The organism is Paraburkholderia sp. CNPSo 3272 (genome assembly GCF_024206495.1).
Lineage (GTDB): Bacteria > Pseudomonadota > Gammaproteobacteria > Burkholderiales > Burkholderiaceae > Paraburkholderia.
The window spans coordinates 171629-228428 of sequence record NZ_JAMBPQ010000006.1; the positions used below are offsets into that span (position 1 = coordinate 171629).

The window sequence follows — 56800 nt, forward strand, 5'->3', positions numbered from 1 at the left end:
CCCCAAATGAGCGTACCGAACGCCGAAAGCGTCAGTCCACGTCTGGCCGCGAGTACCTCGCTCAATGCGTGATGCGGCTTGAATCCGGCATCCTGGTTTGCGTGGGCGACCACGAGATCCGTCACGGTATGCTCGAGATAGCGGCGCGATGCCAGCAAAAGGCCCGTGATGGTGATGACCGATCCCGACCGCTCGAACAGGTCCCAACGTGCCGAAGTCTGTGCGAGGCAGGCGCATATGATCGCCGGCGAAACCGCCAGCGCGATCATGGCGATGCTGCGAAAAATATAGCCCCACGGCCTCCGCAGGGTTTCATCGCACAGGCGGTCCACAGCGCAGGGAAAGGGCCCCTTACTCACAATACGCCCTCTCCAGCAGACTCGCGGGCTTCGATCGCCAGCTCGCCGTCGACGACTTTCCGTTCCGCCGAGAGCGGCACGATGAGCGCGTCACGATCGTCCTGCGGCACGCAACTGGGCAAGCGATGCACGTCGTGCGTTACGAAACCCTGCTCGCGGCTCGGCACCTCGAACCATTCGCGATGAGAAAACGAATTGCGAATATCTTCGAGTCCGCTATCCCAATGCTCCCGCATCGTGTCGACGCTGAATTCGTAGTCCTTATTGCGAATCGAAGCCAGATTCAGGCGGGTCATGACGTTCTCTCTCTGAGATTGAGGTGCACGGCAGCAGATGCTACCCGCCCACGAATCACGAGAGAATCCGTCGATATCAGGAATCTATCTTCCACTTATCGGGAAGGTATGCGGTGATGGAAACGGAGAAGAGGCCGCCGGCAATCCGCCGACGAGCCTTCTTGCAATGTCGTTGCCATTCGCGAAGGCGAGGCGCGCTGCTCAGCTTTCGCTCTCCGTAATCGCGCTGTAAACGAGCGTGCGCAACTGCCGGCGAATCGGGTACGCAGTCGAAGGCAGCAGTTGGGTGAGAAACAACACGATCATGTCCTCGCGAGGATCGGCCCAGAAGAAGGTGCTGGCCGCGCCGCCCCAGAAGAAGTCGCCCGCGCTGCCCGGAATCAGCGTGGACGCGGGCGCAATCGTCGTGGCGAAGCCGAGCCCGAAGCCCACGCCTTCGTAAGCCGCTTCGGTGAACATCGAGCGCGAGAGGCGCGGCAGGTCGACGCCGCCCGGCAGATGGTTGGCGGTCATCAGCGCGATAGTCTTCGGGCCCAGCAGCCGCGCGCCGTCCAGTTCGCCGCCCCGCAACAGCATGCGCGCGAACCGCATGTAGTCGGCCGCCGTGGAAACGAGGCCGCCGCCGCCCGAAACGAACGAGGGCGGTTCGCGATAAGGGCTCGTGTGAGGATCGTCCTGCAGCTCAGGACCTTTTTCGGAGACGACCTTCGAACCGAGCGCGCCGATGGCATAGCACGCGCAGAAGCGCGACACCTTCTCCTGCGGCACGTAAAAGGCCGTATCGATCATGCCGAGCGGGTCGAAGATCCGCGTTTTCAGAAAGTCCTCGAACGCCATGCCGCTGACCTTGCCGACGAGATAGCCGAGCACGTCCGTGGAAACCGAATAGTTCCAGGCCTCACCCGGCGAAAATTCCAGCGGCAGCGTGGCCAGCTTCTCGATCATTTCGTCGAGCGTGCCCGCGGTCGCAAGCTCGCCGACCTTCAGCTTGCGATACGCCGCATCGACATTGGTGTTCTGCTGAAAGCCGTAGGTCAGTCCCGAGGTATGCCGCAACAGGTCGACCACGCGCATCGGGCGCGCGCTCGCCCGCGTCTGGAAGCTCTCCATGAAACCGCCCGCGTACACGCCGAGCTTTTCCCACGACGGGATGTACTTGCTGACGGGGTCGTCGAGCGCGATCTTGCACTCCTCGACCAGCATCATGATTGCCACCGACGTAATGGGTTTGGTCATCGAGTAGATGCGGAAGATCGAGTCCTCGGCCATCGGCGTGCGCCGTTCGCGGTCGGCGAGACCCAGCACCGAGTTCAGCGCGAGTTCGCCGCGCCGCCACACCTGCGTGACGGCGCCCGCGAGCGCGCCGGTCGCGACGTAGTTCTCTTCGAGAAAACGTTCGATGCGCGCGAGCCGCTCACACGACATGCCCTGCTTTTCCTGGCCTTCACTACCCATGACGCCTCCTTGTATGGATTGACCGAGCGTATTCGGCACCGATGAATTGCACGCGATGCGCGTCACAGTATCGGTCATCCGGCGCGAAGCTGCCTTGCATTGCGTATCGGCGCCTTGCGCGCTGAAATTTCGTTTTTGTAGCGCCTCGACACGCAGTATGTGTGGGGTACACTACCGGGCGACAAAATACAGAATGACAGCGGGGGGTGGCAGCCATGGGCGAAATGGAAACACATTCCTGGCCCGGGAAAGCGTTGTTTCGCGCATTTCCGAAGGACCCAGAAAAGGAGCAGGCCGCACTGCGAATCACGCTCGGTTCCGTCGTGCTTCTCGCCTACCTCGTTGCCTGCTCAATCTATCGCTCGACCCACGTCTACGCCACGCTTGTGGCGGTTACCGCTTATGTGGTGTTCGGCGTCATCACGTATGTGGCGGTCACCGTCGCACCAACGCGCTCGCCCTTGCGCCTCACGTTTTCCACGTTCGCCGATCAGGCCATCGTCACCGCCGCGCTGGCCGTGGGCGGAACGGCCGCGCTGCCGCTCCTGTGGGTGGCCTTCTGGTTTCTGGTGGGCGCGGGCTGCCGCTATGGCCAGCGCATGCTGGCCCTTTCCTGTGTGGTGGCGCTCGTCGGCATCATGGGGCTAATGAATTGGCAACCGTGGTGGCGCGCCAACATCACGGCCGCGCTCGGCATTGCGCTCAGCATCGTGGCGACGTCCGTCTATCTGGCGGTGCTCGTCTACCGGCTGGAACGCCAGGCGTCGACCGATCCGCTCACCGGGCTCTACAACCGCGTGCGGCTCGAGCAGGCCATCGGGCGCACGCTCTTTACGCGCGCGGGCGAGGTCGATCGCACGGCCATGCTGCTCGTCGATCTCGACGGCTTCAAGGAAGTGAACGACTCCTTCGGGCACGCGGTGGGCGACGAACTGCTGCGCAGCTTCGCCGCCGCACTGGTGCGCCGCATGAGGCGCGGCGATACGCTCGCACGCCTGGGCGGCGACGAGTTCGTGGTGCTGGCGCATCACGTCTACGACAAGAACGACGCGCTTACCGTCGCCAACAGCATCCACGCGATTCTCGCCAACATGCGCACCGTGGGGGGCTATCCGGTAACCGTGTCGTGCAGCATCGGCGTATGCCTGCTCACGGAAGGCAGCGGCAGCCGTTCGCTCGATGCGCGAACCTTGATGCGCGCCGTCGACAGCGCCATGTACCGGGCCAAGTCGCGCGGCATGGGCAAGACCGAGTTCGTCGAGACGGTCGGCGTCGCGCCCGGCATGGTCTGACCCCACTCACTTGGGACCTCGTTCGGGAATCCCGCCTTGAGCGACGCCGATGCCAGGATTGTTCTCCTGGCGGAAACAGTGAATTCGGCTATTAGGTATTTACCCTAGTCACTGACCCTCCTACACTGACTTCACCACTGCTTACAACCCTGTAGGCAGTTCAAGAAGAAAGTAAATCTGGAGGTTAGTCATGAAATCGCTCGTCCAAGCCGTCGTTGTCGCTGCCGCCCTCGCCGCTCCCGTTGCTGTGTTCGCCCAGTCGAACCAGCCCGTCACGCGCGCGCAAGTCCGTGCAGACATGGTCCAGGTCGAAAAGGCCGGCTTCAATCCGGCACGTTCGAACCCCAATGAATATCCGGCGAACGTTCAAGCTGCCGAAGCTCGCGTCGCTGCGCAAAACAGCGCCGTGGGCGGCGTGAACAACGGTTCGTCGCAAGCCGGTCAGGCAGCGCAGTAAGTTGCCAGGCTGAATAGCCGCGCTTTGTAGTCGTTGTTGCCTTCTGGCCCGCCATCGCAGTGTCTTGCGATGGCGGGCCAGTTGGATTTCTGGCGTGCTTTCGGCGTTCGCAACGCCTCGCGTTGCGCCTTGTTAAGCGTGGATGCGCAACGCGACCTCTCCGTCGCTCGCCGGCAACTGCAGCTGCACGCCCAACTCTGCCGCTTGCGCCTTCAGGCCGCCGGCGTCGCGCAGTTCGGGCCATTGCCGGCCGAAGTGGTCGAAGCGACAAAAAAACCAGCGGACGATTTTCACGTCCGCTGGCTGCATGACAAGGCCTGAAGCTTTGCGGCTACTGCGTCGAGAACACCGATATCCCGCCATTCGGGAATGCCGCCGACCCGGGCTGGTACGGCACGAAGACCTCCCCGAGGCCGCTGTCGATGCCGACCGAGTGCGCACCCGTACCCACCGCGACGGTATAAATGAGCTTGCGCGTCGCGCCGTCGATCACACCCATGGTCGGCGTAAAGCCCGAAGACGCCGCGGTGCCGCTCGTGACGTAGTGGCGCGCAGGCAGGAAGTAGCGGTTCGACGCGGGATCATAAGCCACCTGGTCCACGCCGCCGAACGGCACGGACGCGAGTTGCGTGCCCGTATTGCGATCGAGGATCAGCGTAATGAGCGGATCGCCCGCAGAAGGATCGCAGCCAATCAACACGTCGCTGTTGGGACCGAGCGCAATGCCCGCGGGGCCGCATTTGCCAAGCGCAAACGCCTTGCTCACCGCAGGCGCGCCCGACGTGACCGAACTGGCGCTGATCACGTCGAGTTCGCCGTCGGGGTTGGCGGCGGTTCCGTCGTTGTTGATGAGAAAGTTCTTCGAGGCCGGATCGTACACGCACGCTTCGAGGCCTGAAGAGCCGTTGAATACCAGTTTGTTCACGACGGCCTGCGTTGTGGTCGAAATGAAGGTCACATAGGGCGGCGTGTCGCCGGGGCTCGCAAACATGACGAGATGATCGTCGGGATCGTAGCAACCTTCATCGACGCGCGAGCCCGACGTGCTGATGGGGATCGTCTTGACCGTTTGCATCGCGGACGTGTCGACGATCTTCACGCTATCGACGTCCCCTGCGTACAGCGTATTCGTTCCGGTCACGCCCACGATGCCGTCAGGTCCGGACGCATCGGTGCTCGCACCCGCACCGGTGAAGTTGCCCGGAATCTGCCCGAGCAGCGCTTTCGTTTTGGTATCGACGACATCGACGGACTTGTTGTTGCGATCAGCCAGATAGTACCGGCCCCCTTCCACATAGCTGATATCGAAACTGAACGCCGGACTAGTCGTATTGGGCACGGTAATGTTCGAGAGCAGTTTTGGCGCGGACGGTGTGACCGCGGCCGACGCAGGGTTGGAACTCGAAGAATCCGAGCCTCCGCAACCGGCAACGGCCACTGTCGTCACGAGTAGAAAGGCCAATAAGGGTTTATTCATCAGACGGCTCCTTTGAGCAGCAGAACAGGTGGATCAACACGCGAATGCCTCACGGAATCTGCGGGAGCGCCTCGATGAATCGTCATCGCACTGTGGCTCACGTCATCCATGTCCTTGAAGCGGCCGAATGGCGGGCTTCGATATGGACGTAAGGATGCGCAAGGAGCGGTAACAATGCACAGCAAAAGAAATTAATCGTTTCCATTTAAAAACACGTATGAATGTATGGCTGTAGAAACTTATCGGCGAATAGAACCAGCGCGCCCAGTAAGTTTCGGTTCACGTCTTTATTTATTGAATGAAAGTCAGAATTGATCCCATGGGGGAAAGAATTTCGGGCATGCTGCGCCGCGCCATTTCCTGTATCGCAATGGTGTGAGGGCATTGAAGCGCGAGCTTGAGCTTGTCGTCGAGACTTTGATGCGAGGGCACATCGATACGCGGAGTTTGACGCGGTGTCGGTTGAGCCGCGTGCGACCGGGACACCTATGTAAGGTTCGGTTGTGAAGTCGAAAGCGACATTCGCGGCCATTCGAGCATCAAGCCGCCAGAAATAAAATAGAGGCCAGGGAAAAGCCTGACCTCCATTTGATTCACCAGGAATATAAGCGCGCGCGAATCAGAAGTTCAAAGCGGCACATCCTCGATCAAACGCGCTTTCAACGCGCGGATGCGCTGATCGACGAAATAGCCGCCGCCCTCCGTATAACGAAGGTAAAGGCGTCCGCACAGCGTGCATTTCCACACCCCGCAACGATTGTACGGAAAGTACCGGGGCGCAATCGGCGCATTTTCCGACCAGTAGCTCGCCTCTCCCGGCAGATGTTCGGCGAAGGTCGGTTCGGCTTCGTCCGCGCTAACGAGCGTGCCGATCTGTTCCAGTTGCCGCTCGTCGAGCGAGAGCGGCTGCGATTGCCAGCCATCCAGTGGCGTCTTCGTGCAGGTGCAAGGCTGCGGGTGAGTTTGCTCCGCGTGTTCGGCGAGTTCGCGCAGTGCGGCGGCGTCAAGGTATCGGGTCATGGAACAAGAGTCGGTCTGCGGTTGAGCGAGGGAGCACTGGCTCCAGCGCGCATCTTAACGTCCGAAGCCGTCTGGCTTCATCAGGCGCCGCTTCTCATGCGCTCGATGTGTGGCATCACCCATGCGCGGTCGAAGCGCCCTGCGGCGATCGCCTGCAATGCGGCGGCCTCCTTTTCGCCCTGCCTGCGCGCGCCCGCAATGACGGTCTCCACATCGACGGGCGCGATGGCGAGCAAGCCGTCCTCGTCGCCCACGATGATGTCGCCCGGATTGACGACCATCCTGCCGATGGTCACCGGCACGTTGATTTCGCCGGGCCCGTTCTTGTAGGGTCCGCGATGCGTCACGCCGCGCGCATACACTGGAAAGTCGCGCTGGCGAATCGCGCCGACGTCGCGGATCGCGCCGTCGATCACGAGCCCCTGCACGCCGAGAGTTTCCGCGTAGCTCGACATGATGTCGCCCATCAAGGCCTGGGTCAGTTCGCCCGCGCCGTCGATCACGAGCACGTCGCCCGGCCGGCAGAAGTCGAACGCGCGATGGATGGCGAGATTGTCGCCGGGACGCGTGCGCACCGTCACCGCCGTGCCCGCCATCGGCCTCGGCTTGTGGAACGGCTGCAGTCCGAGAATGCCGCTCGAGCGCGCCATGTTGTCGCTCAGGAGCGACACCTGCAGTTCGCGCAACGCGGCGAGCGTCGCTGCGCTGGCCTGCGGGGCAGATTCGTGTTCGCGCCAGCCGATCTGGTTCATTTCGTAATCCCTTCCAGTGCGGTTTGTTGTTCGATCTGCGCGGAAAGACGGCTGTATACCGCACGCGCGTTGCCTTCGTAAATGCGTTGCCGGTCGGCGTCGCTGAGCCATTCGATCGCGTCGATATAGCGGCGCGTGTCGTCGTAGTAGTGGCCGGTTTCGGGATCGATACCCTGCACCGCGCCAATCGTCTCCGAAGCGAACAGGATGTTCTCCACCGGAATCACCCTGGCGAGCAGGTCGGAACCCGGCTGGTGATAAACGCAGGTGTCGAAGAACACGTTCTTGAGCAGGTAGTCCCTCAGGAGCGGCCGCTTCATGTCCTGCGCCAGACCGCGATAGCGACCCCAGTGATACGGAACCGCGCCGCCGCCATGCGGAATGATGAAGCGCAAGGTCGGGAAATCGGCGAACAGGTCGCCCTGCAGCAGCTGCATGAACACCGAGGTGTCGCCGTTGAGATAATGCGCGCCCGTCGCATGAAAGTTAGGATTGCACGACGACGAAACGTGGATCATCGCGGGCACGTCGAGCTCCACCATGGCCTCGTAGAGGGGATACCACGAGCGGTCCGTGACCGGCGGCCCGGACCAGTGCCCGCCCGAGGGGTCCGGGTTGAGGTTGCAGCCCACGAAGCCCAGTTCCTCCACGCAGCGGCGCAACTCGGGAATGCAGTTTTCCGGCGTCACGCCCGGCGCCTGAGGCAGCTGGCAAACACCCACGAAATGCTGCGGGAACAGCGTGCACACGCGATGCACGAGATCGTTGCACTCGCTGGACCACAGCGCATTCGCCGCTGCGCCCGCCAGGTGGTGGCCCATGCCCGCGGCGCGCGGGGAGAAAATCGTCAGGTCCGTGCCGCGCTCGCGCTGAATGCGGCGCTGGCCATTTTCGATGCTTTCGCGAATCTCGTCGTCGCTGATCGACGGGCGCAGCGGCACCGGCGTGCCGTCCTTGAGCGCGGCGATCTGTTTCGTGCGCCAGGCTTCGTGCTGCGGTGGCGAGGTCGTATAGTGACCGTGGCAATCAATGATCATGTAGCAATTCCATCAGGTGTACGGACGATTGAGATCAGCTTTCCGTCGCTTCGTCGTGGCCAACCAGCGCCGGGTTCGATGCGCCGCGCTCGGCGGGTTTCACGCGCATCACGATGGCGATGAGCGTGGCGACCACGAGGAAAGCGGCAATCGTGAGCAACGCGAGCTTGAAGTTGCCGGTGGCGTGACGCACGAGACCGATGGTCCACGGCCCCACCACACCGCCGAACTGTGCGATCGTGTTGATGAGGGCGATCGTCGCCGCGCCCGCAGCGCCGGTTCTGAACGAAGCGGCAAGGCTCCAGAACAGCGGGTTGCCCGCATAGATGAAGAGGCCCGTCAGGCAAAGGAGCGCATACGCGAGCAGCGGATTCGGCGCATACGCGCTGCCCGCAATCGCCAGTGCGCTCATGCCGTACACGAATGCCAGGTGGTACTTGCGGTCGCCGGTGCGGTCCGAGCTGCGGCTCACGAGGTACGTGCCGAGCACGCCCAGGAGCGGCGGCGCGGCGGAGAGGAAGCCCACTTCGATGTTGTTGAGGTGCCCCAGGCTTTTCACGATCCGCGGTAGCCATAGGAAGAGCCCATAAATGCCGACCAGCGCGCAGCCGAACAGACACGCAAGGCTCCAGACGCGAATGTCGCTCGCCACCTTCAGCAGCGGAAAATGCCGATGGCCGCCCAGCGCCTCGCGCTCGGTGGCGAGCGTGGCTTCGAGCCATTGCTTTTCTTGCGCGGAAAGCCAGTCGGCGTCGGCCGGGCGCTCCGTCATGATGCGCAGCGTGACGAGACCGAGCAGCATGGCAGGCACGCCTTCGATAATGAACATCCACTGCCAGCCGTGCATGCCGAGCACGCCGTTCGCATAAGTCATGACGGCGGTCGAGAGCGGGCCGCCCAGCACGGCCGAGAACGACCCCGCGATGATGTACCCACCCACGGCGCGGGCGCGGTAGCGCTCAGGAAACCAGTAGGTCAGATACACGGCGATACCCGGCAGAAAGCCCGCTTCCATCACGCCCAGCAAAAAACGCAGCACGTAGAAGCTCGATGCGTTGAATACGAAGGCCGTTGCGGCCGCAACGGCACCCCATGTGAGCAGAATGCGCGCGATCCAGCGGCGCGCGCCCACACGGTGCAACAACAGATTGCTGGGCACTTCCAGCAGCATGTAGCCGACAAAGAAAATACTGCCCGCAAAGCCGAACACGGCCGGGTCGAAGCCCATGTCCGAGTTCATGTCGAGTGCTGCGAAACCGATATTGATACGGTCCAGATAGTTGAAAAACATCATGCAGAAAAGGAGCGGTACGAGCCGCTTGTAAACCTTTCGCATGGTTGCTGCTTCGTCGAACTGACTCATGCTGTCTCCGCCTCATGGCGACGGGCGGTGCCGTCGCTGCATCGTTATCGGCCCGCAGCAATGAGCGCTGCCGGCGGCCCCCCCGCGAGACAGGGCGCCTGAGTTTCGATAATAAGAAGCGGGAGGCGTCGAGTCCAAGACGCGATACTTATGCTTCTATAAGCGTGCGCTTATAGTGTGCTCGTGAGCGGCGGCGGCAGGCATTCGAGAAACGCGCGCAAATGCGGCGAGGCGTCGTCGCTGCGGAACGTCGCGGCCAGCACGGTGCGCTGCGCAGCGCCGGGGCCCGTGAGGTGGCGCGCCACGACGTCGGCGCGGCCATGACGCGCCACCGACTCGCCCACCACCGTCACGCCGAGCCCCGCCGCGACGAGCGCAATGGCGGTCTGGATCTCATAGGCCTGGTGTGCGACGAAGGGCGTCACGCCCGCGTCGCGGTAGAGCGCCTGAACCGTGCGCTTGAACTGCGCGTTCTGATGCTTCGGGTAGAGGATCAACGGCGTATCGGCGAGTTCGTCGATACGCACCTTCTTTCGTCTGGCGAGCGGGTGATCCGACGCCATCAACACCACGAGCCGCTCGCGCAGCAGCGGCAAGGTCGTGTAGCCGGGCACGGCGAGCGGCTGCCTCCCAATGCCGATATGGATGCGCATGTCGCGCAGCGCGTCGGTCTGCTCGTCGGTCAGCATTTCGAACAGCTTGAGTTCGACCTGCGGATACGCCTGATGAAACGCCTTGAGCGCGGGCGGCAGGACGCTGTACATCGACGAGCGCGTGAAGCCGACACTGAGCCAGCCGCGCCGGCCCACGCCGATCTCCAGCGCGCCATGCGTCACCTCGGCGAGCGAACCGAGAATCTGCCGCGCTTCGGTGGCCAGGTACTGGCCCGCTTCCGTCAGGCGCAGCGGGCGGCGCGTGCGATCGATCAGTTGCGTGCCCACCCGGTCCTCGAGGGCGCGTATCTGCTGGCTCAAGGCGGGCTGCGCAATGTGCAGACGCTCCGCTGCGCGGCTGAAGTTGAGTTCCTCGGCGAGTGTCACGAAACACTGCAGGCCCCGAAGCTCATTCATCCCGTCATCTCCGTATCGATTTGCCCTGCATCGTAATACAGCGAGCAAGCCACGAGCCAGGCACGTCGTTTGCTCGCGATCGAACGACGCTGCCGATCGCCATGTTGAGCGATGGCCCTCTCGGCTCTGGAGGCTCGATGAAAGGCAGGCGGGTACGGATGGCGGGCGTGGCCGTTGTCCTTCTTGCTCTCGCTGCCGCCTTTGGCGGCCACGCCGCGCGTGCCGGGGAGCGAGGGCTCGCACCGGTGGCCGCCCCCTCGCCGCCGACGGGCGACGCCGCGGCCATCGCGCGCGGCGCGAAGCTCGCGGCCATCGGCAACTGCATGACGTGCCATACCGCGACGGGCGGTCAGCCGCTCGCGGGCGGTCTGCCGCTGCAAACGCCCTTCGGCGTGATCTACTCGACCAACATCACCCCGGACAAGGACACAGGCATCGGCGACTGGTCACTCGACGCGTTCACGCGCGCGATGCGGCAAGGTGTGTCGCGCGACGGGCATCTGCTCTATCCCGCGTTCCCCTACCCGCACTTCGCGCAGATGAGCGACGCCGATATCGCCGCGCTCTATGCGTGGCTGATGAGCCGCGCGAGCGTCAACGCGCCGGCGCCGCACAATGCGCTGATTTTTCCGTTGGGGTTTCGGCCACTCATGGCGGTGTGGAATAAGCTCTATCTGCCGGCTGCGTCTGCTGTCTCTGCTACGTCCTCGACGGACACACAATCGCCGGAGGTCGCGCGCGGCCGCTATCTCGTCGAGAGCCTCGGTCATTGCGGCGCGTGCCATACGCCGCTCAATCGTCTCGGCGCCGAGCGCCGCGACCATGCGTTGCAGGGCGGCACCCTCGAGGGCTGGGACGCGCCCGCGCTGACCGACCTCACGGCACGCCCAAGACCGTGGACGCAAGCACAACTGACGAACTACCTGCGTACGGGCTACGCCAGCGAGCACGGCGCAGCGGCCGGCCCGATGCGCACGGTGACGCGCTCGCTCGCCGACGCCTCTGCCGAAGACGTCGACGCCATCGCCGCATATCTGCTGACACTGCAGTCCACCCCGAATGCCGCCGCGCCGCCTCCCGCCGCCAGCGTCCATGTCTCGACCGCAGCCCCCAACGGCGCTACCCTGTTTGCCGCGGCCTGCGCGTCGTGCCATGGCGAAGGCGCGGCGATGTCGGTCGACGGCCATCGTCCATCGCTGTCGCTTTCCACCGCCGTCAACGCCGACAGCCCCCGCAACATCGTGCGCATCCTGCTCGACGGCATCGCCTGGCACGAGAGCGAAGCTGGGTCTTTCATGCCGCCGTTCGCCGGCACCTTCACGGACACGCAGATCGCAGAGCTTGCCAACTACACGCGCGCGCGCTTCAGCGCGTTCGGCCCGTGGTCCGCGCTCGACGCTCAGGCCGTGGCGCGTTTTCGCAAGGAAAGCTCATCACGATGATTACACTCAACGTCAACGGCGTCAGCCATTCCGTCGATGCCGATCCGTCCACGCCGCTGCTCTACGTGCTGCGCAACCAGTTGCGGCTCAATGGCGCGAAGTTCGGCTGCGGGCTCGGGCAATGCGGCGCATGCACGGTGAGCGTGGGCGGGGAGCCGGTGTTCTCGTGCCTGCTGCCGGTCATGGCAGTGGGCGAGCGCCCCGTGCGCACGGTCGAAGGACTCGGCAGCGCGGATCGTCCGGGGCCGCTACAACAGGCCTTTATCGACCAGCAGGCCGCGCAATGCGGCTACTGCATCGCGGGCATGATCATGCGCGCGCAAACACTTCTGGAACGCACGCCGCACGCCACCGACGACGAGATCCGCCGATATATGCAGCCGAATCTGTGCCGCTGCGGCACGCACATGCGCATCCTCGCGGCGATCCGGCAAGTGGCGGCAGGCACGCAGTCATGAACCGCGCCCGCCCATCCTCTTCGTTGGACCCTGGCGCTCCCGACGATGCCGCGCGCCGCCGTTTCCTCGTGGGTGGGTCGCTCATGGTGAGCTTCGCCATCGTGCCGGGCATGGCCGCCATCGCGCAAACCACCACCGAAGCCGGCACCTTCCACGCGAGCGCGCCGAAGCTGCCCGGCAGCCTCAAGACCACGCCATCGCTCGACGCGTGGATCAAGGTCGGACCCGACGGCCACGTGAGCGTGTTCACGGGCAAGGCGGAGCTGGGCACCGGCGTTCGCACGGCGCTCCTGCAACTCGCCGCCGAAGAACTCGACCTCGCGCCTCATGCGATCGAACTGATCACGGCCGATACGGCCGCCACGCCAAACGAGGGCTACACGGCAGGCAGCCACACGATGGCGGACAGCGGCACGGCCATCCTCAACGCGGCGGCCCAGGTGCGCACGCTGCTCGTCGCGAGCGCGGCGGCGCAGTTGGGCGTCGATGCCGCCGCGCTCACCACGCGCGGCGGCGCGATCCTCGCCGCCGACGGAAGGCGCGTGACCTACGGCGAGGCGGTGCAGCATGCGAACCTGCATCAGGACGCGCAGCCCAACGCTGCCAGGAAGCCGCCCGCACAGTACGCCGTGATCGGGCACACGCTGCCGCGCGTGGATATTCCGGGCAAGGTCACGGGCGGCGCGAGCTATGTTCAGGACCTGCGGCTCACCGGAATGCTGCATGCGCGTGTCGTGAGGCCGCCTTCCTATGGCGCGCGGCTCGTTGCCGTCGACAGCGCGCGCGTGGCGGCACTCCCCGGCGTCGTCAAGGTCGTGCGCAACGGCGATTACCTGGCCGTGGTCGCCGACGACGAATGGCGCGCCATCGTCGCGATGCGCGAACTCGCGCTCGCGGCGCAGTGGCAGGCGGGCCCAGCACTACCTGATCCGGCCGGCATTCACGCGTTTCTGATGAAGCTGCCCGCACAGGAAATCGTCGTGGCGGACCAAAGCGCGCCCGCGAGCCCCCCGGCGGTGACGTTGAAAGCCCGCTATTCGAAGCCCTATTTGACGCATGGATCGATCGGGCCGTCGTGCGCGCTCGCGCAACTCGACAACGGCGTCATGACGGTCTGGACACATACGCAAGGCGTCTACCCTTTGCGCGCCGGCATTGCCGAGATGCTTGGCATGCCGCGCGAGAAGGTGCGCTGCGTTCACGTGGAAGGTTCGGGCTGCTACGGACACAACGGTGCAGACGACGTTGCCGGGGACGCCGCGTTCATCGCCCGCGAGCTGCCGGGCCGCCCGGTGCGCGTGCAGCTCATGCGCGAGCAGGAACACACATGGGAGCCGTTCGGTCCCGCGATGACGGTGGATGCGAGCGCATCGCTCGATGCCGGCGGATCGATAATCGCCTGGCAATACGAACTATGGAGCAATACCCATAACAACCGCATCGAGAATGCGGGCCGTCTGTTGCCCGCGCAGCTGCTCGCGCAACCCTTCACGCCCGCGCCGCCCAAGCCGATTCCCATGCCGGAAGGCGGCGGCGACCGCAACAGTATTCCGCTCTACCGGGTGCCGCGCCTGCACGTTCAGAATCACTTTCTGCCCGATATGCCGATACGCGTTTCGGCCATGCGCTCGCTCGGCGCGCATATGAATGTGTTCGCCATCGAGAGCTTTATCGACGAGCTTGCGGGTGCCGCGCAAGCAGACCCTGTCGCGTTCCGCCTGAAGCATCTCTACGATCCGCGCGCGCAAGCCGTCATCCATGCCGTGGCCGATCGATCCGGCTGGCGAGCGCATGGCTCGCGTGCGACGCACCCTGACGTGCGCGCGTCCGGCTCCGGTTTTGCTTTCGCCCAATACAAGAATCTGATGGCCTACCTTGCCATTGCGATGGACGTGACCGTCATGCGCGATACCGGCGAGGTGCATGTGGAGCGCGTGGTGGCGGCCATCGACTGCGGGCAGATCGTCAATCCGGATGGCGTGCGCAACCAGGTCGAAGGCGGCATTTTGCAGTCCACGAGCTGGACGCTCTTCGAGGAAACGCGTTTCGACCGTGAACGTATTACGAGCTTCGACTGGAGCACTTACCCGATCATGCGCTTTGCGTCGGTGCCGAGGCGCGTGGAGGTTCTGTTGATCGATCGCCCCGGCCTGCCGTTCCTCGGCGTGGGTGAAGCGGCGCAAGGACCGGCCGCGGCGGCGCTCGCCAACGCGATTGCCGACGCGACCGGTGTGAGAATCCGCGACTTGCCGCTGCTCGGGGAGAAGTCGCGCAATGCGCTCAAGGCGTAGCGAAACCGCCGCGTGTTTCGCTAGTGCTTTTTAGGCGGCAAAGGCTGGTCGAGGCCCGGCTCGACCGGCGTGGGTACCGCGTCACCTACCGGCCTGGAAATGTCGTTGTTCGGCGCCCGATCTTGCTCGCCCGGGTCCTCGCCCGCCTCTTCCGCTGGCGTAGTCTTGGGTGGCAACGGCTGATCGAGGCCCGGCTCGGTAGGTGCAGGCACAGCGTCCCCAATTGGCTTGGGCATATCCGTGCCGCGCGGTTCCGTTGCATCGTCGGGGTGTTCGGGACGCTCTGACTCGTCGGACTGGTTGCTCATCGTATCGACCTCCCTTCGCGATGGATATCGCATGGTCCCGCCACATCATGCAGGGACCGTGCCAGCGAAGGGTGCGCCAACTTCAGTAGAATGAGGGTCACTGAGCGCCGAATCCGGCGGCCGACGAAGAATCACGCCCGGAAATCCTGGAACACGCCTGATGCCGCACGCCCTCGATCGCCGCACCGCCGTCGCATTCCTTGTGGCCGCAACGTTCTTCATGGAGAACCTCGACGCCACCGTCATCACCACCTCGCTGCCCATCATCGCCCGCGACTTTCACACGGCGCCCGCGTACCTCTCGATCGGCGTCTCCGCGTACCTCGTCGCGCTCACGATGTTCATCCCCGTGAGTGGCTGGTTCGCCGAGCGGTTCGGTGCGCGGCGCGTATTCGCCACGGCCATCACGGTATTCAGCGTGGCCTCGCTGCTTTGCGCGCTGAGCACGGGCCTGTTCGCCTTCACCGCCGCGCGCGTGCTGCAGGGTCTGGGAGGCGCGATGATGGTGCCGGTGGGCCGCCTCGTCGTGCTGCGCGACACGCCGAAGCACGAGATCGTGCGCGCCATTGCGATCCTCACCTGGCCCGCGCTGGTCGCGCCGATTCTCGGACCGCCGCTCGGCGGCTGGATCAGCACGCACTGGAGCTGGCACTGGATCTTCCTGCTCAACCTGCCGCTCGGCGTGGCCGCGCTCGTGGCCGCCCTGCTGCTTCTGCGCGACGAGCACACGCAACCGCGCCGCTTCGATACCTTCGGCTTCGTGCTGAGCGGCCTCGGCTTCGCGTTCGTCATGAGCGGCATCGAGATGGCGAGCCGCTCCGACGTCACCGCGCCCGTGTCGATCGGCACCTGCGTTGCGGGCATTGCGCTGTTGGCGGCGGCCGTCGTGCATTTGCGGCGCGTGCCGCATCCGCTGTTCGATCTCGCGCCCGTGAAGATCAACACGTTTCGCGTGACCGTGTTCGGCGGCTCGCTGTTTCGCACGGCCATCGGCACCGCGCCGTTTCTGCTGCCGCTCATGTTCCAGGTCGCGTTCGGGTGGAGCGCCGTGGCTTCGGGCGCGCTGCTCCTATGGCTGTTCGCCGGCAACCTGTGTATGAAGCCGGGCACTACGTGGGTCATGAACCGCTTCGGCTTTCGCACCGTGCTGATCGGCAACGGCGCGCTGGTCGCGCTCGGCTTCGCGGGTTTCACGCTGCTCGGGGCCGACACGCCGCGCGTCGTCGTGGCCGCGTTGCTGTTTTTCAGCGGCCTCGTGCGCTCGATGCAGTTCACCGCGCTGAACACCATTGGTTTCGCCGACGTGCCCCAGGCGCAGATGCGCGACGCGACGACCCTCTTCTCCGTGCTCCAGCAGATGAACGCCGGCATGGGGATCGCCGTGGGCGCGCTGGCGCTTTCGGTTGCCGAGGCGCTGCGCGGCACCGGCAGGGCAAGCGCCGCCGACTTCCATCTCGCGTTCTGGTTCATCACGGGGCTCGCGGCCCTGGGCGTGGTCGACAGCGTGCTGCTGCCGCGCAGCGCGGGCGCGCATCTTCTCGCCCGCCGCCAGCGAGCCTCCCATCCCTGACTCCGTTCTTCGTTCAACACGATGCTGACTGTTGCGCTACTCGTCTTCCCGGGCGTCCAGGCCCTCGACGTGTTCGGCCCTACCGACGTCTTCTCGGAGGCCAATCGCCTGCTGCCGCCCGAGGCGCAATACCAGCTCGAACTGATCGCAACGGAACGCGACACCGTGCGCTGTTCCAGCGGTGTGCGCATCGGCGCGGACCGGTACTTCGACGCAGCGGGCGGCCACTACGATTTGCTGCTCGTTCCGGGCGGACCCTCGCTCGTGGAGCAACCGCTTGCCGATGCCGCGCACGCGTGGCTGCGCAAAGCCAGCGCGCGCGCCCGACGCTTCGGCTCCATCTGCAACGGCGCGCTGACGCTGGGGCGCGCGGGCTTGCTCGACGGCCGCACCGCAACGACGCACTGGAACGACGCAGCCGCGCTCGCCGCGATGTGCCCGACCGCGAACGTCGAATTCGACCGCATCTTCATTCAGGACGGCAATCTCTATACCTCGGCGGGCGTGACCGCGGGAATCGATCTTTCGCTGTATCTGTTGGCTCAGGACCACGGCCCCGAAATCGCGCTGAACGTGGCGCGACGGCTCGTGGTATTCGTGCAGCGCGCGGGAGGCCAGTCGCAATTCAGCCCATATCTCACGCCCTACGCGGAGGCGACGTCGCCCATCGCGCAGGTGCAGCAGTATGTGCTCGGGCATCTGAATGAAGATCTGGGCGTGGAAGTGCTCGCCGACGTTGCGAAGATGAGCAAGCGAAACTTCGCGAGAATCTTCGTGCGCGATACCGGCGCGACGCCCGCCGAATTTGTCGAGAGCGCACGCATCGACGCGGCGCGCGTGATGCTGGAAAACAGCACGGCCCCGTTGAAGACAGTGGCCTTTCGATGCGGCATGCGCGACGCCGACCATTTGCGGGTGGCATTCAGGCGCAAGCTGGGCACCACGCCGCAGCAATATCGCGCGCACTTCGGCGCTGTCACAGCAAAGGCCAACCGCAGCGCAAAACCCCAAACGTAGCCGCGCGCTCGAAACTACGCGCCTACGCTCCCGCACGCACCTCGCGGCGCACCGCCTGCGGCGGCACGCCGAAGCCGCGCACGAACGCCTCGCGCATGTGCCGCCGGTCGCGAAAGCCCGTCTCGCGTGCAATGACATCGAGCGGATGCGTGCTCTGCTCGATCATGAGCCGCGCCGCCTCGAGGCGCAGGCCCTCCACGGCGCGCGCCGGCGACTGCCCCGTTTCCGCCGCGAACACGCGGCTGAACTGGCGCGGGCTCAGGTGCACGGCCTCTGCAAGCTGCTCCACCGTCAGCGCGCTGCTCAGATTGCGGCGCGCGTAGTCGAGCGCATTCTGGATGCGGTCCGATTTCGGCGCGAGCGCGAGCATTTCGGAATGCTGCGACTGGCCGCCCGAGCGGCGCTGATGCATGACGAGCTTGTGCGCGACCGAGCGCGCCACTTCCGCGCCGAGGTCGCGTTCGACCATGGCGAGCGCGAGATCGAGCCCCGCCGTCATGCCCGCGGAAGTCCAGACCGGACCGTCGACGATATAGATGCGGTCGTCTTCCACACGCACTTCGGGAAAGCGCTGCTGTAGATCGCGCGCGTAGTACCAGTGCATGGTGGCGCGGCGGCCGTCGAGCAGGCCCGCCTCGGCCAGCACGAAACCGCCCGTGCAGATGCCCGCCACCCGCCGCGCCCTGCCGCCCGCGCGGCGCAGGAACGCCAGCAAGGCGGGCGCCGCGTTCACGGTACGCGGGTCGTTCACGCCCGCCACGAGCCAGGTGTCCACGCGGCTGCGCACGGGCGCGGGAGTGCGCAATGTGTCCACGCTCATGCCGAGCGACGACCGCACTGCGCCCCCCTCCACCGAATAGTTCTCGACCGCGTAGAACGGCGAGGCGGCCACCATGTTCGCGTATTCGAAAACGCTTTGCGTCGCGAGCGCCATCACCTGGAATCCGTCGCTCAAAAGGTAGCCGATGCGGTGCATGTCGTGCTCCTGTCGCTGCATGTCCTGAATCGTGACCATATACGTCATTTGCGTCACGGTCAATGGCGGCCAGAATGCATTCACAGCAGCGCCACTTGCACGTTACCTAACCACTCGCGCCGCTACGCAAAGGAGCTTGATCATGACCCAGCAAACCCATCGCGGCACCGCGCTCGTCACCGGCGCATCGTCCGGCATCGGCGCCATCTACGCCGCGGAACTCGCGCGCAATGGCTACGACCTCGTGCTCGTAGCGCGCAATCGCGACCGGCTCGCCGCGCTCGCGGAGCGCATCACGAGCGAAACCCGGCGCGATGTGGAAGTGCTCGCCGCCGATCTGAACGACCGTGACGATCTCGCCGCCGTCGAAGCGCGCCTGCGCGACGACGCCAGCCTCACGCTGCTCGTGAACAACGCGGGCATCGGCACGCACACGCCGCTCATGGAGAGCGACGTCGATTACATGACGCGCATGATCGAACTGAACGTCACCGCGCTCACGCGGCTCACGTATGCGGCCGTGCCGGGTTTCGTCGCACGCGGCCAGGGGGCGATCATCAACATCGCCTCCATCGTCAGCATCGCACCCGAGGTCCTCAACGGCGTCTATGGCGGCACCAAGGCCTTCGTGCTCGCGTTCAGCCAGTCGCTGCATCACGAACTGGCGGGCATGGGCATCCGCGTGCAGGCGGTGCTGCCCGGCGCCACGGCCACGGAGTTCTGGGAGACGGGCGGCCTGCCGCTGGAGCATCTCGATAGCGCGATCGTGATGTCCGCGCAGGACATGGTGAGCGCAGCCCTCACCGGTTTCGAGCGCGGCGAAACCGTGACGATTCCTTCGCTGCACGACGTGGAGCAATGGAACGCGTTCGAGACGGCGCGCCGCGCGATGTCCACGCAGCTGTCCAGCAACACGCCCGCGCCGCGCTATCGCGTCGCGCAGTGATGTTCCGGTTCGATCAGGGGGATTGAGCGTGAAGCGGGGGCTCGCCCCCGCGCCCTAGACTTCGCGCTTGCTGCGCCCGTACAGCAGCAGCATGGCCGCGATCACCACGCCGTAGATGATCTGCCGCCCCGCCTCCGGCATCTGCGCGACCGAGAGAATGGACTGCAGCAGCGTGATGAGGATCGCGCCCGCGACCGTGCCGAGGTACGACCCGCGGCCGCCCAGAATGGAGGTGCCGCCCAGCACCACCGCCGCGATCGCGGGCAGCAGGTAGGCGTCGCCCATCGACTGCGCGGCCTTCGACGCATAGCCCGCGAGCAGCACGCCGCCGAACGCGGCGAAGGCGCTGCACACTGCGAACGCGGCGACCGTCACGAGCCGCGTATCGATGCCGGAAAGATACGCGGCGCGCTCGGTGTTGCCGATCGCGTACAGCGTGCGCCCGAAGGTCGTGCGCGAGAGCAGGAACATCGTCGCGGCCCCGATCACCACCCACAGCGCCACGGCATTCGGCACGCCCGGCAAGAGCCAGCCCGCGGCGAGCCAGCGCATGACTTGCGGCGCCGAGTCCTGCGGCGACGAGCCGCCCGTATAGACGATCATGATGCCCTGCGCGACCGCGTTGGTCGCGAGCGTCGCGATCATCGAAGGAATACGCAGGAGTGCGACGAGAATGCCGTTGACGATGCCGATCAGCACGCCGCAGCCAATGCCGACCGGAATCGCGAGAATCTGCCCGAGTTCGCCATGCCCGGCGACGGCACAGGCCATCATCGCGCCTACCGTAATTGTCCACGGCAACGAGAGGTCGATGTGACCGAGCAGGATCACCATCATCAATCCGGTCGCGATGATGCCGAGAAACGCGCCGACCTTCAGTTGCAACAGGATGTATTCCGGCGAAGTGAAGTTGCGCGAGTACATCCCGCCGACGAGCAGCAGCGCAGCGATGCATCCGAACGAGATCAGGATCGGCTTGTCGATCCTGCGCGTGAGCCGCGACACGAAGGTGGTGCGGGTGCTTGCAGAGACGCCGCTCATTGGAACCACTCCAGACGGTTGCGCACCCTGAACAGCCCGCATGCGCCGATCGCGACAGCCAGCAGGAGAATCACGCCCTGGAATAGCGGCTGCCAGAGCGCGTCGACGTTGAACACGAACAGCAGGTCGCCGATGGAGCGGAACGCGAACGCGCCGAAGATCGCGCCGATCGCGCTGCCCTTGCCGCCGAGCAGCGACACGCCGCCGATCACCACGGCGGCAATCGAAAAGAGCGTGTACGAGTTCGCGCTGCCGAGGCTCGCTTCGCCGGTGTCGGTGAAGAAGGTCAGAAACAGGCCGCCAATTGCGGCGAGCAGGCCCGCCAGCGTATAGCTCGCGAACTTGGCGCGGCGGATCGGCATGCCGGAGAGGAAGGCCGCAGGTTCGGACGAGCCTGTCGCATACGCCGCGCGGCCCACCGCCGAGCGTTTGAAAGGAATCCAGACGATCACCACGGTCGCGATCAGGATCAGCAGACTCGCCGGCACGGCGCCCGCGACTTTGCCGGTCAGTGCGTCGGCGAGATCTTCGTTGATCGTGCCGCCGGGCACGGGGCGCAGCAGCAGCGCCAGCCCGTAAAACACGGCGCCTGTCGCGATCGTCGTCACGATCGGCTGCAAACGGCCGAAAATGATGATCACGCCGTTGAGCGCGCCGCACAGCGCGCCCGCCGCGAGCACGCCGACGATGCCGAGCGCGCTGTGGAGCGCGTCGCCCGTGACGATCCACGAGCCGATGCAATTCGTCAGCACGAGCACCATGCCGATCGAGAGGTCGATGCCGGCCGTGAGCACGACGAGCGCCTGCCCCATTGACACCAGCGCGAGCAGCACCGCCTTGTTCGCCGCGGTCTGAAACACGTTCGCCGATAGGCTCGACGGATAGTTGACGAGGTAAATCGCAAACATCAGCACGAACAGGCCGAACGCGAACGACGTCCCGCGATTTTCCGCATACCAGTAACGCAGCCCGCTCATGGCGCGACTCCCTTGGAAGGCGAATCCTGCGCAACCTGTCCGACTTGTCCAACCGGCAGGTCCAGTGCGCTCGCGATCAGGTTCTGTTCGGTGATCGCCGGCCCGACGAGTTCCTTCTTGATCCTGCCTTCGTACAGCACGAGCACGCGGTCGCAGCAGCCGATCAGTTCGTCATAGTCGGTCGAATAGAACAGGATCGCGGCGCCTTCGTCGGCCAGGCGCCTGAGCAGCTGATAAAGCTCCTGCTTGGTGCCCACGTCGATGCCGCGCGTCGGGTCGCTGAGCAGCAAAATCCTCGGCTCGCGGATCAGCCACTTCGCGATGACCACCTTCTGCTGGTTGCCGCCCGACAGCGAACCCACGGGCGCGTCGACGCCGTGCGACTTGATCGCGAGTAGCTCGATCATTCGGTCGACGAAGGACTGCTGACGATTGCGATCGATCACGCCCGCGCTCGACATGCGATCGAGCGCGGCGAACGAGAGGTTCTCGCGCACCGACATCGGCAGCATCAGGCCTTCGGTCTTACGGTCCTCCGGTATCAGCGCCATGCCGATTCCCTTTGCGCGCGCGGCAACGGGGCTGCCGATCGACTCGGCCTTGCCGTCGATCTCGATCTTGCCCGCGCAGCCGCGCAGCACGCCGAACAGCGCGAGCAACAGTTCGCGCTGCCCTTGCCCGTCGAGACCGCCCAGTCCGAGAATTTCACCGGGCTGCAGCGAAAAGCTGATGCCCTGCAGCGTGTCGCTCCACGCGAGATCGTGACAGGCGAGCACCGGCGGGCGCTCGGCCTTTTCCGCGGGTTTGTCGGGGAAGACATGCTGGTACTTCCGCCCGATCATCATTTCGATGACCTCATTGTCCGTTCGCGTGCCCGCCTCGAAGCTCATCACGTGACGGCCATTGCGATATACCGTGCATTCGTCCGCGAGCGCCTTCACTTCGTGCATGCGGTGCGAAATGAAGAGCAGTGCGAGCCCCTCTTCGCGCAGGCGCTTGAGCACCTCGATCACGCGCGCCACGTCGGCGGCGGTCAGCGCCGAGGTGGCCTCGTCGAGAATCAGGATGCGCGGTTCGTGCGCGAGCCCCTTGGCCAGCTCGACCATCTGCTGGCGCGACAGCGGCAGGTCGCGCACTTTCGCGAGCGGATTGATGTCGGCCGCGCCCGCGCGGGCCAGCGCTTCCTCGGCCTGGCGGCGCTGGGCCCGGCGGTCGATCATGCCGAAGCGGCGCGGCGGGTTCGACGCGAAGATGTTGTCGGCCACGCTCAGGTCGGGGATCAGCGACAGCTCCTGATACACGCAGACAATGCCGGCCGCGTTCGCCTCTGCGGGCGAGGCGAACGAAACTTCGCGGCCATCGAGGTGCATCACACCCTCGTCCGGCTGCACCACGCCGGACATCACCTTCAGCAGCGTGGATTTGCCCGCGCCGTTCTCGCCGAGGATCGCGTGAATGCGACCCTTTCGCACCGCGAGTTCCGCGTGATCCAGCGCGACTGCGCCGCCGTAGCTCTTCGACACTCCAGACATCTGAAAGAACGGCTGCTCTCCACCCTGCTGCATGCTTCGCCTCCCGTCACGTCACGCGGCAATCACGCGGTCACTGGTTGCCCTGGCTCTGCTTCATGATTGCCTGAGCGGAGAAGTTGATGCCGCAAGTGGGAAACGAGTTGCCCACGAAGAAGTTGTCCGACTCGTTCGGGAAATAGTTGGTGCCCGCCTTCAGCATCGAATCGTCGGTGACGTCCAGCGGCAGCTTGATCGCCACGGGAATGGTCTGTCCATCGAGCGCCGCGAGCGCCGTCTTGATCGCCACGGCCACCTGCGCGGGACCGGTGCCCGCCGACGTGCACTTCAGACCCTGGGCGCCGTACTGCGCGCAGAACTTGCGAAAGCCGTTCTCCGTCTCGCCGCCGAACGGCACGAACGGATGTTTCGCATCGATCATCGCGCGCACCACCCCCGTGTCGCCGCCCTGCGCCGAAATGCCGTCGAAATGGCCCTGCACGGCGATGGCGTCGGCGGTGGCCTTCTGCGCGACCGCGTCGTCCCACTTGCCGTAGACCTGCACGACGTTCCACTTCTTGCCGGTCTCGTCGAGCGTCTTCGTGAAGCCGTTGTGGCGGTCCGTGTCGACCGAGGTGCCGGCCACGCCGCGGACTTCCAGCACCTTGCCGCCGTTGGGCACATGAGTCGCGAGCCACTTGGCCCACAGCACGCCGAGCCCGTACTGGTCGACGTCCACGTTGATCGCGTCTTCGCTGTCGAGCGTATTGTCGAACGCGACCAAGACGACGCCGGCCTTCTTCGCGCGGCGGATCGCGGGTCCGAACGAGGCGGGATTCTGCGCGTCGACGATGATCGCGTCGTAGCCGGCGTCGATGAAGTTGTTGACGGCCGAGATCTGCGCGGGCACGTCCTCGCCCGTCGAGACGACCTTGAACTCCTTGAGCTTGGCGGCGACGGCCGGTTCCGCCGTATAGGCCTTGGCCGTCTTGATCATCTGGATGCGCCAGGTGTTGGCGATGTAGCCGTTCACGAGCGCAACGCGATACGGCCCGCTCTTCTTCGGATACTTGATGAATTTCGTGTCGGTCTTCCAGGGGACCATGCAGGTGGGGTCGCTGGACGGACCGGAAACGATCGATGCCTGCGCGAATGCCGCGCTCGCGCACAACGCCATAGCCGCGGTCGCCGCCGCTCGAAGCACGTGGATTCCTGAAAGCATGTTGTCTCCTTTTTGTCGGATAGAACTTACTGATTGCCGGCACACCGGGGTCGTCGGGAATGGCCGACACCGTGTGCGTGACGCAGGGAATCTTGCTGGATGTGCTGCAGCGGGACTGGACCGGATGCGCCGGACCAGCGCAATGACCTCTTCAAAGGCGTCCCCTCGAAGCAAAACGACGGGCATGCGTGAACGCCTCCCCGTTTGACAGTACTGGCATACCAATCCGCGCGCGATAGTGGTTTACCACTGGACCCGGCGCAGGCCCGATTGGCCGGCAATCGGGCGGAAACCCGCGCCATCCGTAAGCTTGGCGGCGCGGCAACTGGTGTACCATTCTGCGAACTTCAACCGCCGCCCGGCGGCTTCGACGCTTTCGAGAATCCTGGATGGCCGATCTTTCGCACACGCCAACCGGTCGTGCCGCCGATGCGGACGCAACCGACCGCTCCTACGTCGGCCTCGCGAAACAGATCTACGACCTGATCGCGGCAGGCGACGTCGGGCGCGCGCCGGGCGCGCCTCGCGCCCGCCTGCCCTCGGAGCGCACGCTCGCCGAGCGTTTCGGCGTGAGCCGCACACAGGTGAGAGAGGCGATCATCGCGCTCGAAGTGCAGGGCGTGGTCGAGGTGCGCGTGGGGTCGGGCATCTATGTGGCCGACGCGCAGGAGGCGCGCGCCATCGCGTTCGAACTGCCGCGCGGGCCGGGACCGATCGAGACGCTGCGCGCGCGCGAAGTGATCGAGAGCGGGATCGCGGCGCTCGCCGCGACCGAACGCAAGGATTCGGACCTCGACCGCCTATTCGCCGCGTTGCGCGCGATGCGCGAAAACATGGACGACAAGGCCGCGTACGAGGCCGCCGACCGAGAGTTCCATCTGGCGATCGCGGGTGCGACTGGAAACGACATGCTGCGGCAGGTGGTGAGCGCGATGTGGGACAACTCTCGCGCCGACCCGTTGTGGAAAAAGATCGAGGAGCACTTCCATACGCCCGCGTTACGCGCGGCTTCGCAGGAAGATCATCAGCGCATTTTTTCGGCCATCATGGCGCGCGACGCAGAGGCCGCGCGTGCGGCGATGCAGGCGCATCTCGCACGCGTGATCGGCGAATTCACGCAGGCCTGGCGTTAGCCGCTTATGCCGCCGCAGGCAGCGCGCTTTCCTCGTGCGCAACCGCCAACGGTGTGACGGGCGGCGTCACGGGCAGCGTGTCCGCCGTCTCGCTCACGCGGAACGTCGCCACGGCCTCGGCCATCTGGCTCGCCTGCTGCTCGAGCGACTCGGCGGCAGCCGCTGCCTGTTCCACGAGCGCCGCGTTCTGCTGCGTGACCTGATCCATCTGGCTCACCGCGGTCTCGACCTGCTCGATGCCGGCGCTCTGCTCCACAGTAGCCGAGGCGATCTCCTTCATGAGGCCCGACACCTTGTCCACCGAAGCGACGATCTCGGCCATCGTCGCGCCCGCCTCGCCGACGAGCGAGCGGCCGTTGCGCACGTCGTGCACCGAGGCGTCGATCAGCGACTTGATCTCGCGCGCCGCGGAGGCGCTGCGCTGCGCGAGCATACGCACCTCGCCCGCGACGACGGCGAAGCCGCGCCCCTGCTCGCCCGCACGCGCGGCCTCGACCGAAGCGTTGAGCGCGAGAATATTGGTCTGAAACGCAATGCCGTCGATGATGCCCGTGATGTCCGCGATCTTGCCCGAGCTGCGGCTGATCTCCTCCATCGTGTCGATCACCTGCTCGACCACACGTCCGCCGCGCTGCGCAACGTCGGCCGCCCCTGTGGCGAGCGCACTCGCAGCGTTCGCATGCTGCGCGTTCTGACGCACGCTCGACGTGAGCTGCTCCATGCTCGACGCCGTCTGCTCGAGCGACGCAGACTGCTGTTCCGTGCGGCTCGACAGATCGAGATTGCCGGCCGCGATTTCGCGTGCGCCCGTGTTGATTGCATCGCAGCTCGATCGCACGCTGCGCACCGTGTGGCTCAGGCCGCCCTGCATGCGCCGCATCGCGCCGAGCAACTGACCGATTTCGTTGCGCCCGCCGCCTTCGATGTGGACCGAAAGATCGTTCGCTGCGATCTGGTTGAGCACTTCCACCGCCTCTTTGAGCGGTGCCGTCACGAGGCGGCGCAGCGCGATATGGGTTGCAACGACGAGCGCCAGCGCACCCAGCAAACCCACCGCCACCATCGCCATCACCCAGTTGTGCTCGCGCCCGGTCTGGTCGAGCGTCGCGCGCGTGGCGGCATCGGCGTTCGCGCGCAGTGCGGCCACGCTCGCTGAAAACTGCGTATTCGCATTGGCGACATCCCCGGCGGCCAGCGTGGCATAGGTTGCCGTATCGCCGGATTCGAGCGCAGTGGCCGCGCGCTGCAGCGCCTGGCCGAGCGCGCTCCACGCGCCGAGCAACGCATCGCGCTGCTGGGCCGCATCGGCATCGAACGGTGTGCTCTCGCGCAGCGCGGTGCCGTGCTTCGCGGCCTGATCGAGGAGATCGCGTGCTTCCTGCTGCGCGCGCTGTTGCGCCTCGGCGGCGCCTTTCTCCTTCTCGGCCTGATAGGCACGAGCCAGTGCCGTTTGCGCAAGCGCCGCGTCCTCCCGCAAGGCGAGCGCGAGCGCGTCCTGGCGCGCAACTTCGTGGATGAAACGCGCCGAGTCGTCGGCGCGGCCGATCATCAGGACACCTACCGCTGCACCCACCACAAGCATCGCCGAAAACGTACAAAGCACGATCAGCAGCCCTTTTCGAATCGTCAGATTACGCATTACCTTATTCCCGCTTCAGGGCCTCAACGTGGTTGGCACTGCATCGCCGCCCAGCCGGGTCAGCAGCATGTTTGCCTGTTCGATCAGCGTGGCGCGGTATTCGCCGGGCAACAACACGTCGTCGGCCACGGCCATCGCTTCGCCAAGCTGCGCGCGAAACGCGAGGATCGCGCGTTCGATCTGTGCCGTGGACAGTTGCGGCAGCACCGCTTCGACGAACTTCGTCATCACCACCACACTCGCGCCAAAGCGCGAGATGGCCTTGCCATGCGCGTTCACTAGCGCGGTCATCGAGTTCAACAACATCTCGTCACTGGTGCTCACGGGATTCTCCAGATACTTCGGCTAAAGGGGAAAAAGGAAAAGCAGCCTTCAGCCAGCCACGCACGCCTCGAGCGCGCGCGGCATCAATTCAGCCGGCGCGGGACGCGCCAGCAGGAAACCTTGTGCGCGGTCGCAGCCGATCTCGCGCAGGAACTCGAGTTGCCGCGGCGTTTCGACGCCCTCGGCCACCACCGTGACGCCGAGCGTGCGCGCCATCGCGACGATCGCGCGCACGATCGAGCGGTCTCGCGCGGCGCTTTTCTTCACACGCGGCGACATCCCCGCCCCCGGCTCGGCCATGTCCGCGAGGAACGAGCGGTCCACCTTGAGCGTGTCGACCGGTAAGGACTGCAGATACTTGAACGATGAATAGCCGGTGCCAAAGTCGTCGATCGCGAGGCTGATGCCGCGCGCGGCAAGCTCCTGCAGCAACGCTTCGATGCCCCCCCGGCCCGACGTCATCGCCATGCTCTCCACGAGTTCGAGCTGCAGGCGCGCGGCTGGCAGTCCCGTTTCGCTGAGTATGGTCGTGAGCTGATGGAGAAAGCCGTCGTGCAGACATTGCCGCGCCGAAAGATTCACGCTGATGCGGCCTAAGTCGAAGCCCTCGTCCAGCCATTCGCGCGCCTGCCGGCAGGCCTCGCGCAACACCCACGCGCCGAGTGGAACCATCAATGAGGATTCCTCGGCAATCGGAATGAACTGGTCGGGCGGCACGAGGCCGCGGCGCGGGTGCTGCCAGCGCACGAGCGCCTCGATATTGACGAGCGCCCCGCTCGCCACATCGAACTCGGGCTGATAGTGGAGCACGAGTTCGCCCGCCTCGAGCGCGTGGTGCAACTCGCTTTCGAGCACGATGCGCTCCATGGCCGAAGACGTCATCGGCGTGGCGAAGAAGCGGAAGTTGTTCTTCCCGGCGTCCTTGGCCTCGTACATCGCCCGGTCGGCCTGCATGAGCAGTTGCCGCGGATCGTGAGCGTCGTCCGGATACATGCTGATGCCGATGCTCGGCGTGACGAACAGCAATTGCTCGCCGATGTGCATCGCGGCGCCCACGCGCGCGAGCAGGCCCTGGGCGATCTGCCCGACGTGGCGAATGTCTTCGATATCCTCGATCAGCAGCGTGAACTCGTCGCCACCGAGACGCGCCACCGTATCGGTCTCGCGCACGGCTTCGCGCAGACGCGAGGCGATCACGGTGAGCGCCTCGTCGCCCACGCCGTGGCCCAGCGTGTCGTTGATGAGCTTGAAGCGGTCGAGGTCGAGGAACATCACCGCCACGCGCTTGCCCGAGCGGCGTGCGCGCGCGAGCGAAAGCGTGAGGCGCTCGGTGAAGAGCGTGCGATTGGGCAGGCCCGTCAAGGCATCGTGCGTCGCGAGGTAGCTCAGGCGCTCCTCGGTCTCGCGGCGCTGCGTGATGTCCGCGAAGATCGCGGCGTAATGCGTGCAGCGGCCGCTCGGGTCGCAGATGCTGGAAATCGTCAGGTATTCCAGGTAAAGCGCACCGTCCTTGCGGCGGTTCCAGATTTCGCCCTTCCAGTGGCCGTTCTGCTGCAGGCTGCGCCAGAGCGCGCTGTAGAACGCCGGGCCCTGGCGGCCCGAGTTGAGCAGGCTCGCATTGCGCCCTAGCGCCTCGTGCTCCGTATAGCCCGTGAGCCGCGTAAAAGCGGGATTCACGCGCTCGATGGTGCCATCGAGGTCGGTGATCATCACACCATCGAGCGTCGATTCCACCACCTGGTCGGCAAGGCGCAGGTTCGCGCGCGAGGCGAGCAGCGCGTCGTCGCGCTCGCGCAGCGCCATTTGCAGCTCGCGCACGAAGCCGTCTTCGATGTCGTGCAGGATATGCGAGAGGTCGAGCAAGCCCGCGAGAGTCCCGTCTTCGCCGATCACGCCAACGTGGCGCATGCGGTGCTCGAGGAGATACTGACGCGCCGCATAGAGGCTTTGCGAATGCGCGAGCGAGCGCAGCGGCCGGCTCGCGCGCGCGCCGACCCTGCCGTCGAGCGCGCCGTCGGCAGCGAGGCGCACTACGTCGCGCTCGGTCACGATGCCGAAATCGCCTTCGGGATAGCTCACGACGAGCGCGCTCAGACGCCGTGCACGCATGCGTTGCATAGCCTCGTGCATGGACATGCGTGCGTCGACCACGAGCGGCATCGCCGCGTTGACCGAGCCGACCGTCTTCAGCCGCAGAAAGCACTCGAGCCCCTGGTTCATGACCAGGTCGGTTTGCGTGACGATGCCGAGCGAGCGGCCCGCCTGATCGACCACGAGACAATGGCGGATGCCGTCACGCTTGAAGCGCAGGGCGGCGTCGCGCAGGCGCGTGCTAGCAGGCAGCGCGCGCACCGGATGGCTCATCGCATGGCGGATGGGCAATGCGAGCGCGGCGGCGTCTTCGCCCAGCGCAAGCGCGTCGTGCTCGGTCCAGATGCCGACGGGCCGCCCCATTTCGGTAATCACGATGGCGCTATAGCGCCGCTCGCTCATCATGCGCGCCGCTTCGCGTATCGGCACGTCGGGCCCGCAGGCAAGCGGCGGCCCCGAAAGTAGCTGCCCGATTTCAAGGTCCAGCGTGTGGTGTTGCATGTTGCGTCCCGAACCGCACGGCGATGTCTTTATGAGATAGCGGCAAACTAACAGCGGGCGGGAGGCGGACAATTGACGAAAATCAAGGTTTTGACCGCCCGGGATGACGCAAACGTTTGCGTCTCGATTATTCGAAATATCAGGGCGGCATCATCTGTCGCACGCCTACGACAAACTTGATGCGCATGAACTTTTATCTGTGCAATCGCACAATCTAGTTTACTGGACGAATAATTCCATTAAACTGGACGACATGGATATCCACGCCAACATCGCCCGCCGCCTGCGCGATCTGCGCGACGCCAAAGGCTGGTCGCTCGAAGCGCTGGCCGAGCGCAGTTCAGTGAGCCGCTCGAACATCTCGCTCATCGAACGCGGGCAAAGCAGCCCCACGGCCGTCGTGCTCGACAAGCTCGCCACGGCGCTCGGCGTCTCGCTCGCCTCGCTCTTCGAGGCGCCCGGCGACGACGCGCGGCAAGCCCCTTCGCCGCACGCCACGGCCCGCGATCAAGCAGTCTGGACCGATCCCGAGTCGGGCTACGTGCGGCGCAATCTTTCGCCGCCCGCATGGTCGCCGATCCAGCTCGTGGAGGTGCATTTTCCGCCCGGCCAGCGCGTGGCCTACGACACGAGCCTGCGTGACGCGGTGATTCATCAACAGGTCTGGGTGATGAAAGGCGCGATGGAGATGACGGTCGGCGATCGCGTGTGGAGGCTCGAAACCGGCGACTGCCTCGCGATGCGCCTGGACTGCCCCATCGTCTATCGCAATCCCACCAACGAGCCGGCGCGCTATATCGTCGCACTCTGCAGGACCACTAACTAACCGGGTTCACATTCACATGAGCGAAGCCCTCAACGTACGCCGCCTTACCGCCGAACAGGCGCAGGCCTGCGCACCGGCGCTTGCGGACGTACTTATCGACTGCGTGGAAGGCGGCGCCTCGGTGAGCTTCATGCTGCCGATTGCGCGCGAGACGGCGCTCGCGTTCTGGCACGGGGTGGCGCAAGACGTGGCGCGCGGCGAACGTATTCTGCTCGCGGTCGAAGACGCGCAGCAGCGCATTGTGGGTACGGCGCAGCTCGTGACTGCGCAGCCGGAAAACCAGCCGCATCGCGCCGATGTCGCCAAGGTTCTCGTGCACCGCGCCGCGCGCGGACGAGGTGTGGGGCTGCGCCTCATGCTCGCGATCGACGAGGCGGCAAGGCAAGCCGGAAAATCGGTGCTCGTGCTCGACACCGTGACTGGCGGCGCGGCCGAGCGGCTCTATGTGCGCGCGGGATGGCAGCGTGTGGGCGTCGTGCCTAATTACGCGCTGATGCCGGACGGCGCATTATGCGGCACCACGTTCTATCACAAGCAACTGGTGAGCCGGTGAGGCGCAGCCGGTTCCTCAAGCGCCTCGTTCGAGAATATTGCTGATGGCGAGCGCGAGGCCATCCGGATTGTCGTAAGCCATCATGTGCTCGGTGTTGGCAACGAGTTCGACGCTGCAGCCGGCTTGCTCGAATTGGATAATTTCGTCACTCGCGGCCGTATCCGGCAGAATCACCGCTTTTGACGAATTCAGCCTGGCGAGATCGTCGAGCCAGTTTTGCGCGTTATCGTCCAGTGCGGATCTTGCCCATTGGTAGATGGCATGAGGCGATGCGACGGCAAACGGACCCAGCCAGGCGTCGTTGCCGCCGGCGGCTTTCAACCGCGCCAGAAGCTGCGAATACCCTTCGGCGACGAATTGCGCTTCGGTCATCGACGTGATTTCCGACAACATCGCTTTGCCGTAGTCGCTCAGGCCCGGCGCACATAAAATCACGCTACTCACATGGATTGGCAGGCGTTTTGCGAGCTTCACTGCAATGAACGCGCCGGCGCTATGGCCGAAGAGATTCACCTGCGTGAAGTGCTCGCTGGCTACAAGATCTGAGAGCACATTCGCCTGGTCATCCGAAGTATATTTCCCGTCCTCCGGCTTGTCGCTGAACCCCGCTCCCATGAGATCGATGACGAGCGATCGGCGTTTCGTGTATGAATCTGAGCTCACTACCGGTGGGTAATCGCTGCTGGACGCACAACCCAATCCATGAACGAGCAGGAGCGGTTCGGAAGGGTTCGTGCCGGAATATAAATCCAGGTAGCGCAGAGCGTTCCCTCTGTCATCTGTCGCGAATGAATTCATTCTCTTGTCCGGGAATTCAGGGCGCTGCCACCGCGCGCAACGCCTCGGAAGGCCGCATGCCGAACATGCGCCGGTAATCGGCGGCGAACTGGCTCAGATGCCAGAAGCCCCACGCAGCCGCAACGTCCTGCACCGAACCCGCCGCGCGCCCGCACAGGTCGCGCCGGGCGCCGTTCAGGCGCAGCGCGCGCAGGTAGGTTGCGGGCGCCATGCCAAGCACGTCCTGGAAGCAGTGCTGGAGCGTACGCCGGCTCACGTGCAGCTGCTCGCAAAGCTCCGGCACGCCGACCGGCCGCGCGCGATGCGCGAGCACGTAGTCGCGGGCCTGCGCAACGATCCAGCGGCGTCGCGATGCGGGCTCGACAACCGTATCCTCGCTGCCCGCGCAGGCGTCGAATAGCGCGGCGAGCACCTCCGCCTGCAATGCATGGCGCTCGGCGTCCGAAAGCGGAGCGTGCGGGACGTTTTCATGCACGTCGCCGCCGTCGTCGAGGCACCTCGCGAGCCGCGCGCAAAGACGTTCGATGCTCGCCGCGCCAGCCTGCGCGACAGGCGCAGCCGGGAGGCGTTCCTCGAGCGCCGTGTGTTCGACCGCGGCCGCATAGTGGCGCAGCACGTCGCCGCGCACGACCACGCCGTAGATCGAGAATTGCGCCGGCGTGAGCAGCTCGAATTCGACGTTGCCGGGGCGCAGCGCAAGCGCCTGCGCGCCAAAGGGCTGCGCGTCGATGCGCGCCTCGCCCTCGCGCGCGACCGGTATGCCGAACCACCAGGCGTCGCCGCGCACCTCGCACGCCTGGCGCAGCGTGTGGCTCGTGGTCTCGCGAAACACCTTCATGGTGTCGAGCGGCAACTCCGTGAGCGTGCCGACAAAGCGGCCCGCCGCGAGCTGGTCGTAAGTCTGCCGCCAGCCCACGAGGCTGCGCGCCTGCTCGTCGGCGTCGTGAGCCACGCTAACGACCGTGCGGGCGCCAGGCGCGTTGCATTGCGCCTGCCCGGCCGTGGCTACGGTTCGCTCCGCCCTTTTGTTCATGGCTGCCTCCTAGTACGCCCTTGCTTCGATCGATCGTCGATTGACGCAAGAGTCGGGCCAGCGGGAACGGTATGCGCAATGGCGACGCCGCACGCCGCGCTGCTCCACGACGGCGCAATGGCGGTAAGAGGGGTGCTCAATCGCTGCACAGGCGGCGGCACCGGCGCTGTGCGTCGCCGGGCGGATGCAGTCCCAGCCCGCGCGCGTGGCCCCTCACTCAGACGCGATCTGCCCAGCCGCCGCGACGCCTGGCAGCGTCGCGTCACTATCGTCCTTCAGTCCTACGCCGGTCAGCCCAAGCCGCCGCGCGTGCGTGAGAAGGTAATGGAGCTTGTGCGCGGCCGCATCATACGGCAGCCCTTCAGGACGCACGTTCGAAATACAGTTGCGCTGCGCGTCATGGCAGCCCACCTTCGGCGCGTAGGTGAGATAGACGCCGAGGCTGTCCGGCGAGCTGAGCCCGGGCCGCTCGCCGATCAGCATCGCCAGGAGTTTCGCCCCCAGCAGCTCGCCGATCTCGTCGCCGAGCGCCACGCGCGCCTGGCGCGCGACCACCACCGGGCCGATGCGCCAGTCCGCCAGGCGCGCGCGCACCGCGAGGAGCAGCGGCGCGGCCTGTTTCGCGGCAGCGATTGCCGAAAGGCCGTCGCCGATCACGAACACGACTTCGGGCGGCTCCTCGCGCGCTGCGGTGGCCGAACGCGCCGCTTCGGCCAATGCTGCCCGGCTCGCCTCCGACAAGCGCCGCCCCAGGTCCGGCCGGCGCAAATAATGTTGCCGGTCCGGCGCCGCGCTTTCCACGCCGAGCGTGTTGAAGCCTTCGGCTTCGAGCGTGCCCCGCAAGGCTTCGGCGTCGAGCGGGTGATGCACGGCATCGCGCGCCTGCGCGTGCGAGAGATTGAACGCGAGCAGAGGCGCCGTGGGCAGGCCGTTGCCCGCGCGCCCGAGCGCGATGCGCGCGTTCGTGAACGCCTTGAGACCGCCCCATGGGTTCTTTTCGACGGCGTCGCTCATGCGTCGATCCCCATCCATTCATGCGCACCCGCGAGCAGCGGCACGCGCGCGGAGCCTGGCAGGAGCGCGCCTTTCGCGTCGACGATCTCCATGGTCTCCAGCCACTCCTCGAACTCCGGCGCGCGACGCAGGCCGAGCAGGTCGCGCACGTAGAGCGCGTCGTGAAATGAGGTGCTCTGGTAGTTGAGCATCACGTCGTCGGCGCCCGGAATGCCCATGATGAAGTTGATGCCGGCCGCGCCCAGCAGCGTGAGCAGCGTGTCCATGTCGTCCTGGTCGGCTTCGGCGTGGTTCGTATAGCAGATGTCGCAACCCATGGGCACGCCAAGCAGCTTGCCGCAGAAGTGATCTTCGAGCCCCGCGCGGATGATCTGCTTTCCATCGTACAAATATTCAGGGCCGATGAACCCGACCACCGTATTGACGAGAAACGGCTCGAACTTGCGCGCGACCGCATAGGCGCGCACCTCGCAGGTTTGCTGGTCCACGCCGTAGTGCGCGTTCGCCGAGAGCGCGCTGCCCTGCCCCGTCTCGAAGTACATGAGGTTGCTGCCGACCGTGCCGCGCTTGAGCGAGAGCGCCGCCTCGCGCGCCTCCTGCAACAGCGCCAGCGAAATGCCGAAGCTCGCGTTCGCCTTTTGCGTGCCCGCGATCGACTGGAACACAAGATCGACAGGGGCGCCTTTTTCGATCGCCGCGATCGTGTTGGTGACGTGCGTGAGCACACAGGACTGCGTGGGCACGCGGTAGCGCTCGCGAAACCCGTCGATCATCGCGAGCAGCTTCACGATGGCCGCCAGGCTGTCCGTGGCGGGATTGATGCCGATCATCGCGTCGCCGCAGCCGTACATCAGGCCGTCGAGCATCGAGGCGGCGATACCCTTCACGTCGTCGGTGGGATGGTTCGGCTGCAGCCGCACCGACATGCGGCCCGGCAGCCCCACGGTGTTGCGAAAGCGCGTGACCACGGGGCGCTTTCTCGCCACGGCGATCAGGTCCTGATTGCGCATGAGCTTCGACACCGCCGCGACCATCTCGGGCGTGAGGCCGAGCGCCAGGCGTTCAAGCGCTTCGGTCGTTGCTGCGCCCGAGAGCAGCCAGTCGCGAAAGTCGCCCACGGTGAGGTGCGCAACGGCTGCGAACGCGGTTGCGTCGTGATCGTCGACGATCAGGCGCGTGACCTCGTCGTCTTCATAAGGCACGAGCGCTTCGGAAAGAAACGCCTTGAGCGGCACCGCGGCGAGCGCCATTTTCGCGGCCACGCGCTCCTCTTCGCTCGCCGCCGCCACGCCCGCGAGCTGGTCGCCGGAGCGCAGCGGGCTGGCTTTGGCGAGCAGCGTCTTGAGGTCCGCGAAGCGGTAGGTGCGCGCGCCGATCGTCTCCGTAATGTTCATGTGCTGGACTCCTGCAAAACTGGAGGCTCACTCCTCGAGCAGCCCCTCGGCGGGCACCACATCGCGCTGCGTGCGCGTGGCAAGGAAATATGCGTAGCCGAGCGCGAGAAACACCACGAACACCCCCGCGACCAGCGCATTGAAATACACCATCGTGCCGAGGCAAACAAGCGCGGCCACGAGCGCGAACGCCGGGAAAAAAGGGTACAGCGGCGCGCGAAACGGCCGGTCCATGGCCGGCTGCACGCGGCGCAGCCTGAAGAGCGCCGCCATGCTGACAATGTACATCACGATCGCGCCGAACACCGACATCGTGACGATGTTGGCCGTGAGCGTCTGCCCGCCGAACTGGATCAGCTCGTCGCTATAGATCGCGGCGATACCGACCACGCCACCCGCGAGAATCGCGCGATACGGCGTCTTGAAGCGCGGATGGATTTTCGCGAGCCACGCGGGCAGATAGCCTTCACGGGCCAGCGCGAAGATCTGCCGCGAATAGCCGAGGATGATGCCGTGAAACGAGGCCACGAGACCGAACAGCCCCAGCCAGACGAGCATGTGCATCCAGCCGCTGTGCTCGCCCACGATGAACTTCATGGCTTGCGGCAGCGGATCGTTGATATTGGCGAGTGTGGTCCAGTCGCCCGCGCCGCCCGCGAAAACCATCACGCCCACGGCGAGCGCGACGAGCGTCAAAATGCCGGCCACGTAGGCGATGGGAATCGAGCGGCGCGGGTTCTTCGCTTCCTCGGCAGCCATGGCGACGCCTTCGATCGCGAGGAAAAACCAGATGGCGAAGGGAATCGCGGCGAACATGCCATGAAACGAACCCAGCGAAAAGTGATCGTTGCCCGACCAGCCGCCCTTCGTGAAGTGGGACCATGCGAAGCCCGGCGACACTACGCCCATGAAGACGAGCAACTCAAAGATGGCGAGCAGCGTGACGACCAGCTCGAAGGTCGCGGCGATCTGCACGCCCACGATATTGAGCGCCATGAACACGAGATACGCGCCCATGGCCGCGTGTTTGGGCTCGAGCCCGGGAAACTGCACATGCAGGTACGCGCCGATGGCGAGCGCGATGGCGGGCGGCGCGAACACGAATTCCACGAGCGTGGCCGCCCCCGCCAGATACCCGCCGGTCGGCCCGAACGCACGGCGGGCATAGGCGAAAGGCCCGCCCGCATGCGGAATGGAGGTGGTGAGTTCGGTGAAGCTGAAGATGAACGTGGTGTACATCGCCGCTACGAACAGCGCCGTGACGACGAAGCCGAGCGTGCCGGCGCTGGCCCAGCCGTAGCTCCAGCCGAAGTACTCGCCCGATATCACGAGGCCGACTGCGATGCCCCATAACTGCCACGTGCCGAGCGTTTGTTTGAGCGCCGGCGCGCCCGGCTTGCCCGGTGATGTACCAACTGTCGTGCCAACAGTTGTGCCCACTGCAGCGGGGCGTGCGTTCGACTCGCCTTGCATGGTTTTCTCCCTCCAGGTGGCCCGGGCGGTCGGCCCTGGCCGCCACGGTTGAGTGGAACCATGCTATTGAGTCATTAATCGCGGTGTTATCGAAAATCGGCAAATCGTGGCTGCGGCGGGCTTCCTTGCGGCAGCCTTTCGCGCGGTGCGCCTAAAGCAGCGGGTCGATTAGCGCGACCTGCTGGGCGAAGCGCTGCTTGTCCTCGCCCTGCAAGGGGTCGCGATGCGGAAGGTCGACGGTCAGCGGATCCTGTGCGACCTGATCTACGTGCACCTCATAGTGCAGGTGCGGCCCAGTCGCCCAACCCGTCGCGCCCACGTACCCGATCACCTGACCTTTGCTCACCGTCTGCCCGACCTTCAAATGCTTCGCAAAGCGCGAAAGATGGGCGAAGGTCGTGGAGTACGGACCGAAGTTCTCGAGCTTCACGACCTTACCGTAGCCCGTCTGCCAGCCAGCGAACGTCACGGTGCCGCGCGCGGTCGCGTGAACGGGCGTGCCGACGGGCGCCGCGAAATCGACACCTTCGTGCGGCTGCACGCGATGCGTGACCGGATCGAGCCGATGCAGCGAGAAATGCGAAGAGACGCGCGTGAACTTCACGGGATAGCGCAAGAACGACGGCACGGCAGCGTGACCGTCGGCGCCATAGTAGAACGCCTTGCCCGCGAGGTTCCGGTAGAGAAAGAGATCGTGCGAGACGTTGCCGTTCGAGATGCGGATCGCGACAGGCGTGTCGTCTGAAGACGCGGTGATCTGTGGCGCACCGGCATTCGCAGTGCTCTCGGCGTTTGCAGCTTTTGCTTCGCTCGCGCCGGTCGCGCCATTCGTGTCATTGCGGAACACAAAGCGTATTTCGCTGCCGCGTTGCAGATCGCGCCGGAAATCGAGCCGGCCCGAGAAGGCATGCGCCAGTCTCGCCGTCGTCGCTGCATCCACGCCGAGCCGCTGGGCCGCTTCGGAAAAGCTGTGCTCGACCACGGCCGTCTCCACGCGAAACGCCGGCGCGCTTTCGCTCGCGCGAGCCGCGCTGGCGGCTGCGTGCGACGCCGCATCTTGCGCCGGCACCACGGACGTCGTCGTCGCCGCGTCGGCAAGCGGATCGTCGGCGGCAACGTTCGCGTGTCGATGGGCGAGCCACGCGGCGCTCGCCAAACCGATTGCGGACACAACGATGAGTTTCCCCGCGAGGCTGGGGGAGGCCGCTATTGCACGAAAAGCCATGAATCGAATGACGGATTGCGGAGCGGAGAAACGCGAGCGAACGCCGCGTCTCTCGAAGTGAAATCGGAATGAGATCGATGGCCGCAACGTTGAACCGGCGAGCATCGATGATGCGAAGCGCTTCAAAATAAATGGCCTTTCTTAAACGAATCTTAAGAAGGCGCAAAGAGCGGAACATCCTGCCGCAGCGCCTCGATAACCTCGATAAGCAGGGGAACGCCGCGATGCGGAAATGCACACCTGCATGCCACTTTCTGTCACTTTTAGAAGCGGGAAATGCTACCGAGATGTTTTATCCGGATAGCTAATTAATCTCCCGAAATGACATATCGACTGCAATCCAGCGTGTTTGCGTCAACTCGCGATCATTCCCCAAGGTAGACTCACCTAATCGAATGATCTATACTCATCCCGTTCCGATCACAACGAAGTCGTTCTCGTGCGCACTGAGATGCCGGGTCCATGCTAAAGGGTCCCTGTGTCGCAAGCGCCGTTCAATGGGCCTCCGGCCCTCGCGTAGCGGTTCAAAGCCGCCGCATCCATGCCGTCATCAGGCGGTTTCCTGCTTCAGCGCGCATCGATCTGCTCGGTGCCGTTGAGCTGAACATGACAACCAGAAGAACGCCAAAAGCGCGTTCATGCCACTGGCGCCACGTAGCTATCGTGCGCGGGCGGACCGTTTTCGTTCGTTTTTCTGTCCGTTGTCTTCGTCGGTTCCAATCGCGGCCATGCCGGGATCACGAACTTCCTTCGCGGCGCCTTGAGCATTCTCATGGGCGTCCCCGCTGCGCAGGGTTGCGCCGCGCGGCACAAAAACAAGGAGGCGTACCTTCATGACTCGACGCTCTGCCCTGCTCGCGGGCAGCCTGATCGCCCTTGCTGTCATCGCGTGGGCCCTCTCGCGCGCCATCGGCGCCGATACGTGGCACAGCCACGCAGGCGACCTCGCTTATTACACCGGGCGGCACCTGCTGCTCGTCGGCTATTCGATGGCGCTCGCCATCGCGGTCGGCGTGCCCGCCGGCGTGCTGCTCAGCCGGCCGCGCTTCGCGCGCCAGGCCGAACGCTTCATGCAGATCTTCAACGTGGGCAACACGATTCCCTCGCTCGCGGTGCTCGCCATTGCGCTCGGCGTGTTCGGCATCGGCGACATTCCCGCGATCGTCGCGCTCTTTCTCGCGTCGCTGCTGCCCATCACGCGCAATACCTATGAGGGCGTGAAGAACGTACCGGGCGCACTACGCGAAGCCGCGCGCGGCCTCGGCATGACGGGCTGGCAGTCGCTCACGCGCGTGGAATTGCCGGGTGCGCTGCCAATCATCGTGGGCGGCGTGCGCACCGCGCTCGCCATCAACGTGGGCACGGCGCCGCTCGCTTATCTGATCGGCGCGGACAGCCTGGGCTCGCTCATTTTCCCCGGCATCTATCTGAACGATCAGCCCTTGCTGCTGCTCGGCGCCGCGTTCACTGCCGCGCTCGCGCTCGTGCTCGACGGCGTGGTCGCCACCGGCAGCCATCAGTGGCTCTCGCGCCGCGGAGGGCTCGCATGATATTCGCGTCTGCCTTCAAATCCCTGCGCCGCTTCGTTCAGGCGTGCGTGATCGGCAGCGCGCTCGCTGCCGCCGCCACGCCCGCATTCGCCCAGCCAAAGCTCGTACTGGGCGCGAAGAACTTCACGGAGCAATACGTACTCGCCGAAGTCACCGCACAATACCTGCGCTCGCGCGGCTATACCGTGGAAGTGCGTTCCGGCCTCGGCAGCACGCTCATGCGCAGCGCCCTGGAGAACGGCCAGTTCGATCTCGTGTGGGACTACACGGGCACGGCGGCACTCGTCTACGACAAGCTGACGGAGAAGCTTTCGCCCGAAGCGATGTACGAGCGCGTGAAGGCGCTCGATGCGCCGCGCGGTCTGGTCTGGCTCAATGCCTCGCCGCTCAACGACACGTATGCATTAGGCCTGCCAAGCAAATTCGCGGAGCAAACCGGCATCACCACGGTCTCGCAGCTTGCGCAAAAGTTGAACACGGACCCCGAAGCAAAGCGCTACGTGTTCGGCATGGACGCCGAGTTCGCGAATCGTCCGGATGGTCTCAAGCCGCTGCTCGCTACCTACGGCATGAGCTTTCACCGCTCGCAGATGAAGCAGATGGACCCCGGCCTCGTCTACACGGCGCTGCACAACGACCAGTTGAAGATCGGCCTCGTCTACACGACGGATGGCCGCGTGAAGGGCTTCGGCATCGTGCCGCTGGAAGACGATAAGCACTTCTTCCCGCCGTACAATGCCACGCCCGTGGTACGCAAGGAAGTGCTGGAGCGCAATCCCAAACTGGCCGCGCAGCTCAACGCGCTGTCCGCCGCCCTCAACAACGACGTGATGCAAACCATGAACAAGGCCGTGGATCTGGACGGCAAGTCCGCCCAGCAAGTCGCGGCGGAGTTCCTGCGCACGCATTCGCTCCCCTGAAGGAGGCCAGGCCATATGAACGTATTCGACTATCTCGCTTCGAGCTGGCCCGAGCTGCTGCAGCTCACGCTCCAGCATCTCTATCTCGTGGGCATCGCCGTGGGCTGCGCGATCGTTGCGGGCGTGCCGCTCGGCGTGCTCATCAGCCGCCACGACTGGCTCGCGGCGCCGCTGCTGGGAGTGGCGACCATCATCCTCACGCTGCCCTCCATCGCGCTGTTCGGCCTGATGATTCCGGTGTTTTCGCGCTTCGGCCAGGGCATTGGCGCGGTGCCCGCCATTACGGCAGTGTTTCTTTACTCGCTGTTGCCCATCATGCGCAACACCTACCTCGCGCTGCGCAACGTGGACGCGGGCATCAAGGAGGCCGGCACCGGCATCGGCATGACGTCGTGGCAGCGGCTGCGTCTCGTCGATTTGCCGCTGGCCGTGCCTGTGATTCTCGCGGGCGTGCGCACGGCGGTCGTGATGAACATCGGCGTAATGACCATTGCCGCCGTGATCGGCGCGGGCGGCCTCGGCACGCTGATCATCCGCGCCATTGGCCAGAGCAGCATGATGAAGCTGCTCGTGGGCGCCGTGCTCGTGAGCGTGCTCGCGATCGTCGCCGACCTGTTGCTGCAGGTGCTACAACGCGCATTGACACCGAAAGGAGTACAGAAGACATGATCGAACTCGACCAACTGACGAAGACCTTCACACAGAAAGACGGCCAGGCCGTGCGCGCCGTCGACTCGGTGAGCCTTTCGGTGGCCGAAGGCGAGATCTGCGTGTTCCTCGGCCCGTCGGGCTGCGGCAAGACCACGACGCTCAAGATGATCAACCGGCTTATCGAGCCGACCTCGGGCAGGGTGCGCATCAACGGCGAGGACACCACGGGCCTGAACGAAGTGGATCTGCGCCGCCGCATCGGCTACGTGATCCAGCAGATCGGCCTGTTTCCGAACATGACGATCGCGGAGAACATCACGGTCGTGCCGCGCCTGCTCGGCTGGGACAAGAAGCGCTGCGCCGAACGCGCGGCGGAACTGATGTCGATGGTCGCGCTCGACCCGAAGCTATATTTGAAGCGCTATCCGCGCGAGCTTTCGGGCGGCCAGCAGCAGCGTATCGGCGTAATTCGCGCGCTGGCCGCCGATCCGCCTGTGCTGCTCATGGACGAGCCGTTCGGCGCGGTCGATCCGATCAATCGCGAGGCCATCCAGAACGAGTTCTTCCAGATGCAGCGGCAACTGAAGAAGACCGTCATCATGGTGAGCCACGACATCGACGAGGCGATCAAACTGGGCGACCGCATCGCGGTGTTCCGGCGCGGCAGGCTCGTACAGTACGACCATCCCGATACGCTGCTCGCGCGCCCGCATGACGACTTCGTCGCGCAGTTCGTGGGCCAGGACAGCACGCTCAAGCGCCTGTTGCTCGTGAAGGCCGGCGACGCCGCCACGCAACCCGAAACGGCGCGCGCCGAAACGCCGCTCTCGCACGCATTCGCCGCGATGGACGAAAGCGATTCGCGCTACCTCACCGTGCTCGACGACGCGCAGCACGCGCTCGGCTTCGTGGCGCGCCGCGCCGCGCGCGGGGCCGAAGGCGTGTGCGGCGATCGCATCACGCCCTTCCCGGCCACCGTTTCCGTCGACGACAACCTGCGCATCGTGCTCTCGAAGATGTACCAGTTCCGCGCCTCGTGGATGCCGGTGCTCGACGCCGAGGGCGCCTACGTGGGCGAGATCACGCAGGATTCGATCGCCGACTATCTGAGCTCGGGCCGCTCGCGTCATCAGACCGGACAGCCGCCGAGCTTGGCGGCGCGCCCGGCGGCTGCGACCGTGTAAGCGGCGCGACGCGCTAGAAGGGGGTGCGCAATCCGACCATGACACTGCGCCCGCAGCAATTTTCCATCTGTTCTCGGGGCGCGAGCGCCGCCATCGTCGCACTCGGCCTGCACGGCACGGGCCTCGGCTAGTGATGCTGCGCCGCGATCATGGCGCCGCTCATGCTCTGAGGCCGATGCACTGACGCGGCGCGGCCGCCTTCTCGGCCTCATATAATCGGAACGCGAAGCGGCGGCGGGCGCAGTCACCCGCCGCCTTGCCTATCTATTTTCCGAACGAGAAGGGGAACCGCATGTATATCGCCATGAACCGCTTCAAGGTCGCTCCGGGCTCCGAGGCCGCATTCGAGGAAGTCTGGGCCACGCGCGACACGCACTTGAAGCAAGTGCCCGGCTTCATCGAATTTCATCTGCTCAAAGGCCCGCAGCGCGAAGACCACGTGCTCTACGCGAGCCACACCATCTGGGCGAGCCACGCGCACTTCGAAGACTGGACGCGCTCCGACGCCTTTCGCGCGGCGCACCGAAACGCGGGCAACGCGGGCGGCGCAAACCGTCCGGTCTATCTGGGGCACCCCGAATTCGAAGGCTTCGAAGTCGTGCAAACCGTGAAGTAGAGGTTCACGCAAAGGCCTGGTCGACATCGGTAAATCTGTGCACGTGCTGCGCCAAAGCTACACGCTCGCAGCGCGCACCGCCGCGGTGCCCCGCGCATCCGGCCCCTCTCCCCTCGTCTTTTCCCTGCGTTGCGGGCCTTAGGCCCAAACCTTGCTTGATACAAGCCCCCGCCCCTCGCCCGCAACGGCGTTGGAGGCGCACACCATTGCGTCCCCAACCGACGAGACCATGAAGAAAAAAACCGCTACCCGCATCGTAGAAGGACAACCGTTCCCGCTCGGCGCCACCTGGAACGGCCGCGGTGTGAACTTCTCGCTCTTCTCCGCGAACGCTACGAAGGTCGAGTTGTGTCTCTTCGACAAGAGCGGCCTGCGCGAACTCGAACGCATCGAGTTGCCCGAATACACCGACGAAGTGTGGCACGTCTATCTGCCCGAACTCGAACCGGGCGCCATCTATGGGTATCGCGTGCATGGGCCGTACGAGCCGCAGGCGGGCCACCGCTTCAATCCCCACAAGCTGCTGCTCGACCCGTATGCGAAGGCGCACGTGGGCGCGCTGCGCTGGCATCCCGCCGTGTTCGGCTACACGATCGGCAGCCGCGACGGCGATCTGTCGTTCGACACGCGAGACAGCGCGCGCTATGTGCCGCGCTGCCGCGTGGTCGATCAGGGCTTCACATGGCACCACCCGATGCGCGAGCGTGTGCCGCGCGAGCGCACGATCATCTACGAAACGCATGTGCGCGGCTTCACGATCCGCCATCCCGACGTGCCGCACGAAGAGCGCGGCACCTTCGCCGGGCTCGCGCAAACGCCGGTGCTCGAATATATCCGCGGGCTTGGCGTAACGACCGTGGAGTTGCTGCCCATCCATACCTTCGTGAACGACTCGCACCTGCTCGAACGCGGACTCACGAACTACTGGGGCTACAACACCATCGGCTTCTTCGCGCCGGACCCGCGCTACTCGGTGGGCGCGCACGGCTCGATCGACGAGTTCAAGAACATGGTGGACCGCCTCCACCAGGCGGGTCTCGAAGTGATACTCGACGTGGTCTACAACCACACAGCCGAAGGCAGCGAACTCGGCCCTACGCTCTCGTTTCGCGGCATCGACAATGCTTCGTACTACCGGCTACCCGAAGACCGGCGCTACTACATCAACGACACCGGCACGGGCAATACGCTGAACCTCTCGCACCCGCGCGTGCTGCAGATGGTCACGGACAGCCTGCGCTACTGGGTGCTCGAAATGGGCGTGGACGGTTTTCGCTTCGACCTCGCGACGATCCTCGGGCGCGAGCCCTATGGCTTCGACGAAGGCGGCGGCTTTCTCGACAGCTGCCGCCAGGACCCAATTCTCGCGAGCGTCAAGCTGATTGCCGAGCCGTGGGACTGCGGGCCGGGCGGATACCAGGTGGGCGGCTTCCCGCCCGGCTGGATGGAGTGGAACGACCGCTTTCGCGACACCACGCGCGCCTGGTGGAAAGGCGATGAGGGCAAGGCGCCCGAGCTCGCCACGCGCTTGTGCGCTTCGGGAGACAGCTTCAACCGGCGCGGGCGGCGGCCCTGGGCGAGCGTAAACTTCGTCACCGCGCACGACGGCTTCACGCTGAACGACCTCGTTTCGTACAACGAACGTCACAACGAAGCCAACGGCGAAGAGAACCGCGACGGCCACGGCGACAATCTCTCGTGGAACTGCGGCGCGGAAGGCCCGACCGACGACCCCGAGATCCGCGCGCTGCGCGAGCGCCAGAAGCGCAATTTCCTCGCCACGCTGCTGCTCTCGCAGGGTACGCCGATGCTGCTCGCGGGCGACGAGTTCGGCCGCACGCAGGGCGGCAACAACAACGCGTATTGCCAGGACAACGAGGTCAGCTGGGTGGACTGGGAGGGCATCGACGACACGGGCCGCGCGCTCGCCGACTTCGTGCGCAAGCTCACCGCGCTGCGTCATGCGCTGCCGGTGCTGCGCCGCAACCGGTTTCTCATCGGCGAGCACAACGCCACCCTCGACGTCACCGACGTCGAATGGCTCTCGCCCGCCGGCGTACCGCTCGCTCAGGAGCAGTGGGACGATTCGGCCATGCGTTGTTTCGGCATGCTGATCGATGGACGATCGCAAACGAGCGGCATCATGCGCCTCGCCTCGGATGCGACCATGCTCATTGTGTTCAACGCCTATCACGACGTGGTGGACTTCACGCTGCCTTCCGTGCCGGGCAACGATCAGTGGAACTGTCTCATCGACACGAACATGCCCGTGCGCGACGAACTGCCCGAATTCGAGGCCGGCGCTATCTACCAGGTGACAGGCCGCTCGCTACTGCTGTTCGCGCTGCACGCGCGTGGCGCGACGCAGCGGGTGTTCGACCGGCTGGAGGAAGACCTCACGGGGTGAACGGCTGGCTTTTTCGCGGATTGGCGGCAAAGCCGCCAGTCCGTTCCATGACGTCCGGCGGGGCTGACAGTTAGTTGCGCAATACGGAGAACGATGCGTTTGCTGCGCGCGTTTCCTGCCGCGTTTGCTGCACGTTGAAGACGCCGCCGATGCCTTCGATATCGACCGCGAGGAGAACCTTCACGCTTGTGCTCCGCCCGAAAGCATATCGTCGAGATCGGGCGCCGCTTCACGCAGCGCGAGACGCACGTGGCCGTCGCGGCCTTGCACGGTGCTTGCGCGCCACAACACGTCGAGAATCGCTTGCTCGACACAGTCGGCGCTCGCCTGAAACAGCGGGTCGAGTTGCGAGTCGGCGAGCAGGGGCGGCAACGCGTGGGTCGGCGCGTCGTGCGCCAACGTGTATGCAGTGCTGAACGCCATGGCGATATCGCCGCTGCCATGTCCATAAACGGACCCGGTGCGCGCAAGACCCGCCGCCGCACGCATCGCAACGCGTCGTAGCTGCCGCCCGTCGAGCGGCGCGTCCGTGGCGATCAGCATGATGATCGAGCCCTTCTCCGGCTCGTGCGTCGCGCGGTTCGACGCCGCGCGCGCCGCAAGCTCGCGCCCCACGGCCACGCCGCCGATCGTCAGCATCGGCAGGCGGCCAAAGTTCGCCAGCACGAGCGCGCCCACGGTGTACGGCGCGAGCGCCGCCTGCACCACGCGCGACGCCGTGCCAACGCCGCCCTTCAGGTCGAAGCTCGACATGCCGCGCCCCGCGCCTACGCTGCCGCGCGCGAAGTCGGCCTTCGCAGCGGCGCAGGCCGCGAGATAGTGTCCCTCTTGAACCGCCAGTGCCTGGATATCGTTCAGATAGCCGTCGTTGCATTCGAACACGAGCGGATTGACGGTTGGCAGGCCGCGCCCGATTTGCGGATTCGCCGCGACTGCCGCGCGAATCTGCGCCTGTGCGAGAGCGCCCACCGCGAACGTGTTGCTCAGCACGACCGGCGTTTCGAGCACGCCCACCTCTTCGAGCTGCATGAGCCCGATGCTCTTGCCGAATCCGTTGATCACACAAGCGCTCGCCGGCACCTTCTCGCGAAAAAGGTCGCCAGCATGCGGCAGCAGCACGCTCACGCCGGTTTGCACCTCGCCCGCGTCGAGCGTGCAATGGCCTACACGTACGCCGCTCACGTCGGCAATGGTTCCCGTCGCGCCGCTCGCGAGTGTGCCGACATGCGGCGCGGCATCTCCACGATCGATGCTCATGCGCGGTCCAGCTTCGGGTCGAGTGCGTCGCGCAAGCCGTCGCCCAGCAGATTGAACGCGAGCACGGTGAGGAAGATGGCGAGGCTCGGGAACAGCGCGATATGCGGCGCCGTCACCATATCCGCACGCGCCTCGTTGAGCATGGCGCCCCACTCCGGCGTGGGCGGCTGCGCGCCGAGGCCGATGAACGACAGGCTCGCCGCCGTGATGATCGACGTGCCGACCCGCATGGTCAGATACACGATCACGGACGACACGGTGCCCGGCAGAATATGCCGCATGATGATGGTCCAGTCCGACGCACCAATGCTGCGCGCGGCCTCCACATACGTGAGGTGCTTGAGCATGAGCGTATTGCCGCGCACGAGCCGCGCGAACGCCGGAATGCTGAACACCGCCACCGCACAGACCACGTTGATCATGCCGTTGCCGAGGATCGCTACCACGCCGATGGCGAGCAGAATACCTGGGAATGCGAACAGCACGTCGGCCACCCGCATGGTGATGCGGTCCCACCAGCCTTCGTAGTAGCCCGCGAGCAAGCCGAAGAACGTGCCGACCGCGGCTCCCAGCGCCACCGAAAGAAAGCCCGCCGCGAGCGAGATGCGCGTGCCCGCGAGAATGCGGCTGAAAATATCGCGACCCAGCGCGTCCACGCCGAACCAGTGGGCCGCTGAAGGACCCGCGTTGAGCGAGTCGTAGTCGAAGTAATTTTCCGGGTCGTAAGGCACGAGATGCGGCGCGAACACCGCGATCACCACCAGCAGCAGCACGAACGCGCCCGCGCCGAGCGCGACATGCTGCTTGCGGAACTTGCGCCAGAATTCGCGCCACGGCGTGCGGATCGCTTCGTCCTCTGCGCGTACATCAACGTTTAGGCTCGTGCTCATGGCGGGCTCACCTGAATCGAATGGTCGGATTGATGACCGCGTATAGCACGTCCACGATCAGATTGATGACGATGAACTCGAGCGAGAACAACAGCACTTCGGCCTGAATCACGGGGTAATCGCGCATCGCAACCGAATCGACGAGCAGCCGCCCGAGGCCCGGCCAGTTGAACACCACCTCCACGACGATCGAGCCGCCCAGCAGGAAGCCGAACTGCAGGCCCATCATCGTAACGACGGGAATCATCGCATTGCGCAGGCAGTGCTTGAGCACCACCCATTGCTCGGCCACACCCTTCGCGCGCGCCGTGCGCACGAAGTCCTCGTTGAGCACCTCGACGAAGGAGGCCCGCGTGAAGCGCGCCATCACCGCCGCCACGGCCGCGCCGAGCGTGACGGACGGCAGCACGTAGCTGCGCCACGAACCGTCGCTCACCACGGGCAGCCAGCCCAGGTGCACCGAGAACAGCTCCATGAGCGCCATGCCGAGCGCGAAAGCCGGAAACGAAATGCCCGACACCGCGAGCGCCATGCCGATGCGATCGGGCCAGCGATTGCGCCACACGGCCGAAACGACGCCGATCGCCATGCCGAACACCACGGCCCAGACCATGCTGGTGAGCGTGAGCAGCAGCGTGGGCATGAAACGCTCGCCGATTTCGGTGACGACGGGGCGCTTGCTGCGCATCGAAACACCGAAATCGCCGTGAGCGATGCGCACGAAGAAGTGGAGGAACTGCTGCGGCAGCGGCTGGTCGAGGCCGAGATCGGCGCGCACGAGCGCAACCGTGGCGTCGTCCGCTTCGGGACCGGCCGCGAGGCGCGCCGGGTCGCCCGGCAGCAGATGCACGAACAGGAACACCAGGACCGCGACGATCAGGAGCGTCGGCAGCAGACCCAGCGAGCGTTTGACAATGAAATTCAGCATGAGCGCGTTACCGCATCGGGGCGTGCGCGCCGCGCCGGACCCAACTCTTCCGGCGCGGCGCGCAACGCATTAGCGAATCGAGATCTCGTCGAAGTTGAACGAGCCGTCGGGCGCCACATACGCGCCGGCCAGGCGCTTGCTGCGGGCGTACACGACCTTCTCCTTCACGAGAAACACCCACGGGGCGTCGGCCCAGATGCGCTTTTGCGCGTCGGCGTAGAGCGCCGTCTTTTGCGCGCGATCCGTCGTTTCGAGCGCTTTCGCGAGGTCCGCATCGACCGCGGGGTTCTTGTAGTACGCCGTATTCATGAGCTTGGGCGGCCACGATGCCGAAGCGAGCAGCGGCGAGATGCCCCAGTCCGCCTCGCCCGTGGACGATGACCAGCCGATGTAATACATGCGCACGCCCGCCGTTGCCGGGTCCTGCGCGCTTTCCACACGCGCGACCGCGGTGCCCGTTTCGAGCGCTTCGACGTGGGCCTTCACGCCCACTTGCGCGAGCTGCTGCTGTACGAACTGAATGGCCTTTTGCGCGGTCGAGTTGTTATACGCCGACCATAGCGTCGTTTCGAAGCCGTTCGGGTAGCCGGCCTGCTTGAGCAGTTCGCGCGCCTTGGCCGGATCGTACGGCCAGGGGCCGAGCTTGATCGAATAGTCCACGCCTTGGGGCAGCACGCCGTCCGAAGGCAGCGCGTAGCCCGCGAACGCCACCTTGGCCAACGCGTCCTTGTTGATCGCGTAATTCAGCGCCTGGCGCACGAGCGGGTTGTCGAACGGCTTCTTCGCGGTGTTCAGGCTGATGTAGCGCTGGATGATCGAGGGCGTGGCGATCAGGTCCACCTTCGGGTTCGACTGGAACGCGCTCGCCTGCTCGAACGGAATGCGAAAGGCGAAATCCGCTTCGCCGGTGCGCATGAGCGCCGCGCGCGTGTTGTTGTCGGCCACCGGCTTCCAGTCGATCTCGTCGACCTTCGGGTAGCCTTTCTTCCAGTAGCCGTCGAACTTGTGCACGACGAGGTCGCCGGCCGGGTCCCACTTCACGAATGCGAACGGGCCCGTGCCCACAGGATGCAGGCCGATGTCCTTGCCCCACTTCTTCATGGCCGCCGGCGAGATCATCACCGCCGACGGGTGCGCGAGCACGTTCACGAACGCCGAGAACGGCGCGTTCAGCGTGACCTTCACCGTGTAGGGATCGACCACTTCGGTCTTCGCGATGCGGCGGAACATGTTGTAGCGCTTCAGGTGATTCGCCGGGTCTGTCACGCGGTCGAAGTTCGCCTTCACCGCCGCCGCGTTGAAGTCGGTGCCGTCCTGGAACTTCACGCCTTCGCGCAGCCTGAAGGTGTAGACGAGGCCGTCGCCGCTCACTTCATAGCTCGTAGCAAGCACATTGGTGAGCTTGAGATCCTTGTCGAAACCGAACAGGCCCTGGTAGAACGATTTCGAAACCGCCTGCGAAAGCGTATCGTTGGCGTCGTACGGGTCGAGCGTCGAGAAAGTCGAATCGACGGCCATCACAGCGCGCTGTTCGGCCGCTTGTACGGCAGTCGCGCCCGCGATCAGCGCGAGTGCCAGCGCGCTGCCCTTCATCCATGTTTTGACTTCTTTCATCAATCAGGTCTCCATAGCAATGAATCTTGACGGCTCGGCGAAATATTCCAGCTAAACAGCGAACGATTGCGTGGCGTAGCGGCGCGTTCAGTAAGCGCCGCCCACCCGATGCTTCGCAACGTAGTGACCGGGGCCGACGGCCACGAGCGGCAGGACCAGCGGCTCGTCGCCGGGTGCGCGAATCGGGCTCGGCAGTTCGTCGGCGGCGAGCACGCGCTTCGCGTGGCGGCGCGCCGGATCGGCGATCGGCACCGCGCCCATGAGCTTCTTCGTATAGGCGTGCTGCGGGCTCTCGAACACGGCGCGGCGCGGGCCGATCTCGACGATCTGCCCCAGGTACATTACAGCGACGCGATGGCTCACGCGTTCCACCACGGCCATATCGTGCGAGATGAAGAGGTACGCGACGCCCAGCTCCTGCTGCAGGTCGAGCATCAGGTTGACGATTTGCGCCTGCACGGAAACGTCGAGCGCCGACACCGATTCGTCGGCGATCACGACTTTCGGGTTCATCGACAGCGCCCGCGCGATGGCGATGCGCTGACGCTGGCCGCCCGAGAATTCGTGCGGATAGCGCCCCGCCGCCGACTTCGGCAAGCCCACGCGATCGAGCAGCCATTCCACGCGGGCCTGCGCCTCTGCGCCCTTCGCGATGCCGTGCACGAGCAGCGGCTCCATGATCGAGAATCCCACCGTGAGGCGCGGGTTGAGCGAGGCGAATGGGTCCTGAAAAATGAACTGGATATCGCGGCGCAATGTCTGCAGCGCGGGGCCCGTGAGGGTGCTGATATTCTGGCCGTCAAATTCGATGGTGCCGCTCTGGCTCTCTACGAGCCGCAGCAGCGAGCGGCCCGTGGTCGATTTACCGCAACCGGACTCGCCCACCAGCGCCAGCGTTTCGCCGGCGTGAAGATCGAAGCTGACTTTTTCGACCGCATGCACGCGGCCCGTGGCCTTGCCGAACAAACCGCTGCGCACGGGAAAGCGCGTGACGAGGTCGCGCACGCGCAGAACCGGCGCCGCCTGCGTTTTCGGCGCGTACGCCGGGAGCGGTGACGCGGCGACCGGGCGCGCCGCTTCGCTCATCGAAAGCAGCGGGAACTTCTCCGGCAGGTCGGTGCCCTGCATCGCGCCGAGCTTCGGCACGGCGGCGAGCAACGCCTGCGTGTAGCGATGCGAAGGCGCGGCGAACAGCGCATCGGATGCGCCCTCTTCCACTCTCTCACCGCGATACATCACGAGGATGCGGTCCGCCACTTCGGCCACCACGCCCATGTCGTGCGTGATGAAGACCACGCCCATATTCATCTCGTCCTGCAGGCCGCGAATCAGCTGCAGGATCTGCGCCTGGATCGTCACGTCGAGCGCCGTGGTCGGTTCGTCGGCGATCAGGAGCGCGGGCTTGCACGAGAGCGCCATCGCAATCATCACGCGCTGGCGCATGCCGCCCGAAAGCTGATGCGCAAAGCGGTCCATCACGCGGCGCGCCTCGGGAATGCGCACGAGGTCGAGCAGGCGCAGCGTTTCAGCGCGCGCCTGCGCCGCATTCATCTGCTGATGCAGCGCGATCGCCTCGCTGATCTGGTTGCCCACCGTGAACACCGGGTTCAGCGAGGTCATCGGCTCCTGGAAGATCATCGCGATGTCCGCGCCGCGTACCGAGCGCATGATCGAGGCACCGGCACGCGTGAGATCGAGCACGCTGCCGTTGCGGCGGCGCAGGTCGATGCTGCCGCCCGTAATGCTGCCGCCGCCGTGCTCGACGAGCCGCATCAGCGAAAGCGACGTGACCGATTTGCCCGAGCCCGATTCGCCGACGATGGCGAGCGTCTCGCCCCGGTCGACGTGGAAGGACAGATTGCGCACGGCTTCGAACGTGCCCGCGCCGCGCCTGAACGACACGGAAAGGTTACGGACGTCGATCACGCGGTTCGGCGGCAGCGCGGCCTTTTCGCTGACCGGCGCGATATCAGGACGGCTCGATGACATCTGCACGATGAGGATTCCTTCGTTTGGTACGCAAAAAAGGATGCGCCGCTTAAGCGTAGATCGACGCAACGGGCGCTTCGCCCACGCGCGCGTAGCCGCGATACATGCCTTCGGTGTTGAACGGCAGGACCACGTTGCCTTGTGCGTCCACGGCGATCAGGCCGCCACGGCCGTCGATGCGCGGCAATTGCTCCATCACGACATTCGTGGCGGCTTCGGAGAGCGAAACACCGCGGTATTTCATTTGCGCCGCCACGTCGTAGGCCGCGACCATGCGCATGAACATTTCGCCCGACCCCGTGGTGGACACCGCGCAGGTGGCGTCGTCGGCATAGCAGCCCGCGCCGATCAGCGGCGCGTCGCCCACGCGGCCCACCTGCTTGTTCGTGATGCCGCCCGTCGAAGTCGCCGCCGCGAGATGGCCGTGCGCGTCGAGCGCCACCGCGCCCACCGTGCCGTATTTGCGGTTGGGGTCGATCGGCTCGTGCGGCAGGCTGTCCGCCGATGCGTTTGCTGCCGCCTTTGCTTCGAGTGTTGCGCCATCGTGATCGAGCATCGCGCGCGCTTCGCCACGGGCGAGCTGCCACTGGCGGTAGCGCGCATCGGTGTGGAAATAGCCGGGATCGACGAATTCGAGGCCCTGGGCGGCCGCAAACGCTTCTGCGCCTGCGCCCGTGAACAGCACGTGTTCGCTCTTCTCGAGTACGCGGCGCGCCGCCAGCACGGGATTGCGCACGCGCTTCACGCAGCACACGGCGCCCGCTTCGAGCGTGCGGCCGTCCATGATCGAGGCGTCGAGTTCATGCGTGCCCGCGGACGTGAACACCGCGCCGTGGCCCGCGTTGAATAGCGGACAGTCTTCGAGCAGGCGCACCGCTTCCTCGACGGCGTCGAGCGCGCCGCCGCCTTCGGCCAGGATGCGCTGGCCAGCCGCGAGAATGCCGCTCAGCGCGTCGAGATAGCGGGTTTCGACTTCGGGCGCCATCGAAGCGCGCAGGATCGTACCGGCGCCGCCGTGAATGGCAAGGACTGCGTTCGATTTCATGACTTCTTTTTCGTGGGGGAAGACGGGGCGCCAGGCGCGTCGGGCGCCTGCGCCGGGGCCGAGGTGAGCCACGGCAGCACCGATTCGGTGATGGCCGCCGCGGCGACGACGGAATCCTTCGCGCGCAACGCCACGGCGTCGCACAGCGCTTCGATGACAGCCAGCACCGCGGCTTCCGAGTTCGCCGCAAGGCGACGCTCGGAGCGGATCAGCAGCGTGAGATCGGCGAAGCGCGCGAGCGGCGAATCGATGCTGTCGGTGAGCGCGAGCACCCGCGCGCCAAGCTTCGCGGCGTGACGCGAGAGCTTGATCGTGTCGTCCACGTAGCGCGGAAACGCAATGCCGATCACCAGATCGTCCCTGTTCGCGCCGAGCAGCCTGCGCGCCGAATGCGTGGGGCCGCCGACCGTGGCGAGCGCCTGCACGTTGTCCAGATACGGCAGCAGCGCGTGCTCCATGAGTCCGGCGAGAAACGCGCTCGTGCCCGAGCCGATCACGTAGACACGGCGCGCCGAGAGAATCGCGTCCACGGCTGCAGCGGCCGCTTCGCTGTCGATCGACTGGCGCGACAAACGCAGGTTCGCCTCGGCCTGCTCCAGCGAGGCGCCGAACAGCTCAGCGCCGCTGGTCGGCGATTCCTGCGCGCTGCGCAGCCGCTCGACCGGCGCGAGCGTGGCTTCGAAGCCTCGCACGAGCGCCTCACGAAACTGCGGGTAGCCGTCGAACCCGAGCGAGCGGGCAAAGCGGTTGGCCGTGGCCACCGAAGCGCCCACTGCGTCCGCGAGTTCGTCGATGCGCATGGTCGCGGCGTGGAACAGGTTCGCGAGTACGTACTCGGCCATGCGCCGGTGGCCTGGCGTGAGAACGGGCATCGCGGCGGTGATGCGCGCGACGATCTCGGCTTCGGGCGTGTCGGGAGTCGACGTTCGGGTTGGCATGCGTGAACGGGCGTTGGGACGCTGAGAGAAACGGCACGTGCCGTAAATGAAATTACATGGTCGGATCTTAGTGAAAATTAATTTTCATCGCGCCCGGGGTTTACCCTATTCGAGCGAAGTGAGGGAGAACTAGCTTGAGCAGGCGCAACGAGGCGCGAAACAGTGCGCCACGGAAACGTTTCAGGATTTTGGAGGAGAAACCGGCGCAAGGAGACGCCGGAAAGACGTGCCGCCAGCCAGACGCTAGCGGCAATCGAATCAGTCACATGAAAACGGAGCGTGCAGCTTCATGACGCCGCCATCGTTTCAGCGCTCGGCGCCAATCGCCACGTATTGCGCCCCGCGCGCTTCGCTTCGTACATGGCCGCATCGGCAAGACACAGCGGATCGTCGGCCAGCGCCCTGTTCTCGGCTTCGGCCGAGAGCATCGCGTTCGTTGCGTCCACCACACCGGCAGCGCCTGTCACGCCAGCGAGCACGACGCCCACGCTCGCGCTCGTCTCGATCACGCGGCCCGCCACGACGAACGCCTTCGATACTTCACGGCAAATGGCCGCCGCGATGCGCTCGCCGGTGCGCGCGTCGCTCACGCCGCGGCTCGCCACCACGAATTCGTCGCCGCCCAGACGGCTCACCACGTCGCCCGTGCGCACGGTGGCGACGAGCCTGCGCGCGACCTCCCTGAGCAAGGCGTCGCCCACATCGTGGCCGTAGCGGTCGTTGATGGACTTGAAGCCATCCATGTCCATGAAGAAGAGCGCGAAGGGCTCACCGCTCGCGCGCAGTTCGTACAGTGTCTCCTGCAGCGCGCGCCGGTTCGCGATCCCCGTGAGCGGGTCGATCAGCGCGCCCTCGCGCAGACGTTGCTCGGTGCGGCGCTGCTCGGTCACGTCGTGCGCCATCACGTAGAAGCCCGTCACCTTGCCTTCGCGCTTGGCCGGAATGTAGGTGGCCGACCAGATCCGGTCGGCGTCGGCCCGATAGCGCACCTCGTCGCAGGTCACGCGCTCGCCGGCCAGCGCGCGCGCAAAGAGCGGCTGCAGCTGCTCGAACACTTCGGGGCGCAGCGTCTCCCTCAGGCTGCGTCCGCGCAGCGCCGCCGGGTCCGCGCCGAACACGCGCCTGAAGGTCTCGTTGTTGAACTGGTAGCACAGATCGCGATCGACCACGGCAATCAGCGCCGGCACGTTGTCGGTGATGGTCTGCAGCGCGTCGCGGCTGCGCCGCAGCTCCGCCGTGCGTTCGCGCACGCGCTCTTCGAGTTCGACGTGATAGTTGCGCAGCGCCTCTTCGCTCTTCTTGCGGCTCGTAATGTCCTGCACCGCCGCGATGAAATGCAGGGGCGCGCCCGACACGTCGCGCACGAGCGACACCGCGAGATTGACCCACACGGCCTGGCCGTCCGGCCGCAGATAGCGCTTTTCGATCGCATACGTAGCCTGGCGGCCCGCGAGCAGTTCGGCCACTTGCGCGAGATCGGCGGCGATGTCGGCAGGGTGCGTGAGGGAGGCGAACGTGCGGCGGCGCAGCTCGCTCTCCTCGTAGCCGATGATCTCCGAGAACTTCTGGTTCACGTCGAGAAAACGGCCGTCAAGATCGACCACGGCCTTGCCGATCGGCGTTTGCTGGAACACGGTCCGAAAGCGCGCCTCGCTGATGGCGAGCGAACGGCGGTCGCGCTCGTGCGCCGTGCGCGAACGGTTCAACTGACGGCGCAATTCCAGTTCGCGCTCGACGAGGCGCGCAAAATCGGCGAGCACGACGGCCTGGGCCGCGTCGAACGAGCGGGGTTTTTCGTCGATCAGGCACAGCGTGCCGACCACCTGGCCGTCGGCGAGGCACAGCGGCGAGCCTGCATAGAAGCGGATGTTCGGCGCGCCCGTGACGAGCGGATTGTCGAGAAAGCGCTCGTCGTCGAGCGCGTCTTCCACCACGAGCATGCGCTTGCTCAGCACGGCGTGCGCGCAGAACGACACGCTGCGCGGCGTTTCGCACGCGGCCAGCCCGTGGTGCGACTTGAACCATTGGCGGTCTTCGTCCACGAGCGAGATCAGCACGATCGGCATGTCGAACGTAAAGGCGGCGAGCCGCGAGATACGATCGAAAGCCTCTTCGGGATCGGTGTCGAGTATGTCGAGTTGCCGCAGCGCCCGAAGGCGGACGTCCTCATCCAGAGGAAGCGGAGCAGTGATCATCGTGTGGGGGGCCTGCGCGGCCGATACGGTTGCGTGGCGCTCTCCGCACCGGCGCGCCTTACCCGGGTTTACGGCCAGATTGTGCAAAAACTGAAGTACGGAAATGCCCGTGCCACGCGCGCCACGCCGGCCTTGCGCGCCAGGCATTTCCCCTACGCGGAAACCGCCACTTAAGCGCACGAACGTTCGGTATGCGTGTGGTTGCCCAATCATGGAGCACCGCAGCCGTCATACCGGTGCGGCTCGCGTGGCCCGGCGCCACGGACGTTACGCATCTT

51 protein-coding genes and 1 pseudogene (1 of these 52 only partly in view) are annotated in these 56800 nt (G+C 65.4%); 18 read left to right on the forward strand and 34 right to left on the reverse strand.

Features of this window, described 5'->3' with window-relative positions:
* The 3 genes and pseudogenes from M3I53_RS10220 to M3I53_RS10230 form a co-directional block, all read right to left on the reverse strand.
* Positions 1-269: the 5' portion of a hypothetical protein gene (locus M3I53_RS10220; protein ID WP_254315826.1), read on the reverse strand. It extends 121 nt beyond the left edge of the window; the window shows 269 of its 390 coding nt (coding positions 1-269); it begins with the start codon at positions 267-269; its stop codon lies off the left edge, out of view.
* Between the two features lie 86 nt (positions 270-355).
* Positions 356-622: pseudogene (locus M3I53_RS10225) on the reverse strand (DUF3734 domain-containing protein); the annotation flags it as partial.
* A 234-nt stretch (positions 623-856) separates the two neighbouring features.
* On the reverse strand, positions 857-2110 hold the full coding sequence (locus M3I53_RS10230) for a serine hydrolase (RefSeq protein ID WP_254315827.1): 1254 nt from the start codon (positions 2108-2110) through the stop codon (positions 857-859).
* A 224-nt stretch (positions 2111-2334) separates the two neighbouring features.
* Here M3I53_RS10230 and M3I53_RS10235 point away from each other — a divergent pair, with 224 nt between their 5' ends.
* The 3 genes from M3I53_RS10235 (at position 2335) to M3I53_RS10245 (ending at position 4180) form a co-directional block, all read left to right on the forward strand.
* Entirely contained in the window at positions 2335-3402 is a 1068-nt protein-coding gene (locus tag M3I53_RS10235; protein WP_309249514.1) for a GGDEF domain-containing protein, read from the forward strand.
* A gap of 190 nt (positions 3403-3592) precedes the next feature.
* Complete coding sequence (locus M3I53_RS10240) at positions 3593-3859, forward strand: DUF4148 domain-containing protein (protein WP_254315829.1); 267 nt, start codon at positions 3593-3595, stop codon at positions 3857-3859.
* Positions 3860-3928: 69 nt separating this feature from the next.
* Positions 3929-4180, forward strand: coding sequence for a hypothetical protein (locus M3I53_RS10245; protein ID WP_254315830.1), 252 nt, complete (start codon positions 3929-3931; stop codon positions 4178-4180).
* A 10-nt stretch (positions 4181-4190) separates the two neighbouring features.
* On the opposite strand, the gene M3I53_RS10250 is transcribed toward M3I53_RS10245, so the two are convergent.
* The 6 genes from M3I53_RS10250 to M3I53_RS10275 all read right to left on the reverse strand — a co-directional run bounded on the left by M3I53_RS10250 (position 4191) and on the right by M3I53_RS10275 (position 10578).
* A complete protein-coding gene (locus tag M3I53_RS10250) occupies positions 4191-5336 on the reverse strand; it encodes a hypothetical protein (protein WP_254315831.1) in 1146 nt (381 codons plus the stop codon).
* A 627-nt stretch (positions 5337-5963) separates the two neighbouring features.
* Positions 5964-6356, reverse strand: coding sequence for a hypothetical protein (locus M3I53_RS10255; protein WP_254315832.1), 393 nt, complete (start codon positions 6354-6356; stop codon positions 5964-5966).
* Positions 6357-6436: 80 nt separating this feature from the next.
* Positions 6437-7108, reverse strand: a complete 672-nt coding sequence (locus M3I53_RS10260; RefSeq protein WP_254315833.1) for an RraA family protein — start codon at positions 7106-7108, stop codon at positions 6437-6439.
* Positions 7105-8145 (reverse strand): amidohydrolase family protein, encoded by a 1041-nt coding sequence (locus M3I53_RS10265; RefSeq protein WP_254315834.1) that lies wholly within the window; start codon positions 8143-8145, stop codon positions 7105-7107. Before M3I53_RS10265 ends, M3I53_RS10260 begins: the two co-directional genes overlap by 4 nt.
* Before the next feature lie 34 nt (positions 8146-8179).
* Positions 8180-9508: an MFS transporter gene (locus M3I53_RS10270; RefSeq protein WP_254315835.1), complete on the reverse strand. Its 1329-nt coding sequence runs from the start codon at positions 9506-9508 to the stop codon at positions 8180-8182.
* A 170-nt stretch (positions 9509-9678) separates the two neighbouring features.
* Positions 9679-10578, reverse strand: a complete 900-nt coding sequence (locus tag M3I53_RS10275; protein ID WP_254315836.1) for a LysR family transcriptional regulator — start codon at positions 10576-10578, stop codon at positions 9679-9681.
* A gap of 137 nt (positions 10579-10715) precedes the next feature.
* On the opposite strand from M3I53_RS10275, the gene M3I53_RS10280 reads away from it, so the two are divergent.
* Genes M3I53_RS10280 through M3I53_RS10290 form a run of 3 tightly spaced genes read left to right on the forward strand, consistent with a single transcriptional unit; the run spans position 10716 to position 14769 of the window.
* Positions 10716-12020 carry a cytochrome c gene (locus M3I53_RS10280; protein WP_254315837.1) on the forward strand — a complete coding sequence of 435 codons (1305 nt, stop codon included), beginning with the start codon at positions 10716-10718 and terminating at the stop codon, positions 12018-12020.
* A complete protein-coding gene (locus M3I53_RS10285; RefSeq protein ID WP_254315838.1) occupies positions 12017-12478 on the forward strand; it encodes a (2Fe-2S)-binding protein in 462 nt (153 codons plus the stop codon). Before M3I53_RS10280 ends, M3I53_RS10285 begins: the two co-directional genes overlap by 4 nt.
* A complete protein-coding gene (locus M3I53_RS10290) occupies positions 12475-14769 on the forward strand; it encodes a molybdopterin cofactor-binding domain-containing protein (protein WP_254315839.1) in 2295 nt (764 codons plus the stop codon). Before M3I53_RS10285 ends, M3I53_RS10290 begins: the two co-directional genes overlap by 4 nt.
* A 20-nt stretch (positions 14770-14789) precedes the next feature.
* On the opposite strand, the gene M3I53_RS10295 is transcribed toward M3I53_RS10290, so the two are convergent.
* A complete protein-coding gene (locus tag M3I53_RS10295; RefSeq protein ID WP_254315840.1) occupies positions 14790-15077 on the reverse strand; it encodes a hypothetical protein in 288 nt (95 codons plus the stop codon).
* Between the two features lie 160 nt (positions 15078-15237).
* Here M3I53_RS10295 and M3I53_RS10300 point away from each other — a divergent pair, with 160 nt between their 5' ends.
* Together M3I53_RS10300 and M3I53_RS10305 are read left to right on the forward strand one after the other, a co-directional pair.
* Positions 15238-16647 carry an MFS transporter gene (locus M3I53_RS10300; RefSeq protein WP_254315841.1) on the forward strand — a complete coding sequence of 470 codons (1410 nt, stop codon included), beginning with the start codon at positions 15238-15240 and terminating at the stop codon, positions 16645-16647.
* Positions 16648-16668: 21 nt separating this feature from the next.
* A complete protein-coding gene (locus M3I53_RS10305; RefSeq protein ID WP_254315842.1) occupies positions 16669-17664 on the forward strand; it encodes a GlxA family transcriptional regulator in 996 nt (331 codons plus the stop codon).
* Between the two features lie 22 nt (positions 17665-17686).
* Here M3I53_RS10305 and M3I53_RS10310 read toward each other — a convergent pair whose 3' ends face one another.
* Positions 17687-18640 (reverse strand): GlxA family transcriptional regulator, encoded by a 954-nt coding sequence (locus tag M3I53_RS10310; RefSeq protein ID WP_254315971.1) that lies wholly within the window; start codon positions 18638-18640, stop codon positions 17687-17689.
* Positions 18641-18782: 142 nt separating this feature from the next.
* On the opposite strand from M3I53_RS10310, the gene M3I53_RS10315 reads away from it, so the two are divergent.
* Positions 18783-19586 (forward strand): SDR family oxidoreductase, encoded by an 804-nt coding sequence (locus tag M3I53_RS10315; RefSeq protein ID WP_254315843.1) that lies wholly within the window; start codon positions 18783-18785, stop codon positions 19584-19586.
* Between the two features lie 54 nt (positions 19587-19640).
* Here M3I53_RS10315 and M3I53_RS10320 read toward each other — a convergent pair whose 3' ends face one another.
* From M3I53_RS10320 to M3I53_RS10335, 4 genes are read right to left on the reverse strand one after another with little or no spacing between them, the layout of a single operon-like run.
* Complete coding sequence (locus M3I53_RS10320; protein ID WP_254315844.1) at positions 19641-20627, reverse strand: ABC transporter permease; 987 nt, start codon at positions 20625-20627, stop codon at positions 19641-19643.
* Entirely contained in the window at positions 20624-21604 is a 981-nt protein-coding gene (locus tag M3I53_RS10325; RefSeq protein ID WP_254315845.1) for an ABC transporter permease, read from the reverse strand. Before M3I53_RS10325 ends, M3I53_RS10320 begins: the two co-directional genes overlap by 4 nt.
* Entirely contained in the window at positions 21601-23169 is a 1569-nt protein-coding gene (locus M3I53_RS10330; protein WP_254315846.1) for a sugar ABC transporter ATP-binding protein, read from the reverse strand. The genes M3I53_RS10325 and M3I53_RS10330 overlap by 4 nt, the downstream gene beginning before the upstream one ends.
* A gap of 37 nt (positions 23170-23206) precedes the next feature.
* Positions 23207-24334 (reverse strand): sugar ABC transporter substrate-binding protein, encoded by a 1128-nt coding sequence (locus M3I53_RS10335; protein ID WP_254315847.1) that lies wholly within the window; start codon positions 24332-24334, stop codon positions 23207-23209.
* A gap of 389 nt (positions 24335-24723) precedes the next feature.
* On the opposite strand from M3I53_RS10335, the gene M3I53_RS10340 reads away from it, so the two are divergent.
* Positions 24724-25467 carry a FadR/GntR family transcriptional regulator gene (locus M3I53_RS10340; protein ID WP_254315848.1) on the forward strand — a complete coding sequence of 248 codons (744 nt, stop codon included), beginning with the start codon at positions 24724-24726 and terminating at the stop codon, positions 25465-25467.
* Between the two features lie 4 nt (positions 25468-25471).
* Here M3I53_RS10340 and M3I53_RS10345 read toward each other — a convergent pair whose 3' ends face one another.
* Genes M3I53_RS10345 through M3I53_RS10355 form a run of 3 tightly spaced genes read right to left on the reverse strand, consistent with a single transcriptional unit; the run spans position 25472 to position 30022 of the window.
* The gene (locus M3I53_RS10345) at positions 25472-27106 is read right to left on the reverse strand and encodes a methyl-accepting chemotaxis protein (protein WP_254315849.1); all 1635 of its coding nucleotides are present in this window, start codon (positions 27104-27106) and stop codon (positions 25472-25474) included.
* 15 nt (positions 27107-27121) lie between these two features.
* Positions 27122-27430: a hypothetical protein gene (locus M3I53_RS10350; RefSeq protein WP_254315850.1), complete on the reverse strand. Its 309-nt coding sequence runs from the start codon at positions 27428-27430 to the stop codon at positions 27122-27124.
* Positions 27431-27478: 48 nt separating this feature from the next.
* A complete protein-coding gene (locus tag M3I53_RS10355) occupies positions 27479-30022 on the reverse strand; it encodes an EAL domain-containing protein (RefSeq protein WP_254315851.1) in 2544 nt (847 codons plus the stop codon).
* A gap of 253 nt (positions 30023-30275) precedes the next feature.
* On the opposite strand from M3I53_RS10355, the gene M3I53_RS10360 reads away from it, so the two are divergent.
* Both M3I53_RS10360 and M3I53_RS10365 read left to right on the forward strand, forming a co-directional pair.
* Positions 30276-30848, forward strand: a complete 573-nt coding sequence (locus M3I53_RS10360) for a helix-turn-helix domain-containing protein (RefSeq protein WP_254315852.1) — start codon at positions 30276-30278, stop codon at positions 30846-30848.
* Positions 30849-30864: 16 nt separating this feature from the next.
* Positions 30865-31401 (forward strand): GNAT family N-acetyltransferase, encoded by a 537-nt coding sequence (locus M3I53_RS10365; RefSeq protein WP_254315853.1) that lies wholly within the window; start codon positions 30865-30867, stop codon positions 31399-31401.
* A gap of 15 nt (positions 31402-31416) precedes the next feature.
* On the opposite strand, the gene M3I53_RS10370 is transcribed toward M3I53_RS10365, so the two are convergent.
* The 7 genes from M3I53_RS10370 to M3I53_RS10400 form a co-directional block, all read right to left on the reverse strand.
* Positions 31417-32199, reverse strand: coding sequence for an alpha/beta fold hydrolase (locus tag M3I53_RS10370; RefSeq protein WP_254315854.1), 783 nt, complete (start codon positions 32197-32199; stop codon positions 31417-31419).
* Positions 32200-32215: 16 nt separating this feature from the next.
* Positions 32216-33232: a helix-turn-helix domain-containing protein gene (locus tag M3I53_RS10375; RefSeq protein WP_309249515.1), complete on the reverse strand. Its 1017-nt coding sequence runs from the start codon at positions 33230-33232 to the stop codon at positions 32216-32218.
* A 213-nt stretch (positions 33233-33445) separates the two neighbouring features.
* Positions 33446-34246 carry an ethanolamine ammonia-lyase subunit EutC gene (gene eutC / locus M3I53_RS10380; protein WP_254315855.1) on the reverse strand — a complete coding sequence of 267 codons (801 nt, stop codon included), beginning with the start codon at positions 34244-34246 and terminating at the stop codon, positions 33446-33448.
* Entirely contained in the window at positions 34243-35640 is a 1398-nt protein-coding gene (locus M3I53_RS10385; RefSeq protein WP_254315856.1) for an ethanolamine ammonia-lyase subunit EutB, read from the reverse strand. Before M3I53_RS10385 ends, eutC begins: the two co-directional genes overlap by 4 nt.
* Before the next feature lie 27 nt (positions 35641-35667).
* Positions 35668-37113 carry an ethanolamine permease gene (gene eat / locus M3I53_RS10390; protein WP_254315857.1) on the reverse strand — a complete coding sequence of 482 codons (1446 nt, stop codon included), beginning with the start codon at positions 37111-37113 and terminating at the stop codon, positions 35668-35670.
* Between the two features lie 151 nt (positions 37114-37264).
* Positions 37265-38284 carry a peptidoglycan DD-metalloendopeptidase family protein gene (locus tag M3I53_RS10395; protein WP_254315858.1) on the reverse strand — a complete coding sequence of 340 codons (1020 nt, stop codon included), beginning with the start codon at positions 38282-38284 and terminating at the stop codon, positions 37265-37267.
* Positions 38285-38996: 712 nt separating this feature from the next.
* On the reverse strand, positions 38997-39173 hold the full coding sequence (locus tag M3I53_RS10400) for a hypothetical protein (RefSeq protein ID WP_254315859.1): 177 nt from the start codon (positions 39171-39173) through the stop codon (positions 38997-38999).
* Here M3I53_RS10400 and M3I53_RS10405 point away from each other — a divergent pair.
* From M3I53_RS10405 to glgX, 6 genes are all read left to right on the forward strand, one after another.
* The gene (locus M3I53_RS10405; protein ID WP_254315860.1) at positions 39172-39888 is read left to right on the forward strand and encodes an ABC transporter permease; all 717 of its coding nucleotides are present in this window, start codon (positions 39172-39174) and stop codon (positions 39886-39888) included. The two genes, M3I53_RS10400 and M3I53_RS10405, sit on opposite strands and share 2 nt — an antisense overlap.
* Positions 39885-40808: a glycine betaine ABC transporter substrate-binding protein gene (locus tag M3I53_RS10410; protein WP_254315861.1), complete on the forward strand. Its 924-nt coding sequence runs from the start codon at positions 39885-39887 to the stop codon at positions 40806-40808. The genes M3I53_RS10405 and M3I53_RS10410 overlap by 4 nt, the downstream gene beginning before the upstream one ends.
* A gap of 15 nt (positions 40809-40823) precedes the next feature.
* Positions 40824-41477 carry an ABC transporter permease gene (locus M3I53_RS10415; protein ID WP_254315863.1) on the forward strand — a complete coding sequence of 218 codons (654 nt, stop codon included), beginning with the start codon at positions 40824-40826 and terminating at the stop codon, positions 41475-41477.
* On the forward strand, positions 41474-42643 hold the full coding sequence (locus tag M3I53_RS10420; protein WP_254315864.1) for a betaine/proline/choline family ABC transporter ATP-binding protein: 1170 nt from the start codon (positions 41474-41476) through the stop codon (positions 42641-42643). Before M3I53_RS10415 ends, M3I53_RS10420 begins: the two co-directional genes overlap by 4 nt.
* Before the next feature lie 292 nt (positions 42644-42935).
* Positions 42936-43259 carry an antibiotic biosynthesis monooxygenase gene (locus tag M3I53_RS10425; RefSeq protein WP_254315865.1) on the forward strand — a complete coding sequence of 108 codons (324 nt, stop codon included), beginning with the start codon at positions 42936-42938 and terminating at the stop codon, positions 43257-43259.
* 229 nt (positions 43260-43488) lie between these two features.
* The gene (gene glgX / locus M3I53_RS10430; protein ID WP_254315866.1) at positions 43489-45666 is read left to right on the forward strand and encodes a glycogen debranching protein GlgX; all 2178 of its coding nucleotides are present in this window, start codon (positions 43489-43491) and stop codon (positions 45664-45666) included.
* 70 nt (positions 45667-45736) lie between these two features.
* Here glgX and M3I53_RS10435 read toward each other — a convergent pair whose 3' ends face one another.
* From M3I53_RS10435 to M3I53_RS10475, 9 genes are all read right to left on the reverse strand, one after another.
* Positions 45737-45850 (reverse strand): M55 family metallopeptidase, encoded by a 114-nt coding sequence (locus M3I53_RS10435; RefSeq protein ID WP_254315867.1) that lies wholly within the window; start codon positions 45848-45850, stop codon positions 45737-45739.
* Complete coding sequence (locus tag M3I53_RS10440; RefSeq protein ID WP_254315868.1) at positions 45847-46923, reverse strand: P1 family peptidase; 1077 nt, start codon at positions 46921-46923, stop codon at positions 45847-45849. Before M3I53_RS10440 ends, M3I53_RS10435 begins: the two co-directional genes overlap by 4 nt.
* Entirely contained in the window at positions 46920-47813 is an 894-nt protein-coding gene (gsiD, locus tag M3I53_RS10445; RefSeq protein WP_254315869.1) for a glutathione ABC transporter permease GsiD, read from the reverse strand. Before gsiD ends, M3I53_RS10440 begins: the two co-directional genes overlap by 4 nt.
* 7 nt (positions 47814-47820) lie before the next feature.
* A complete protein-coding gene (gene gsiC / locus M3I53_RS10450; protein ID WP_254315870.1) occupies positions 47821-48741 on the reverse strand; it encodes a glutathione ABC transporter permease GsiC in 921 nt (306 codons plus the stop codon).
* A 69-nt stretch (positions 48742-48810) separates the two neighbouring features.
* Positions 48811-50355, reverse strand: a complete 1545-nt coding sequence (gsiB, locus tag M3I53_RS10455) for a glutathione ABC transporter substrate-binding protein GsiB (protein ID WP_254315871.1) — start codon at positions 50353-50355, stop codon at positions 48811-48813.
* 87 nt (positions 50356-50442) lie between these two features.
* Positions 50443-52344 carry a dipeptide ABC transporter ATP-binding protein gene (locus M3I53_RS10460; RefSeq protein WP_254315972.1) on the reverse strand — a complete coding sequence of 634 codons (1902 nt, stop codon included), beginning with the start codon at positions 52342-52344 and terminating at the stop codon, positions 50443-50445.
* A gap of 49 nt (positions 52345-52393) precedes the next feature.
* On the reverse strand, positions 52394-53389 hold the full coding sequence (locus M3I53_RS10465) for an isoaspartyl peptidase/L-asparaginase family protein (RefSeq protein ID WP_254315872.1): 996 nt from the start codon (positions 53387-53389) through the stop codon (positions 52394-52396).
* A complete protein-coding gene (locus tag M3I53_RS10470; protein WP_254315873.1) occupies positions 53386-54327 on the reverse strand; it encodes a MurR/RpiR family transcriptional regulator in 942 nt (313 codons plus the stop codon). Before M3I53_RS10470 ends, M3I53_RS10465 begins: the two co-directional genes overlap by 4 nt.
* A gap of 287 nt (positions 54328-54614) precedes the next feature.
* Positions 54615-56522 (reverse strand): PAS domain S-box protein, encoded by a 1908-nt coding sequence (locus M3I53_RS10475; protein WP_254315874.1) that lies wholly within the window; start codon positions 56520-56522, stop codon positions 54615-54617.
* Positions 56523-56800 lie beyond the last annotated feature (278 nt).

Coding starts and splice junctions, on each gene's coding strand:
- M3I53_RS10230 (WP_254315827.1), bottom strand. CDS start 2,110: ATGGGTAGTGAAGGCCAGGAAAAGCAGGGCATGTCGTGTGAGCGGCTC.
- M3I53_RS10235 (WP_309249514.1), top strand. CDS start 2,335: ATGGAAACACATTCCTGGCCCGGGAAAGCGTTGTTTCGCGCATTTCCG.
- M3I53_RS10240 (WP_254315829.1), top strand. CDS start 3,593: ATGAAATCGCTCGTCCAAGCCGTCGTTGTCGCTGCCGCCCTCGCCGCT.
- M3I53_RS10245 (WP_254315830.1), top strand. CDS start 3,929: ATGGCGGGCCAGTTGGATTTCTGGCGTGCTTTCGGCGTTCGCAACGCC.
- M3I53_RS10250 (WP_254315831.1), bottom strand. CDS start 5,336: ATGAATAAACCCTTATTGGCCTTTCTACTCGTGACGACAGTGGCCGTT.
- M3I53_RS10255 (WP_254315832.1), bottom strand. CDS start 6,356: ATGACCCGATACCTTGACGCCGCCGCACTGCGCGAACTCGCCGAACAC.
- M3I53_RS10260 (WP_254315833.1), bottom strand. CDS start 7,108: ATGAACCAGATCGGCTGGCGCGAACACGAATCTGCCCCGCAGGCCAGC.
- M3I53_RS10265 (WP_254315834.1), bottom strand. CDS start 8,145: ATGATCATTGATTGCCACGGTCACTATACGACCTCGCCACCGCAGCAC.
- M3I53_RS10270 (WP_254315835.1), bottom strand. CDS start 9,508: ATGAGTCAGTTCGACGAAGCAGCAACCATGCGAAAGGTTTACAAGCGG.
- M3I53_RS10275 (WP_254315836.1), bottom strand. CDS start 10,578: ATGAATGAGCTTCGGGGCCTGCAGTGTTTCGTGACACTCGCCGAGGAA.
- M3I53_RS10280 (WP_254315837.1), top strand. CDS start 10,716: ATGAAAGGCAGGCGGGTACGGATGGCGGGCGTGGCCGTTGTCCTTCTT.
- M3I53_RS10285 (WP_254315838.1), top strand. CDS start 12,017: ATGATTACACTCAACGTCAACGGCGTCAGCCATTCCGTCGATGCCGAT.
- M3I53_RS10290 (WP_254315839.1), top strand. CDS start 12,475: ATGAACCGCGCCCGCCCATCCTCTTCGTTGGACCCTGGCGCTCCCGAC.
- M3I53_RS10295 (WP_254315840.1), bottom strand. CDS start 15,077: ATGAGCAACCAGTCCGACGAGTCAGAGCGTCCCGAACACCCCGACGAT.
- M3I53_RS10300 (WP_254315841.1), top strand. CDS start 15,238: ATGCCGCACGCCCTCGATCGCCGCACCGCCGTCGCATTCCTTGTGGCC.
- M3I53_RS10305 (WP_254315842.1), top strand. CDS start 16,669: ATGCTGACTGTTGCGCTACTCGTCTTCCCGGGCGTCCAGGCCCTCGAC.
- M3I53_RS10310 (WP_254315971.1), bottom strand. CDS start 18,640: ATGCACCGCATCGGCTACCTTTTGAGCGACGGATTCCAGGTGATGGCG.
- M3I53_RS10315 (WP_254315843.1), top strand. CDS start 18,783: ATGACCCAGCAAACCCATCGCGGCACCGCGCTCGTCACCGGCGCATCG.
- M3I53_RS10320 (WP_254315844.1), bottom strand. CDS start 20,627: ATGAGCGGCGTCTCTGCAAGCACCCGCACCACCTTCGTGTCGCGGCTC.
- M3I53_RS10325 (WP_254315845.1), bottom strand. CDS start 21,604: ATGAGCGGGCTGCGTTACTGGTATGCGGAAAATCGCGGGACGTCGTTC.
- M3I53_RS10330 (WP_254315846.1), bottom strand. CDS start 23,169: ATGCAGCAGGGTGGAGAGCAGCCGTTCTTTCAGATGTCTGGAGTGTCG.
- M3I53_RS10335 (WP_254315847.1), bottom strand. CDS start 24,334: ATGCTTTCAGGAATCCACGTGCTTCGAGCGGCGGCGACCGCGGCTATG.
- M3I53_RS10340 (WP_254315848.1), top strand. CDS start 24,724: ATGGCCGATCTTTCGCACACGCCAACCGGTCGTGCCGCCGATGCGGAC.
- M3I53_RS10345 (WP_254315849.1), bottom strand. CDS start 27,106: ATGCGTAATCTGACGATTCGAAAAGGGCTGCTGATCGTGCTTTGTACG.
- M3I53_RS10355 (WP_254315851.1), bottom strand. CDS start 30,022: ATGCAACACCACACGCTGGACCTTGAAATCGGGCAGCTACTTTCGGGG.
- M3I53_RS10360 (WP_254315852.1), top strand. CDS start 30,276: ATGGATATCCACGCCAACATCGCCCGCCGCCTGCGCGATCTGCGCGAC.
- M3I53_RS10365 (WP_254315853.1), top strand. CDS start 30,865: ATGAGCGAAGCCCTCAACGTACGCCGCCTTACCGCCGAACAGGCGCAG.
- M3I53_RS10370 (WP_254315854.1), bottom strand. CDS start 32,199: ATGAATTCATTCGCGACAGATGACAGAGGGAACGCTCTGCGCTACCTG.
- M3I53_RS10375 (WP_309249515.1), bottom strand. CDS start 33,232: ATGAACAAAAGGGCGGAGCGAACCGTAGCCACGGCCGGGCAGGCGCAA.
- eutC (WP_254315855.1), bottom strand. CDS start 34,246: ATGAGCGACGCCGTCGAAAAGAACCCATGGGGCGGTCTCAAGGCGTTC.
- M3I53_RS10385 (WP_254315856.1), bottom strand. CDS start 35,640: ATGAACATTACGGAGACGATCGGCGCGCGCACCTACCGCTTCGCGGAC.
- eat (WP_254315857.1), bottom strand. CDS start 37,113: ATGCAAGGCGAGTCGAACGCACGCCCCGCTGCAGTGGGCACAACTGTT.
- M3I53_RS10405 (WP_254315860.1), top strand. CDS start 39,172: ATGACTCGACGCTCTGCCCTGCTCGCGGGCAGCCTGATCGCCCTTGCT.
- M3I53_RS10400 (WP_254315859.1), bottom strand. CDS start 39,173: ATGAAGGTACGCCTCCTTGTTTTTGTGCCGCGCGGCGCAACCCTGCGC.
- M3I53_RS10410 (WP_254315861.1), top strand. CDS start 39,885: ATGATATTCGCGTCTGCCTTCAAATCCCTGCGCCGCTTCGTTCAGGCG.
- M3I53_RS10415 (WP_254315863.1), top strand. CDS start 40,824: ATGAACGTATTCGACTATCTCGCTTCGAGCTGGCCCGAGCTGCTGCAG.
- M3I53_RS10420 (WP_254315864.1), top strand. CDS start 41,474: ATGATCGAACTCGACCAACTGACGAAGACCTTCACACAGAAAGACGGC.
- M3I53_RS10425 (WP_254315865.1), top strand. CDS start 42,936: ATGTATATCGCCATGAACCGCTTCAAGGTCGCTCCGGGCTCCGAGGCC.
- glgX (WP_254315866.1), top strand. CDS start 43,489: ATGAAGAAAAAAACCGCTACCCGCATCGTAGAAGGACAACCGTTCCCG.
- M3I53_RS10440 (WP_254315868.1), bottom strand. CDS start 46,923: ATGAGCATCGATCGTGGAGATGCCGCGCCGCATGTCGGCACACTCGCG.
- gsiD (WP_254315869.1), bottom strand. CDS start 47,813: ATGAGCACGAGCCTAAACGTTGATGTACGCGCAGAGGACGAAGCGATC.
- gsiC (WP_254315870.1), bottom strand. CDS start 48,741: ATGCTGAATTTCATTGTCAAACGCTCGCTGGGTCTGCTGCCGACGCTC.
- gsiB (WP_254315871.1), bottom strand. CDS start 50,355: ATGAAAGAAGTCAAAACATGGATGAAGGGCAGCGCGCTGGCACTCGCG.
- M3I53_RS10460 (WP_254315972.1), bottom strand. CDS start 52,344: ATGTCATCGAGCCGTCCTGATATCGCGCCGGTCAGCGAAAAGGCCGCG.
- M3I53_RS10465 (WP_254315872.1), bottom strand. CDS start 53,389: ATGAAATCGAACGCAGTCCTTGCCATTCACGGCGGCGCCGGTACGATC.
- M3I53_RS10470 (WP_254315873.1), bottom strand. CDS start 54,327: ATGCCAACCCGAACGTCGACTCCCGACACGCCCGAAGCCGAGATCGTC.
- M3I53_RS10475 (WP_254315874.1), bottom strand. CDS start 56,522: ATGATCACTGCTCCGCTTCCTCTGGATGAGGACGTCCGCCTTCGGGCG.